This is a genomic window from Shewanella sp. 10N.7, from assembly GCF_020806285.1.
Lineage (GTDB): Bacteria > Pseudomonadota > Gammaproteobacteria > Enterobacterales > Shewanellaceae > Shewanella > Shewanella electrodiphila.
In genome coordinates this window covers 57672-109846 of sequence record NZ_JAJGZS010000018.1, presented here as the reverse complement: position 1 = coordinate 109846, position 52175 = coordinate 57672, and the positions used below count along the sequence as shown (strand labels likewise).

The window sequence follows — 52175 nt, the reverse complement described above, 5'->3', positions numbered from 1 at the left end:
CGTGTCAGTGGATGCGCATTATAGGCAGATTCTGAAACACCGCAAGGGCTTTTTTGAATTAATTTCAATTATTTTAAATCTTTTGATTTAGCCACAAGCTAACCACTTATAATCCACAACGTTATCCACAAAACCAAAGATAATGATTATTTAATAGACTGATTTATAGGTATAAAAAAAGCAGCTGTTAATAGCTGCTTTTTAAAATACTCTTAAGAAAACCTTATTTAGGTCAACTTACCGTGGCATTGCTTGTACTTTTTACCTGAACCACATGGGCAAGGGTCGTTTCGACCGACTTTTTCCCCATCACGAATAACTGTTCTTGGGATTGCCGCTTCTGCTTCTGTGTTATCCGTTAAAGCTTCTGATGCTGCATGTTGATAGTCACGTTGTATCTTAGCTTCTTCATCACGACGACGCTGTTCCATTTCATCAACATCTGATTGAGCTTGTACTTGTACTTTAGACAGTACGCTAATGACATCAAGCTTCAGTGATTCCAACATTTGCTGGAATAACTCAAATGATTCACGCTTATACTCTTGCTTAGGATTCTTTTGTGCATATCCACGTAAATGAATACCCTGACGTAAATGATCCATTGCTGCGAGATGCTCTTTCCACAAACCATCTAAGGTTTGAAGCATAACCGCTTTTTCAAACTGACGTAGTACTTGTGCACCGACCATTTCTTCTTTAGCTTTGTATGCATCACTCCAACTCGTTACGATTCTTTCACGTAACGTTTCTTCGTGTAAGTCATCTTCTGTATCCAACCACTGTTGAATAGTCAGTTTCAAACCATACTCTTGCTCAAGACGTTGCTCTAAACCTGGTACATCCCATAACTCTTCAACTGATTGTTGTGGGATATATTGGTCAATGACAGTACTAACTACATCTTGTTCGATGTTTGAGATTGTGTCTTCAATACTTTCCGCATCCATCAACTCATTACGTTGTGAGTAAACAACCTGGCGTTGGTCATTAGCTACATCATCATATTCAAGTAATTGCTTACGGATATCGAAGTTACGTGCTTCAACTTTACGTTGTGCATTTTCAATAGCACGAGATACCCAAGGATGTTCGATGGCTTCGCCCTCTTCCATACCCAGTTTTTTCATCATGCCAGTGACTTTATCAGATGCGAAGATGCGCATTAAGCTATCTTCCATTGATAAATAGAAACGTGAAGAACCTGCATCACCTTGTCGACCAGAGCGACCACGTAATTGGTTATCAATACGGCGCGACTCATGGCGCTCTGTACCCAGAATATGTAAACCGCCTGCTGCAATTACTGCGTCATGACGTACTTGCCATTCAGCTTTAATTTTAGCGACTTGATCTTCTGTTGGATTTTTAAGCGCTTCTACTTCAACTTTCCAGTTACCACCTAACACGATATCGGTACCACGACCGGCCATGTTAGTTGCAATGGTCACTGTGCCTGAGCTACCTGCATCAGCAACAATTTGTGCTTCTTTTTCGTGAAATTTCGCGTTCAATACTGAATGTGGGATCTTAGCTTGCTTTAATAATGTCGCTAATAATTCAGATTGTTCAATCGATACCGTACCAACAAGTACTGGCTGGCCACGTTCACGACAACCTTTAATATCGGTAATAATCGCGTTGTATTTTTCAGTTGCAGTCAAATACACCAAATCAGCCATGTCATTACGAACCATTGGCTTATTCGTTGGTACTACGACTGTATCAAGTCCATAGATATGCTGAAATTCAAATGCTTCAGTATCTGCTGTACCTGTCATACCTGCTAACTTCTCGTATTGACGGAAGTAGTTCTGGAATGTGATAGACGCTAATGTTTGGTTTTCATTTTGAATATTTACACCTTCTTTAGCTTCTACAGCTTGATGTAAACCTTCAGACCAACGACGACCTGGCATTGTACGGCCAGTATGTTCATCAACAATGACGACTTCGCCATCTTGAACAATATAATCTACATCGCGTTCAAATAATGTATGCGCACGCAGTGCTGCATTAACATGGTGTAATAAAGAGATGTTTGCTGCGGAATAAAGTGAGTCGCCTTCATTTAGCACACCAAGCTCAATAAGCAGTTGTTCTACTTTTTCTTGACCGCGTTCAGTGAAGTGAACTTGTTTCGCTTTCTCATCAATACTAAAGTCACCTTCGCCAATCTCATCTTCAGTATCTTCTTTCTCTTGAACGATAAGGTTAGGGATCAGTGTGTTTACTTTAATATATAGTTCTGAACTGTTTTCAGCTGCACCAGAAATAATCAATGGTGTACGTGCTTCATCAATCAAGATTGAATCGACTTCATCGATCAATGCGTAATGAAGAGGACGTTGAACACGTTCTTGAGGAGAAAACGCCATGTTGTCACGAAGGTAATCAAAACCAAACTCGTTGTTAGTACCGTAGGTAATATCAGAGTTATACGCTTCTTTCTTCTCAACTTGACCTAAACCCGCAACGTTAATGCCGACTGTTAAGCCTAGGAATTCAAAAAGAGGACGGTTATTCTCAGCATCACGACCTGCAAGGTAATCATTCACGGTAATAACGTGAACACCTTTGCCAGTTAAACCGTTTAAGTATGCTGGGAGTGTTGCGGTAAGTGTTTTACCTTCACCCGTTCTCATTTCAGCGATACGGTTACTATCTAGTACCATACCACCCAATAATTGGACATCGAAATGGCGCATTTCAAAAACACGCTTTGATGCTTCGCGAACTGTAGCAAATGCTTCAGCCATAATCGCTTCTAATGTCTCACCATTTTCAATACGCTGACGAAACTCTTCTGTTTTTGCTTTTAGTTCTTCATCAGTCAGCTTTTCATATTCAGCTTCTAACGCATTTATCTTAGTTACAACTTTACCAAGGCCTTTCAAGGTGCGGTCGTTACGACTGCCGAATACTTTTGTCAGTAATTTGCCTAACATCTTAATCACTTATCTCTTGTAGGTTGAGCTCAATTGAGCGACTTAACCGAAAATGTTATTAACTAGCCTTGCGATAGACGAACTTTCGTGGATCGATTTGTTGTCCATTTCGCAATACTTCGTAGTGCACGTGGGGACCGGTGGACCGGCCTGTGCTACCCATACTGGCAATTTTATCGCCTTTGGCAACGACGTCACCTAGGTTTACTGACATAGATTTATTGTGTCCATAACGAGTGCGGTAACCATTTCCATGATCAATTTCCACAAGCCCGCCATAACCAAGCATATTTCCGGACCATGTAACCACTCCTGCAGCAGTTGCAATTACATCGCCGCCTTCCTTACCCGCAAAATCAATGCCTTTGTGCAATGTTCTACGACCATTAAAAGGGTCATTTCGTAAACCGTAGGGCGAAGATAACCAACCTTTAACGATTGGTCGCCCTGATATATAACGTTCTTTATCTATATGGAGATTAGTTGCCACGGTTTCAAGTAGTGACAGCTGAACATTATTATTATCAATTCTGGAGGCCAACTGCGACATGTCATCTAACAGTTGGTTGAGCTCTACACCTGCACCGATTTCACTTAGACCACCGACACCCACTTCGGTAGAAAAATCAAATTGATCTTCAAGTAAATTATTTTCGGCAACTTGCTGGCCTAACGCCTCTAAACGAGTAACGTTAGCTTGCATTCTCGCGACGTGGGCAACTAAGGTGCTTAATTGTGTTTCTGTCGCTTTTTTGAGATTCATGACTTGTTGTTTTTGCTGTTCACGCAACTTTTGATTTTCATCAACTTTAGTTTGCTGCGCAGCAAAACGATCGGCGCTCTGCTGGTAAAGACCAGTTCCTGCCGCCACTAAAAGGATAGGTAGAAGTAACCATCGTTTGCTAGGATGCCAACGTGTTACTCCATTTCGACCTTGAATAAAAACTGTTACACTCATAGCCTAACTCAGCCATCTTATTATCATATGAAAAAGCCCCCTCAAGATCTCAGTAGATTGCTACATCAATCGGGAACATTACCGGAACTCGCTGAGAAAGCAGAATTATTAAATCAACTGAATACTTACGTAAAACAGTGCTTAAATGGTCCTGTTAGTGAACAGCTAAAAGTCGCTAATCTTCGTCAGGGTGTTCTTGTTATTGAAACTACTTCGGCTGCATGGGCTGCTAGAATAAATTTCCAAAAGACCAAACTACTGCAACAACTTCAGGAAGAAACGCTTCCAATGCTTACCGCTATAGAGGTTAAAGTCAACCCAGGGATAGCAATTACGCCAAGTAAAGCACCAAGTAACTATGCAAAAATCAGCCCTGTAGCTGCAGAACACCTGCAGTCATTGGCTGATCACGTAGAAGGTTCACTTGGTGAAAAACTAAAACGGCTGGCTGCATTAGCCAGCCGTAATAGGCAATCTTAATTTTTACGCTAAAGATGTAGCGCCTGGCACCATAAAGCTCAGTGGTACATCAACTTCGTTTTCAAAGCTGACTAACTCCCAAGCTTCTTGCTGTGCAAGTAATGCCCTAACCAATTGGTTATTTAAAGCATGACCTGTTTTATATGCACAGAATTCACCAACAATCGCGTGACCTGCTACATATAAATCACCAAACGCATCAAGAATCTTATGCTTTACAAATTCGTCCTCATATCGCAGACCGTCAGGGTTAAGGACACGATATTCATCAAGCACAACAGCATTTTCCATGCTGCCACCTAGTGCTAAATTATTAGCACGTAAGTATTCGATATCTTGCATGAAGCCGAAAGTTCTAGCTCGGCTAATATCTTTAACAAAAGCAGATGTTGAAAAATCCATCACCATATGTTGTTGGCTACGAGAAATCTCTGGGTGATTAAAGTCAATTTTGAAATCAACTCTAAAACCTTTATAAGGCTTTAACTCAGCCCACTTATCACCGTCTTCAACACGAATGGTTTGATTGATTTTGATATATTTTTTCGCTACCGATTGTTCTTTGATACCTGCACTTTGCAGTAAGAAAACAAACGGACTTGCACTGCCATCCATAATCGGGATTTCAGGAGCATCAACTTCGATAACAGCGTTATCTATGCCAAGGCCTGCAAGTGCTGCAAATAAATGTTCGATAGTTGAAATGCGAACACCTTCATCATTCACTAATGCCGTACACATAGTTGTTTCACGAACTAGATTCGCTTTTGCAGGAATTTCCACTGCAGGCGTTAAATCTGTACGTCTAAGTACGATACCAGAATTGACAGGTGCGGGCATAATGCACAGAGTTACCTTGTTGCCGGAATGCAATCCGACACCAGTACTCTTCACCATTTTTTGAACAGTTCTTTGAAAAATCATTCAGTTACCCGTTTTAATCACTTTAAAATAAACATTCTTGAGCTATATATACTGAGTTAACCCAGTAAGCTGAGGCGGTATACTAACATAAAATTGTCTTTTCACAAAAAAGTACCCTTTAGAGTCTTTTTATACGCCTCTACTTACATAAGTAACATTCTATCAACATCTTAGCTTTTACAGATTTTCATTTTTACTTTCAGCGACTAATCAGCTTGCTTACGTAAAAATGCTGGGATATCTAAGTAATCACCATCAACACGTGCAGCAGGTTGAGCTGCTGGCTGAGGAGCTGGAACAGCATTTCCTGTCGGTGCTACATAGTTAGTCGTGATAGCTGGTTCTTCAGCTGGCTCAACTTTTGGTTCAATAACTGCAGCTGGTTCAGGACGTGAAACTGGCTTAGTCACTAATTGGATATCAGGCTTCTTCTCTGCGCCAATACCAGTAGCAACAACCGTTACACGTAGCTCTTCACTCATTTCTGGGTCAATAACTGCGCCAACAACCACGGTAGCATTATCAGATGCGTATGCTTTAACGTGGTTACCCACTGTTTCTAGCTCTTCAATACTGATATCCATACCTGCTGTAATGTTAACTAATACGCCGCGCGCACCAGCTAGATCAATATCTTCAAGTAATGGACTTGCCACAGCAGCTTCTGCCGCTTCTTCTGCGCGATCATCACCCGTTGCAACACCTGTGCCCATCATGGCATTACCCATTTCTGACATAACTGTTTTAACATCGGCGAAATCCACGTTAATTAAACCTGGACGAGTAATTAACTCAGCAATACCCTGTACTGCGCCTAATAACACATTATTAGCAGCAGCAAATGCATCCAACAATGATGTACCACGACCCAATACTTTTAATAGCTTTTCATTTGGGATAGTAATCAATGAGTCAACATGCTTTGCAAGCTCAGCAATACCTTGATCAGCAAAAGTCATACGCTTTTTGCCTTCGAAAGGAAACGGCTTAGTGACGACAGCAACAGTCAAAATACCTTCTTCGCGAGCAATTTCAGCTACAACAGGTGCGGCGCCAGTACCTGTACCGCCACCCATTCCAGCAGCAATAAAGATCATGTCAGACCCCTTGATTGCAGCGCGAATGTTTTCTTTATCTTCTTCAGCAGCTTGGCGACCCACATCAGGGTTTGCTCCAGCACCTAGACCTTTAGTGACATCACGTCCTAATTGAATAGTTGAGCCTGCACCTGATTTGCGTAATGCCTGAGCATCCGTATTCGTTACGATAAACTCAACACCTTCGATGCTGTGTTTAACCATATGTTCGACAGCGTTACCGCCACCACCACCGACGCCGATGACCTTGATCACCGCTTCGTCATTATGTGTGTCCATGATCTCAAACATTGTCTGATCTCCGTTAGTCTGCGTTATTAAAATTCACCCTTAAACCAGCTTTTGACCCGATTCAAAAGACTGGTAACCCCTTGACGTTCAGGGCGTTCGAACTGACGTTCGATTACGCGTCTGGCGCCATAATGAAGCAACCCTATTCCAGTAGAATAAACAGGTTGATCCACGTATTCATTTAACCCTTTTACTGGTAGCGGCGACGCTACCCTAACTGGCATGCCGAAAGTCGCTTCAGCAATATCAACAGCACCAGTAATTGACGCTGTTCCACCGGTTAATACTATGCCTGCGGCTATTTGATCTTCTAAGCCACAGTCAGTTAATTCTTTTAATACCAGTTCAAATAACTCCTGATATCTTGGTTCCACTACTTCCGCCAATGTATGACGTGACATGCTGCGTGAAGGGCGGCCACCGACTGATGGTACTTCGATGCTGTCTTCGCGGCTGACCATTGAACTTCTTGCACTGGCAAATTGCACTTTGATTTGCTCAGCATGTGTCAATGGTGTCCTAAAAATTTTAGCGATATCACTGGTTACCTGATTACCTGCTACTGATATCACAGCACAATGCCTCAGTGCACCATTGGTATAAACAGCAATATCTGTTGTGCCGCCACCAATATCAACAATACAAACACCTAAATCTTTTTCATCATTCGTTAACACAGAATCTGCTGACGCAATACCTGAAAAAACTAAGTCATCAACTGTTAAGCCGCAACGCTCGACGCTTTTGGTGATATTTTTTGCCATGTCGTTGGCGCAGGTCACGATATGTGCTTTCGCTTCCATTCGCATACCCGACATACCGATAGGACTCTTAATACCATCTTGAACGTCAATTGAATATTCTTGCGGTAACACATGAAGGATCCGTCTTTCAGTTGGGATCTTCACTGAGCGCGCTGTATGAATAACGTTATCAACGTCTTCTTGCGTCACTTCTTCATCGTTAATTGACACCATGCCATTTTCGTTCTGACATGCGATGTGCTTACCTGAAATACTTAAATACACAGAAGATACTTGGCAATCAGCCATTAACTCTGCTTGATCAAGTGCGCGCTGCACACTTTTTACAATAGAATCCAAATCATTCACGCCACCTTTATCCATTCCGCGCGAAGGATGATTGCCTAAACCGACCACGCTTATCTCACCGTCAGGTAGCACTTCACCAATGATCACTGCGACCTTGGACGTGCCAATATCTAGGCCTACGATAAGATTTCTTTCCTGATTTTTGGTCATTTAGTGTCGACTCTCTGTTTTAGTATCGTCCCAGCCAACGGCGACTCCGGTGTCATAGCGTAAATCGATCGTTGCTATTGGCTTTTGATTTCGTGTTATTTCAGGGTAAACATTAATAAATCTTTGTATTCTCGACATCTTATCTTCTCGTCCTAATTCGAGAAGAATGCCGTTATCTAATCTTGCATGCCATGCATGTCGTGGACTTAAACTTAAACTTGCCAGCTTAAAACCATTAATACTCAATAAATCAGACAATTGCTGATAACTAGTTAACACTTCAGAAGACATTTCTTCTGGGCCTGAAAGTACCGGCAATGTATTAATACTCGAATGTGATTCAGCTGCAAACACTTCGCCATTCACATTTAGCCAGTCATCTCCATTCCAATGTGCAACAACATGTTGCTCTTGCAAGGTCACTTTTAATTTTGCAGGCCACTCTCGCCTTACAGACGCATGATAGACCCAAGGTAATGCTTCTAAAGCTTGCTGTACTTCACCAACGTCGGCACTAAAAAAACTGCGTTCCATTAACGCCTGTAGCGCAGCCTGAATTTCAGCGTCCGAGGTATAAATTCGCTCGCCTTTTATCGCAACGGCATCTATCGGTAATGCATCAGCATCATTCAGTAATACATTAAGCTTAAGGCCAGCCCAAACAATGGTGAGTAATACCGTCAGTAAAAACAGTAACCCAGTGTATAAGTACCAATTGACTTCACTCAAATGGCCTTTTAACTGGCGAGCTTTATCACTCCACGCCACAGCTACTGTAACTCCAAACTGTACACTGTCACTTTCATTGGGCAATTCACCATTATATCTAGCATGCTGACTGTATTAAAGTTTATATTTACAAGCAGTTATAGTATAAAAATCAATCAAAACTCACCATTTCCCTGCGACTGACTCAAGCTACTTTTCAAAAACTATTTTTAAAACCTACTTTCTAAAACCAAGATTACTTGATGCCAGCGACTTTGACAGAGCACCAATATTACCAGCCCCTTGAGTCAGCAATAAATCGCCTTCTTGCAATACATCAGGCAATACATCAGCTAACAACTCTGGTGATGCAACAAAAATAGGGTCCACTTGGCCGCGTAATCTTATGGAGCGGCACAATGAGCGGCCATCTGCACCTGGTATCACGCTTTCACCAGCAGCATAAACATCTAACAACAATAAGCCGTCTACTTGCGATAAGACTTCAACAAAGTCTTCATACAAATCACGGGTTCTACTATAGCGATGTGGTTGATACGCCATCACTAATCGTTTATCTGGCCAACCCGCTCTTGCAGCTTTAATCGTTGCAAGTACTTCACTTGGATGATGACCATAATCATCAACCAACATCACCTTGCCATTAGCAGTATCAAATTCACCAAGGTGCTGAAAACGTCTGCCAATACCTTCAAATTCTGCTAATGCGGCGACAATAGCCTCATCATCAATATCATCCTCACTGGCTACTGCTATCGCAGCTAACGCATTTAGCACGTTATGCTCACCAGGTAGATTTAATACAATATCTAAATCATCACGGTTTTTACGACGAACACTAAACTGGCTCTGGTGTCCGACTTGCTTAAAGTTAAGTGCTTGCACATCAGCAATGTCACTAAAGCCGTAAGTGACCACTTGTCTGCCCACTCTTGGCATAATTTCTTGTATCACTTCATCATCGATACACATTACCGCAACGCCATAAAAAGGCAGGTTATGTAAAAAATCGACGAAGGTAGTCTTCAACTTTTCAAAATCACCACCGTAAGTGTCCATATGGTCAGCTTCGATATTGGTGATAACACTGACCATAGGTTGTAAATGTAAAAAGCTCGCATCACTTTCATCTGCTTCTGCAATCAAATAGCGACTTGTCCCAAGACGAGCATTCGTGCCTGCACTATTAAGCAAACCACCAATAACAAATGTTGGATCTCGCTCTGCTTGGCCATAAACGCTAGCAATTAAGCTTGTCGTTGTGGTTTTACCATGAGTGCCCGCAATCGCGACCCCATGTCGGTAACGCATAAGCTCTGCTAGCATTTCTGCACGGCGTACAATCGGAATTCGACGCTCTTTTGCAGCTATGATTTCAGGGTTTTCTTGCTCAATTGCTGTCGATACCACCACAACATCTACATCAGCAACGCTTTCAGCCTGATGGCCAATAATAATCTTCGCGCCTAAGTTCGCGAGCCTTTCTGTCACGCTATTAACAGCAATATCTGAACCACTAATTTGATAACCTTCATTTACTAATACTTCGGCTATCCCGCCCATTCCAGCACCACCTATGCCGACAAAATGGATTTTCTTAATCCGTCTCATCTCAGGGATCATGCTACGTAATTGGGCGTACTTCTCTGTTTTAGTCATTTCAATCCTTTCGTGCTAATTCAGCACAAATACTCGCTACACGTTGGGTTGCATCTAACACTGCAACACTTCTGGCTTGTTGTGCCATCTCTGAAACAACGTGTCTTTGTTCAGCAAAGAGGGTTAATTTCTCAGCTAAATTATCTGCGTTTAATATGGTCTGCGGTAATAAAAATGCCGCACCGGCTTCTACTAATACTGAAGCATTCTTTGTTTGATGATCGTCAACTGCATGGGGATAAGGCACTAAAATACTGGCTCTTCCCACCGCGGCTAATTCAGAAACCGTTAATGCTCCCGAACGACAAACAACAACATCAGCCCAGCGATAAGCGGCTTCCATGTCATCTATAAATTCTGCCACATTGACACTGGCCGCTTGACCCTTGTCTTGGTAATGGCTTTTAACGGCAGGCTGATTTCCTTTGCCTACCTGATGCCATACCGTAATTGAGTGCTGTTGGCTTAATTGCCCCACAACATCTGGCATAACATCATTAAAAATTTTGGCGCCTAAGCTGCCTCCCACCACTAATACTTTAAGTGCTGAGTCATCACACACTTTCGTCGTTTGTCCTAATTCGATTAACTCTTGTCGAATTGGGTTACCGACTACCTCTGCATTCGTTGCAGGTAAAAATGTATTTGGAAATGCACACAACACTTTAGTAGCTATGCGCGATAACAACTTATTGGTCATTCCAGGTATTGCATTTTGCTCATGCAGCACTAACGGTATGCCCGACAACTTTGCCGCTACCCCGCCAGGCCCACTGGCAAATCCACCCATACCAATAATCACATCAGGTTTAAATTCATTAATGAAAGCTTTTGCTTGCATAATTGAACGCAAAATCTTAAAAGGCGCAGCAAGCTTTCTAATAATGCCATTGCCACGAACGCCTTTGATGTCTATAAACTCAATATCAAATCCATGTTGAGGCACTAAGCGTGCTTCCATACGGTCAGCGGTCCCTAACCAACGAACTTGCCAACCTTTTTTAGCCAATGCTTTTGCCACTGCTAACGCCGGGAATACATGTCCACCCGTGCCGCCAGCCATCACCAATAACTTGGGTGCATCTGTTATATTAGGGCTCATTTCTTTATTCTCCCTTGCACCGCCTGCGTCAAACTTAGCCGCCTTTCATAATCTATGCGTATCAATAACATGACTGCAGCCGTCATGACCCACAAACTACTGCCACCATAGCTAATAAAGGGTAATGTCAGACCTTTTGTCGGTAACATACCAATACTCGCGCCTACGTTGACAACGGTTTGGAAGCAAATCCAAATGCCGATGCCGTAAGCTAAGTAACTTTCAAATGGGCGTTGAATACTCAAACACAAGTTGCCCAATCTAATTGCTCTAAAAGACACAAAAAATAATACGGTTAGCACACAAACGATGCCTACAAAACCTAACTCTTCGCCGATCACAGCAAAAATAAAATCAGTGTGAGCCTCAGGCAGGTATGACAGCTTTTGAATACTATTACCTAAACCTTGGCCAAATATATCACCGCGTCCGTATGCCATTAATGACTGAGTTAATTGATAACCACTACCAAATGGGTCTTCCCATGGGTCTAAAAATGACGTTACACGCCGCATCCGATATGGCTCAAACACCACTAAAAATACAAACATTGCGATACCAAAAAATATCAGTACCAAAAAGTCCATAATTCGCGCACCCGCCAAAAACAATAGGCTTACGGTACATACGAAAAGCACCACCACAGTACCTAAATCCGGTTGGGCAAGAATCAAAAATGCAAACAGTAAAAACACAAAAATTGGCTTATAAAACCCTTTACTGTTCTCCCTCAACTCACCATGTCGGCGCACCAAATATCCCGACATATAAATAATAAATACAAATTTGGCTATCTCAGCGACTTGGATCCTTACAGGCCCTATCGCCAGCCACCGTGTTGCGCCATTCACCGTGGTGCCTACAACCAGAACAGCCACCAACATCAACAACACTAGAAGTACTAAATAAGCGCTATAGCGCTCCCATAACTTCAATTCTATGTTCAGTACCGCATAAGCGATAACTCCACAGCCCATCAAATATGCAACGTGGCGATATATGAAATGAAACGGGTTATCTGTCAACTTTTGCGCTTCCGGCATAGAGGCTGACATCACCATGACAAAGCCAAATGTAATTAGCCCTAAAACGGCGACAAATAAGCTTCTATCATACAGCTGATCACCTGGCGACGTTTCAGACAGAATGTCCGGCCAAGACCTTTTCAGGACTTGTTGGAATAAGCTAAGTTGTTGCTCACCCCTCGCCATCTTCAATCTGCTCCACTAATTGCTTAAAGTGATGACCTCTTTCCATGAAGTTCTTATACATATCGGTGCTAGCACAAGCTGGAGACAATAAAACGATATCCCCTGAAAAAGTGATTTCAACCGCTTTAGCAACCGCTTCTTCTAGGTTTTTAACGATAATACTGTCAGTTTTTAGTGCCGCAATTTTAGATCCGTCTTTACCGAAGGTGATCACTTGGGTCACATTACTCAGTGAAGCTTCAAGTTCTTTAAAATCTGCGCCTTTGCCTTCGCCACCTGCAATCAAAATCAAGTCACCTAAGTGATCACTCAATCCATTTAATGCCGCAACGGTAGCCCCTACATTGGTCGCCTTCGAATCATTGATATAAGTGACACCTTGTTTTAGGCCAACCATTTCACAACGATGCTCTAAACCAGCAAAGTTGGATGCAATCTCAACCATGGTATTCTTATCAATGCCACACGCATCTGTTAATGCCATTGCAGCTAATAAGTTAGCCTGATTATGACTACCGATTAAGCTGACTTCATGCAGGTTCATTATTTCACTTTCGCCGTGCAATATTTTACCATCGGCAATACCCCACTCATCTCCTTCTGGCACCCCTAAACCAAAGGTATTTTGATTTGTTGGCTCGTCAGGAAAAGTCAGTGCATCGTCACGATTGAACATCACAAAACGGCTCTGTTGATATAAACGTAACTTAGCTGCGCGGTACGAATGAATATCGTGATATCTATCCATATGATCTTCACTGATGTTCAAACACGTCGCCGCGATGCAATTTAAGCTGTGAGTTGTTTCTAATTGAAAACTCGATAGCTCTAACACGAAATACTCAGCATCTGTTGCTAATAAATCCAACACTGGAATGCCAATATTGCCACCTACCGCAACCTTTTTACCGGCGGCTTTAAGCATGTCGTACACTAATGTCGTTACCGTTGTTTTACCGTTTGAGCCCGTAATAGCGACAACACAAGGGCCTCTATCAGCGACAGCTTGAGCAAACAGTTCAACATCGCCAATCACTTCAATGCCCATATCAATTGCAGCGCGAATCTCTGGCGTATCAACCGCAATGCCAGGGCTGACAATAATGTGTTTTGCTTGTACCAAATAACGACATACAAACCCACCTGTCAGTAGCTCAACATCAGGAAATTCCTGTGCTAAGGTCTCTCGGCCAGGTGGCGTTCGTCTGCTATCCATCACCAATGGTGTAATACCTTGGGACATCAGATAACGCACAACAGATAAACCTGTTGCACCTAAGCCCAAAACAATATGCGAATAGCTTGATTGCATTACTAACTACCTTAACTTAAGCGTTGCCAGTCCTAGCATCACTAGGAACAACGAAATAATCCAAAAGCGAACAATCACTCTTGGTTCTGGCCAACCTTTCAATTCGTAATGATGGTGAATCGGTGCCATTCTAAAAATACGCTGGCCGCGTAATTTGTATGAACCCACTTGTAAAATCACCGATACGGTTTCCATAACGAAAACGCCGCCCATAATCACTAATAACACTTCTTGGCGCACTAATACTGCAATGGCACCGAGTCCAGCGCCAAGTGCTAACGATCCGACATCGCCCATAAATACTTGCGCAGGGTAAGTGTTAAACCACAAAAATCCTAAACCCGCACCGACTATTGCAGTACAGACAATCACTAGTTCACCTGCATCAGGTAAATGTGGAATATGTAAGTAACTGGCAAACTGTGCATGCCCTGATAAATAGGCAATCAGTGCAAATGCTGCTGCAACCATGACTGTAGGCATGATTGCTAAACCATCAAGACCGTCGGTTAGATTTACCGCATTACTCGCACCCACTATGGTGAAATAAGCCAGTACGATATAAAGCAAACCTAATTGCGGCATGACATCTTTGAAAAACGGCACAACTAACTGCGTCTCACCAGGTAATGTCGCCGAACTGTACAAGTAAAATGCCACAGCCAAAGCTGCAATGGATTGCGATGCATATTTCCAACGCGCAATCAGACCTTTTGAATCTTTCTTAACCACTTTAAGGTAGTCATCAAGAAAACCAATACCGCCAAAGGTACCTAATACAAACAGCATCACAATGACATATCGATTGGATAAATCACCCCACAATAAAACACTGACAAAAATCCCTGCGAGTATCAGCAAACCACCCATTGTAGGGGTACCGCGTTTACTAAAATGAGATTCTGGGCCATCATTTCTGACGACTTGTCCTATTTGCAATAACTGCAATCGCTCAATCAGTTTTGGACCAAACCATAAACTAAAAATAAGACCTGTCATAAGCCCTAAAATGGCTCTTAAGGTCAGATAAGAAAATACATTAAACCCACTGTAAAACTGGGTTAAATACTCAGCTAAATAAGCCAGCATCTAAACAAACTCCCCGCGCCTATTGGCATTTAATAACTCTTCGACCACAGTTTCCATCGCTGCGCTTCGAGAACCTTTTACTAAAATAGTTACTTGATCCGGCAACTGATTTATCTTTTCCTTTAATGCTTGAGCAAGGGAATCCGAGTCACTAAAGTGCTCAGAACCAAATGCTTTACTTGTCGATTCAGTCAGTTGACCACAACAGAACAGATCGTCAATCCCAGCTAGTTTGGCTTGTTCGCCAACCTCAAAATGCAAAAGGGCGCTATTGTCACCTAATTCGCCCAAATCTCCCAGCACTAAACACTTAAAACCTCGAGTTTGTTTTAACCAGCTAATCGCGGCATCAACAGACGTCGGGTTTGCGTTATAACTATCATCAACCAATAAAATACGACCCATTTTATGCGGCACCATACGACCTTTAACAGCTGTTAACGCACTTAACCCCGTCACAATGTCTGCGACAGGGATATTGAGTGCGATACAAATGGCGCTAGCAGCTAGTGCATTACTTACTTGATGCAAGCCAGCTAATGGAAGTTGTACTGGGTAAGATTGACCTAAAACCACTAATGAAAACTGATAACAGCCGCTATCATCAGCAATAATATCAACCGCTTTAATATCAGCATTGACGTTTTCAGAAACTGAGAAGCTAAGTTGCTTAAATGCTGCCGCTTTAGTTGCCATAAAATCTGCAAAATCATCGTCAGCATTAATAATGGCTGTACCGTCTGGATTTAGGTGATTAAATATTTCTGATTTAGCTTGGGCTACACCTTCAATTGAACCAAAACCTTCAAGGTGAGCGCGGCCAACATTATTCACTAATGCCACCTGAGGCGTCACTAAAGATGAAGTATAATTAATTTCGCCCTGATGGTTAGCACCCAACTCAAACACACCAAATTCATGCTCTTGCGCTAATCTTAATAAGGTTAACGGCACCCCGATTTCATTATTAAAATTACCAGCAGTAAACAGCACTTTGTGATGCTGAGACAAAATTGTTGCGACGATTTCTTTCACGGTAGTTTTACCGTTAGAACCTGTTAGTGCTATCGAATATGGGTTCACTTGTTGGCGCACATAAGCACCGATAGCCCCCATCGCCTTTTGGCTGTTTTTGACAATTAGTTGAGGAATGTCGACATCCAGCTTATGTTCAACCAGTAATGCTTTAGCACCGTTTTCAATCGCTGTTGCAGCAAAACTATGGCCATCAAAGCGTAAACCTTTTAACGCAACAAAAAGGCTATTAGTGTGCATTTTTCGGCTGTCACTGGTGACGTCGTCAATAATAAGGTCAGTACCCACAAGTTGAGCATCAAGCTCAACAGCTAAGGTTGATAATCTAATATCAATCATCAAAGGCCTCCAGTGCTAACAAGAGGTTCATCTGAGGCTTCATTGCCACCTGTTAATTGCATCGCTAAAGCGCGTTCATCGTAATCAATTCTGCTACCAGCAACTTCTTGATATGTTTCATGACCTTTACCCGCTAATAAGACAATGTCGCCAGCTTTAGCTAATTGCGCCACGGATTTAATCGCATTAATTCTATCGACTTCAGTCAATGCTTGCTCTGGATGCGTTAATCCTGCAACCACATCATTGATAATACTCATCGGCTCTTCACTGCGGGCATTATCACTCGTCACCATCACTTTATCAGCAAATTGTTCAGCAGCTTGAGCCATCAAGGGGCGTTTGCCCGTATCGCGATCGCCACCACAACCAAACACGCACCATAAGGTGCCTTGGCAATGGATGCGCAGTGCTTTCAAAGCATGCTCGATGGCATCAGGTGTATGAGCATAGTCAACCACTAATGTTGGGCCATTAGCTTGATTAAATCGCTCCATGCGTCCAGCTACAGGCGTTAAATGCGGCACTAATGAGAGTAACTCGGCCATCAGACCATCTTGGGTAGCTAAGATGTTTTCAGTACCTTGCAAATACAGTGCGCCCAGCGAAGCAACAAGATTTGATAGATTAAAGTCACCTAAAAGAGGCGAAGACAACTGACCTTTCAACATTACTGAATTACTGTCGTAGATATCTTCAGGATAATAAAAATCGCAGGTCACACCCGCATCATTGAAATGCATATTGTCAGTATAAAAACGCGCTAAAGGATGCTTTTTAAGGCTAAAGCCGAATATGTTGGTCGATTGCAGCGCTGTAAACCATTGTTCACCAACGGCATCATCAAGGTTCAGTAAACCATTTTTGATACATGGGAAATTAAACAAGCGTTTTTTAGCAGCGCCATAAGCGTCCATGTCACCATGATAATCAAGGTGATCGCGGCTTAAATTAGTAAATACTGCCGTGTTAAAAGGTACAGCTTCTACACGACCTTGCACTAAACCATGACTAGACACTTCTATCGCGCAGGTGTTGACGGTTTGCTGCTGAAACTCGTGTAGTTGACGCACCAAGGTAATGGCATCTGCTGTAGTATTGCCACTATCAATCAAGCTTCCCCAAACACCATTGCCTAATGTGCCCATAACAGCCGCTTTTTGCTGTTTAAGGGTCACAAGCTGAGCAATAAGCTGACTCACTGAAGTCTTACCGTTAGTGCCAGTGACGCCAATAATGGCCATCTCAGAATTTTGTAACGGGTATAGCTGTGCTGCCACTGCAGACAATTGACGGCTCAGTTGAAAAAAGGACACCAATACCGCGCCCGACTCATGGTAATTAACCTGACCATGCTCATCAGGATTGTCAGTATGAATTAATGCACCTAAAGCACCTTGCGCAATTGCTTTATTAATGAACTGGCGACCATCAACTTGATGACCTGGTAATGCCACAAATAAACAACCTTCACTAACGTCTCGGCTATCTAGAGTCATCGTTGAGACCGACTCACGGCCAGCATAATGAAACCAAGGGGCTAATAAATCACTAAGTAGCATTATTCTGCCCTCCTAGCGATTGCGGCCAGTTCAACTTTTTCTTTCTCATTTAATGGCTCAACATTGAGCATTTGTAATGCTCCAGACATAATTTTTGCAAACGCAGGGCCAGCAACATCACCACCATGATAACGATCACCTTTTGGCTCGTTCACCACAATTGAAATCGCTAAACGCGGGTTATGTACCGGTGCTACACCCGCAAACAATGAAACATAATCATCGCCATAACCACCGGCGATAGACTTACGGCTTGTACCTGTTTTACCTGCTATAGGGTAACCATCGATATGAGCTTGAGTGGCTGTGCCACCTCTTTCGGTGACGCCTAACATCATTTCCATGACATATTTCGCCGTCTGCTCTGAAATCACTTGTTCACCACGAGGCGCTTGCTTTAGTTTTAAAATCGATACGGGGTACAGAACCCCGCCACTGCCTAAGGTTGCATACATTCTTGCTAACTGTAGTGGCGTTGCCGTAAGGCCATAACCATAAGATAAGGTTGCGCGTTCAAAATCAGACCAACGGCGGCGATCATGTATAAGACCAGCACTTTCACCAGCAAGGTTAATACCTGAGTAATTGCCTAAGCCCATTGATTGGTAAGTGCCCAATAATTCTTGTACTGGCATTGATAGCGAGACTTTACTGATGCCAACGTTACTGGATTTCACGAGGATCTTATCTAGAGTCATATTGCCGTAATTGATCGTATCGCGGACCTGTCGTCCACCTACACGCATCCAACCAGGAGAGGTATTAATTAATTCATCACGTTCAACCGTGCCCGCTTCTAATGCAGCAGCAACCACAAATGGCTTCACAGTCGAACCCGGCTCAAACGTATCGGTTAATGCACGATTACGCATACGATATGACTGTAAATTTTCACGTGAATTAGGGTTGTAAGATGGTGTATTGACCATCGCAAGCACTTCACCAGTAAGCACATCAAGTACCACCACTGAACCTGAGGTGGCTTGGTTAATTTCTGTTGTACGTTTAAGTTCACGATAGGCTAACTGTTGAATACGCTGATCAATGCTGAGCACTAAATCATTAGAACTTTCGCCTTCTTCAACAATATCTAGTCGTTGAACCACTTTACCATCGCGAGATTTACGCACCTTCTGCTTTGACGGTGTGCCTGTTAACCAGCTGTCATACGCATTTTCAATGCCTTCAATTCCCACGTCATCAATGTTAGTCAGGCCGACAAGCTGAGCAGCAGTTTCACCTGCTGGGTAATAACGGCGCGATTCAGACTTTAAATAAATACCGGAAATTTTTAATTGCTTAATGTATTCAGCAACTGCTGGAGTGACCTGGCGCTTCAGGTAGATAAAACGACGCTTGGGATCGCGCTGTACCTTACTCACAATTTTATCGACGGGTTCATGCAACACATCAGCCAGTGCTTGCCAGCGGCGCATGTCTTTGAACGCATCTTTATCATGGGAAATTTTAGGATCAGCCCAAACGGCACGAACTGGTACGCTTACCGCTAACATTTCGCCATTACGATCAGTAATTAAGCCACGTTGAACCTGGTTACTACTGGTTCTTAAGGTACGCATATCACTTTCGTGACGTAATTTATCAGGTTCAATAATTTGAATATAAGCCGCTCGAGCAATCAACGCCGTAAATAGAAGCAACACAAAGCCAACCACAACGAATAATCGCCATGGAATTAGCTCTGGGTTTAACTTACGTTTGGCTTGTCTGCTCATAGTTATATTCGAGTCACTTACCCAACAATCCTTATTTAATGAAGTCTCTCACTCAATTTACTGCAACCGAATAACCACTTCTTCTTTTGGTAACGGTCGCACCATTTTTAAATCTTTAGTGGCAATCCTCGTCACACGGCTATGTTCTGATTTAGATTGCTCTTCTAACAACAAGTTACGCCATTCAATATCTAACCTATCGCGCTCTTGTAATAGATGATCCATTTGTGAGGTTAATTTGCGCGTAGCATGGCTGGTATAGACCACCCCAACTGCATTACTCAGTACAACTATCGACATTAATAAAATCCACTTATGTCGCCAGATATCGGCAAGCACAATACGTGATAATTTTATCGATGATTGCCCCAAGTTAACCCCATTTTGTTCTTTATATGGCCGAGTTAAACACCGTAAAATAGTGCTTAATGTTCAATTTTAATATTAGTAATCAAGACGCTGCGCAACACGTAACACCGAACTACGTGAACGTGGATTTTGCTCAATTTCAATATCCGAAGGCTTCATGGCCTTACCGATTGCTTTCAGTTTTCTTGATTTATTGATTTCAGCTTCAGTGATAGGCAGGCCATGTGGCACGCTCTCACCTTGGCTATTCTTACGAATGAAACGTTTCACCATTCTGTCTTCTAACGAATGGAAGCTGATCACTGATAAACGTCCTTCTGGCGCTAATACAGAAACAGCACCTTCTAGTGCTTGTTCAATCTGCTCCAGTTCGCTATTGATATAAATACGAATAGCTTGGAACACTCGCGTAGCAGGATGTTTATTACGCTCTTTATTTTTAGTAATTCGCGCAATTAAATCGGCTAAATCTTTAGTTCTTAAAAACGGTGTTTCATCACGATCTGCAGCAATACAACGGGCAATATGGCGAGAGTTTTTCTCTTCACCATAGGTTCTAAAGACCCATGCCATATCTTCAATTTCTGCTTTGGCAATCCACTGCGCTGCCGTTTGACCTTGGCTATTATCCATACGCATATCTAATGGGCCATCACGTAGGAAACTAAAGCCACGCTCAGCATCATCTAATTGAGGTGATGACACACCTAAATCAAGTAACACACCATCAATTTTGCCTTTAAGGCCAAGCTCAGTAACGTAATCCGCTAACTGGCCAAATCCACCATGAACAATTTGAAAACGTGGATCGTCAGCAAACTGTTTCGCAGCTTCAATCGCTTGCGGATCGCGATCAATTGCTATTAAACGACCGTTTTCACCGAGTTGACTCAGCACATGCCTAGAATGACCACCACGTCCAAAAGTGCCATCGATATAGATGCCATCTTCATGGATATTCAAACCATCAACGGTTTCTTTCAGTAGTACAGATAAATGGGCAAATTCTTGGCTCATCAGACTCTTCTTAATTGGTTATTTATAATGAAAAATTCGCTAATCTTTCATGGCTAGCGAGATCTTCAGCTTGGATCAACTCATGGCTTTCATCCATTTGTACCTGCCAAGCTGCTTCATCCCACAATTCAAACTTATTCAATAAGCCCACCAGCATGGTTTTCTTTTGTAACCCTGCATACTGTCTTAAAGCTGGCGGAACGAGCGCACGTCCATTGCCATCTAACTCACATTCATGAGCGTGGCCTAGTAATCTTCGTTTCATTGAACGTTCAACTTTGTCGGTGTCAGATAGTTGCAGTAACTTCGCCTCTATCAACTCCCACTCGTGGATCGGATAGATCAATAAACAATGTGATTGGATATCTACCGTGATAACAACAATGCCTTCGTGCTCGGCGCGCAAGGATTCTCGGTATCGCATTGGAATAGCGATCCGACCTTTTGCATCCATATTTATCGCACTAGCACCCCGAAACACTGCCATCGATTCCTATTAATTGTTATTAAAATTCCCACAAATATCCACAATTCCCCACAACCCTTAAGTTTAGGGATACAACACAAGTATTGTCAAGGGATGAGAACATTAATTAAATCCAGTTCTGAAGCGGGTTAGCAGCAAATTATAATTAGGTTGTTTCAGGTGGAGAAAAGTGGCTTTTAGACGGGTAAATGAACGAAACCATAGACATAACAGCATTCATATCAGTAATAAATGTGGGGAATATGATCTAAATTGTGACTATTTTCATATAAAAATAACAATAGGGATCGATCTCAGCAGATTTATTTATTAATAAATATCCATCCAATGTGTGATAGGTCACTTTTAACGTATAAATTGTGCCAGTCATTTAAGGTTGACTGCCAAATTGTTATTAACAACTAGACTGTGACTTTTATCGGGCTGCTACTAAGCGTACTATACTAAAATAGATTAAATAATAATCAGCAATGGCCGATATAAAGTTAACAGCCAGTCCGTTTCAGTAAAACAACTATCGCAATAAGGAGGTCAACATGAGTTTAGATAGCATATATGCCATTGTCGCTAGGCCACCTAGACAAGTTGACGGTGTGAAAAGAAAGGTAAACAAAGTTGGTAATAGTGACTCTATTGCTGCTGACAGTCATGAAGATCCACAATCACAACTGCCCGCAGATAATCCATCAGTGAAAAAACAGTCCACAAAAGCACAATTAGCTCGAGAGCAATCGATTCAAGAGCACCCTACTCATGAGCAATCTGCTCAAGATGCTGATTCCCCTTATATCAAGCACATTGATATCGAAGTGTAGCCATACCCCCTTAATTGATATCATTAATCTTATGCTGACATGGTTTGTTTCACTGCCTTTTTCCACCCCAAATAAAGTTGCTCTCGGGTAGAGGATGGCATTTGAGCGCTAAATTGTTTATCCGTCACAGCGATATTTTTAAGCTCATCAGTTGATTGCCAAAACCCAACCGCCAAACCCGCTAAAAATGCGGCGCCCATTGCGGTAGTTTCAGTCACTTGGGGACGGATAACATCAACATCACTGATATCAGCCTGAAACTGCATCAAAAAATCATTGGCCACAGCGCCGCCATCGACTCTGATTTGTTTCAGTGCGACACCCGAATCTTGGCTCATCGCTTCAAGTAAATCCTTACTTTGATACGCTATTGCCTCTAATGCCGCACGTATAATATGACTTCGGTTAACGCCTCGGGTTAATCCAACAATGGCCCCTCGGGCATCGGCATCCCAATATGGTGCACCTAGCCCAACAAAAGCGGGCACTAAATACACCCCATTAGTATCCGAGACTTTATTAGCAAAATACTCTGTATCTTGTGCATCTTGAATTAAGCCCATTTCATCCCGCAACCACTGAATAACCGCGCCGCCCATAAAGACAGCACCTTCCAAAGCGTAATTCACCGATAAATCAGCACCAATACCAATCGTAGTTAATAAGCCATGGGTCGACGCAACGGCTTTGTCGCCAGTATTCATCAGTAAGAAACAGCCAGTACCATAAGTATTTTTTGCCATACCAGGCTCAAAACACAGCTGACCAAATAAAGCAGATTGCTGATCGCCTGCCATACCAGCCACGGCAATCTCGCCACCCGCAATACTCGTTGTACCGTAAACCGCACACGATGGTTTCACTTCAGGTAACATTGCACGGGGAATACCAAAGGCATTTAACAGTTTTTCATCCCATTGCTGCTGATGAATATTGAATAGCATGGTACGAGATGCATTTGTTGGCTCAGTGACATGGACTTTTCCTTTGGTGAGTTTCCACACCAACCAAGTATCAATTGTGCCAAACAATAAATCTCCCGCTTCAGCCTGTTCCCGCGCGCCTTCAACATTGTCTAATAGCCACTTAATTTTACTGGCCGAAAAATAAGGATCTAACACTAGGCCTGTTGATGACTTAATATCATCTTCTAAGCCATCAGCTTTAAATTGCTGACAAATGGCTTGGCTACGACGACATTGCCACACAATTGCATTGTGAATAGGTTTACCCGTGTGCTTGTTCCACACAACTGTCGTTTCGCGCTGATTAGTAATCCCAATAGCCGCAACATCATCACCACTGATCCCCGCCCTTGCGAGTACTTCAATTAATGATGAACTTTGTGAAGACCAGATTTCCATTGGATCATGCTCAACCCAGCCTGCTTGAGGATATATTTGAGTAAACTCACGCTGAGATACTGCCACCATATTGGCTTTATGATCGAAAACAATGGCTCTTGAACTGGTGGTACCTTGATCGAGCGCGATAACATATTTCTTTGAATTCATTTTTTGCCTTTCAATACCGAAGGTGCATTGTAATTAATGCTAGCACCATGTTCACTTCATCATAATAAGTTAAGACGGATATCGACTAATCACAAGTCACTTGTAACAACACGATTATTAATATGATGAATTCAACACTCCATAATAGGTAACTAACCACACAACTCAGCATACGACTCACCATAGAATGCGGAATTTAGCGCAATAAAAAGCCCCGCAATTGCGAGGCTTTAAATGAATCTAGCGTAATGGGCTAACTCATTACATTTTGTAGCTAAGTTGAATACCCGCTAACCATACGTCAGCTTCAACATCGCCGCTGTAGTTAACCGACGCTAAACCCAATAAATCTTGTGTTTCATTGATTGGCGCATCACCGATACCTTTAAGGTAAGTCACAGCAAAATCAACGGTTAGGTTTTTAGTCGCTTGGTAGCCTGCACCCGCACTGAACCATAAGCGGTCAGAATCAGGAATCGTTGTCGAACGGTATTCGTCTTGAGCAGCGCCTTTATCTAAAGCCATACCACCACGCACTAACCACTTGTCGTTAAGTTGATAAGTCGTGCCTAAAGCAAAGCGCCAGTTGTCTTTAAAGTTTTCTTCTTTAACTAAATCAGAATCAAGGTCGCCAGTCGGCTTGTTTTCGCCAGGGAAATAAGCCACTAACTCTTCAAAAACGCTCCACTGAGTCCAGTTAACACTGGCGTGCATTGCCCAGTTGTCAGTGAACTGATGATGAGAAGCTAACTCAGCAAAAGCAGGTAGCTCAATCGGTAAGTAACCTTCGATGTAAACGTCTTGGCCGCCATCATAAAGTAAACCTGAAGCCTCGCCATCAAGTTCTAACTCAACACCGCTATGATAAGAAAAACCGACACGGTGAGTTTCGTTAATCTGCCAGCTAGTACCTAATTGCCAGCCAAACGCGATATCATCCCCTTCCATGTATTTAAGGCTTGCACCAGCATCAGGCAACATTGGCGCTAAATCAGGTACAGCTTGCTTAACACCATCAATCCAACCTGGCATTGATGCGCCAACATGCCCTTCACCATAAACAACACGTAGACCTGCACCGACACTGAATGCTTCATTGATTTTGTAAGCAATGTTCGGGTTGAATTCAACCGTGGTAATGCCGGTTTCTGAGCCAAAAATTGCAGCTGCATGGTTAGCATCTAATTCTGTTGCTAATCCATAATTAGAGTTAACAGCTAAACCCCAAGTCCACTGATCATTCAGCTGATTTGAGTAATAAAAATTTGGCACTACAGCGTTACCAGCAATATCGATAGCATCTGCTGGCACCATAACAGGAGCGTCACCTAATAATGGAGAAGAAATACTGACATCACCCATCACATCAACATTTGGCATCACGTAAATCGCACCACCAGAAAGCTGACGACCTTCAAGGTACGTTAGCATTGCAGGGTTTCTTGCTTGAGCCGCAGCATTATCAGCCATAGCAGCTTCACCAGCAAAAGCACGACCTAAACCAGTCGAAGAATATTCAGCTAACTGGAATCCAGCAGCATTCACTTGAGTCGTTGCCCCGAAAAGCATGGCACTAACGGCCACAGTCAATATTGTCTTTTTCATTATTAGTCTCTGTTTATAGCAAATCTTATGTTTGCCTAATCTCTTACATCATTAGAGCAATTGCTCAACTTGAAATCGCGGCAAGTTTACTGATGCAGAATAAATTTACAACCAAAAGCCTTAAAACAGAGTAAATAACTACAATTTGATAATTAAGAAACATTTTAAGTGACGTGCATCACACAATTTTTAATGAAAATGATGCGTTTTCAAAAAATTATTCGCTAAACTTGGTGCGATACAAAAACAAAACAATAGTTAAACTGTTATTTTTCATATAGATATAAAGTTAAAAATGTAAAACACTGGTTCGCTTAAACTGCCAGTGAATTCAGCTAAGCTTTTAACAAAAGACACCAATACAAATATTAAACCTTTAAATACAGTAAGATAAAGTACAACTATTTTATGATACCAATAAAAAAGCCTCAACTGATAGCAGTAGAGGCTTTGTCTAATATAATCTTGGTACACGTGTACGCTCAATATTCCATTTTATAATGGAATGACTTTTAAAAGCGTATTTAAGTCATGAAACTAACCACACCAAGCTGGAATAGCGGCTTCATATTCAGTAATTGCTTGAGCATATTCAAGCGTTAAGCCAATCGCATCTAATCCATTTAATAGTTTATGTCTTGCTGATTCTGCAATAGTGAAACTAAACACACTGCCTGACGGTGAAGTCACAGTGAGTGATTCTAAGTTCACCGTAATCTCCGCACCTTCACTCGCCTCCACTTCAGCCATGAGCTGATTAACTTGCTCATGGGTAAGTTTGACAGGCAACAAACCATTGTTGATTGAATTACCGTAAAAAATATCCGCAAATGTCGGTGCAATAACCACTCGTAAACCGAAATCTGCTAATGCCCATGGCGCATGTTCACGACTCGAGCCACAACCAAAGTTTTCTTGTGCTAAAAGGACTGACGCACCTTTATAGCGAGGTAAATTCAGCGAAAATGTTGGGTTATCTTGCTCACCCGCTTCATCTAAATAACGCCAGTCATGGAATAAATGCACTCCAAAACCGTCGCGAGTCACTTTCGATAAAAACTGCTTAGGAATAATTTGATCGGTATCGATGTTGGCACTATCAATAGCAACCGCTAAGCCTGTGTGTTCTGTAAAAGCTTGCATCTGTTTGTCCTTTTGCTTGACCGTTAGTAAGGCTTACGAATATCAACAAAGTGACCAGCAATTGCAGCTGCGGCTGCCATAGCTGGGCTCACTAAGTGAGTTCGACTACCACGGCCTTGTCGACCTTCGAAGTTACGATTACTGGTTGATGCGCAGCGATCGCCCGCTTCTAAACGGTCATCATTCATTGCTAAACACATTGAGCAGCCCGGTAAGCGCCATTCAAACCCTGCTTCTAGGAACACTTTATCTAAGCCTTCAGCTTCAGCTTGTAGCTTAACTTGACCAGAGCCCGGCACCACAATCGCCACAACGCCATCAGCAACCTTGCGATCTTTTGCATGATAAGCAGCAGCACGTAAATCCTCGATACGGGAGTTAGTACACGATCCGATAAACACCTTATTAATTGGAATATCGACCATTTTAGTCCCTGACGTTAGGCCAATGTACTTTAGTGCTTTTTCCATACTGCCACGTACAGTGGCATTAGACTCTGTGGCTGGGTTTGGCACTTCTGCATCAATAGGCACGACTTGGCCTGGGTTAGTACCCCAAGTTAATTGCGGGGCAATATCTGCAGCTTCCAATACAACTTCAGCATCAAACTGAGCACCTGCATCTGTTTTCAGTGCAGTCCAATCTTTTACGGCTTGTTCCCAGTCATCACCTTTAGGTGAAAATTCACGGCCTTCAAGATAATCAAACGTGGTTTGATCAGGTGCAACCATACCCGCTTTAGCGCCCATTTCGATGGCCATGTTACATAAGGTCATGCGGCCTTCCATTGATAAAGCTTCAATGGCTTCACCACAAAACTCGACAACATAGCCTGTGCCGCCATCCATGCCTAAGCGACCAATGATAGCGAGTACGATGTCTTTAGCAGTAATCCCTTCGGTTACATTGCCACGTACTTCCACTTTCATGGTTTTCGCTTTAAGTTGACGCAGGGTTTGCGTGGCTAATACATGTTCAACTTCAGAAGTACCAATACCAAATGCTAAAGCGCCAAATGCACCGTGAGTCGCAGTATGCGAGTCTCCACACACAATGACCGTGCCCGGTAAGGTGATCCCAAGTTCAGGCCCCATTACATGGACAATACCTTGGTTTGGATGGTGAATGTCGTAAAGCTTGACGCCAAACTCTTTACAGTTTTGCGCTAAGGTTTCCACTTGAATACGCGCCATTGGGCTCATGGCATCTAAGCTTGCGCTCAAGGTAGAGATGTTATGATCCATAGTGGCAAAGGTTTTTTCTGGCGCACGTAGTTTTCTACCCGCCGTTTTCAACCCACTAAAAGCTTGTGGTGACGTCACCTCATGTACCAAATGACGATCCACATAAATAATCGGCGCTTCTGCTTCTGGCGAAGCTAACACATGAGCATCCCATACTTTTTCATATAAGGTTTGCGCTGAAACTTGATTGGCCATTAGACACCTTCCTTAACAGCATTTGCGATAAAGTCGCCCATTTCTGAGGTCGATTTCGCATTGTGACGCTCATCGCTACTTAATAACTCACCGGTCAAATACCCTGCCGACAATGCTTTACTCACCGCACGTTCAATTGCACTAGCTGCATCTTCAAGTTTTAAACTGTGACGAAGTAACAATGCCGCCGATAAAATTTGCGCCACAGGGTTTGCAATACCTTGTCCTGCAATATCAGGTGCACTGCCACCAGCAGGCTCATACATACCAAAACCTGAACTGTTTAAACTGGCTGATGACAATAAACCCATCGAGCCGGTCAACATGGCAATTTCATCTGAAATGATGTCCCCAAATAAGTTTGAACATAACATCACGTCAAATTCATTCGGACGACGTAATAACTGCATCGTCGCGTTATCAATGTAGATATGCTCAAGCTCAACATCAGGAAAATCTTTCGCCACGCCTTCAACCACTTCACGCCATAGCACTGAACACGCAAGTACATTGGCTTTATCTACCGAAGTGACTTTTTTACTGCGACCTTGGGCGGCTTCAAATGCAATACGTGCAATACGTTCGATTTCACGGCGGCTGTAACGCATAGTATCGAAGGCTTCTTCATCAGCGCCTTCACCTTGGCGCCCTTTTGGCTTACCAAAATAAATACCGCCAGTTAATTCACGTACACAAAGCACATCAAACCCACGAGATGAAATATCGCTGCGCAGCGGAGACATATGCTCAAGGCCTGCATGCAGTTTGGCTGGGCGTAAATTACAGAATAAATCAAAGTGACCACGTAATGGTAAAAGTGCGCCACGTTCAGGCTGATCGTTTGGTGCTAAATGCTCCCACTTAGGACCACCGACACTACCAAACAATACTGCGTCAGAAGCTTCACACCCCTTAAGGGTCGAATCAGGCAGCGGACAACCATGGTTATCAATGGCGATACCACCGACATCGTACTCAGCATATTCAATGTCTAGTTCAAATCTGGCTTCAACTTCTTTTAACACCTTACGTGCTTCAGCCATAACTTCTGGACCAATACCATCACCTGCTAATACTGCTACTTGATAACTCATACTCCACCTAACTCCCTATCTTTATGAATCTGTTGTTTATAATTGGCGACCTTATCTGCGCGGTATGTCAAATTCATCACATGCACTAATGCTTGTGCTGAAGACTCAACCACATCTGTCGCTAGACCAACACCGTGGAATGTCTGCTTATTGTACTCAGCAGTTATATCCACTTGACCTAATGCATTTTGGCCTTCGCCTTTTGCACCTAATTTGTAATTAGTAATATTGATGGTGCGGTCAGTAGCGCGAGCTATCGCGTTATACGCCGCATCAACTGGACCGTTACCGGTCGCAGCCTCTGTAATTTCTTTACCATCCACGATGATGCGAACCGTTGCCGTTGCGACACCTTCTGTCGAATCTGAATGCACCATTAGGTGCTCTAATGAATAGTTATCATCGTCTTGAGATTGCGCTTCCATAAACACCAATGCTTCAAGATCGTAATCAAACACTTGGCCTTTTTTATCTGACAAGTTTAAGAACTGTTCGTACAAGGTATCCATATCGTAATCAGTTGCCTTGTAGCCCATTTCTTCCATGCGATGCTTAATCACGTGACGGCCTGAACGAGAAGTCATGTTTAAGTTATTACGATTTAAACCAATGCTTTCTGGCGTCATAATCTCGTAGGTATTTTTCGCTTTAAGCATGCCATCTTGGTGAATACCTGAAGAATGAGAGAATGCATTGGTGCCCACCACCGCTTTATTAGCTTGGATTGGCATATTACATAACTGACTTACAAGCGATGAGGTGCGGTGGATTTCTTTTGCATTGATATTGCTTTCAAGCCCTAGCAAATTCTTGCGCGTAGCAAGGATCATCGCTATTTCTTCTAATGAACAGTTACCTGCACGCTCACCAATACCGTTAACCGTACATTCAATTTGACGTGCGCCGTGTTCAACTGCAGTAATCGAGTTAGCAACCGATAAACCTAAGTCATCATGACAATGCACTGAGATAACCGCTTGGTCGATATTTGGGACACGGTTGAATAAAGTTTGAATGATGCCACCAAACTCACTTGGTACTGTGTAGCCCACAGTGTCAGGAATATTAATCGTGCGCGCGCCTGCTTTAATTGCTTGTTCTACCATGCGGCACAAGTTATCAATTGGCGTACGTCCAGCATCTTCACAAGAGAACTCAACATCATCTGTAAAACGACGAGCGTACTTCACTGCGCTCACGGCCATTTCTAGCACATCATCAAAAGAGCGCTTTAATTTGCTCTCTACGTGAATCGTTGAAGTTGAAATAAAGGTGTGAATACGGAACTGTTCTGCAACAGACATTGCTTGCGCTGCAGCATCGATATCTTTTTCTAATGCACGGGACAAAGCACACACGCGGCTATTTTTAATTGTCTTCGCAATAGTTTGTACCGACTGGAAATCACCAGGTGATGAAACAGGAAAACCGACTTCCATAACATCAACACCTAAACGTTCAAGTGCCAGTGCGATTTGCAGTTTTTCTTTGACCGTTAAACTCGCTGCTAACGCCTGCTCGCCGTCTCTCAATGTAGTATCAAATATTATGACTCTATTGGACATCAGTTTTCTCCATCGAACCTATTGTTCAAGTAAAAGTTTGTTCGCTTAGCTAACGATTTAATCCCATCTTTCTGGTCGTGCTTAAATCCAATTCGTTAGCTGTATTTGTTCGTTCAATTTGTTGCTTTAATTGGTCTGTTTTTAAAATCAATCGGTTCTAGAAACAAAAAACCCCGCGGCTGTTAGCGCGGGGTTTGTGAATGCCAGTAAACTTATTTAGCAAGTAACACAAAGGACTCCGCGCAAATATTGCGTAAGAGAAGAAGGAGACCTAGGAGAATGTTACCACTATAAATATTCATTAAAGTTAACTAATTATTCTTAAATTAAATTTTTCTATACCCACTTTTTAACGTGACCAGCCTGCTGTGTCAACCCCAATTTATTCATCTTTTTATCATTGGTTAAGAGAATACCTTAGGTTTGCTTAGCATAAATGGAGTAAAACCAATCTTTTTGAACACAACAACTAAGCGTAAAGCTTGATATACAGTGATTTAAGCATTTATTTTCACTCAGTTTTACATTGAAAAACAACCAAGTTAGCAACGGATAAAACTTGCATAAAAAAATTGAACAAGCATCCATCATTTTGATTATATAAAATATGAAATAAACTTAATCTGATTGCTATTACTGTAAGTCACAAGAAAGAATTTTTAGAAGTGAGTATCGTTCGAGAATTAAAACATTGGTTCAGGAGTGACAACGCAGCCTTTAGTGTTCATTAAAGGGTTCATTTTATGGAAGGACATTAGCAAAGGCACCATAAAAGGCGAAAGGACTAGTTCTCAATCAGGTATTGACTGATTTCATCTAAAAACGCATTACCGAAACGGCTTAATTTACGTTCACCGACACCATTGACCGCCAACATCTCGCCAGCACTGGTCGGCACCATGGCCGACATTTCGGCTAAGGTTGCGTCATTAAATACCAAGTAAGGTGGCACATCATGTTCTTCAGCTAACTCACGACGCAGTAACTTAAGACGAGCAAACAATTTGCGATCATATTGTTGTGGTGCACGTGATGAACTCGAACGGCGCTTGGTGGTCACTAACTGAATACGTGGCTCAGCTAGCTGCAAAGTCAAATCGCCTCTTAATACTGGTCTTGCTGACTCGTTTAACTTAACCGATGAACCTCGAGTGATATCTTGGCTAGCCAGCCCACGATGAATGAGCTGACGAGTTACCGATAACCAATATTCATGACTATGCTCTTTGCCAATGCCCCAAGTCGATAACTTATTATGACCTCGGTCCATCACATTCGCGGCTTTTGAGCCGCGCAGTACATCAATCACCTGATTAACACCAAAGTGTTGATTAAGTCTAAAGATACAAGAAAGGACTTTCTTTGCATCTTCAGTACCGTCATAGCGCTTTGGCGGATCAATACAAACGTCACAGTTACCGCAAGGCTTATCTGCGCTTTCGTCAAAGTAATGCAATAACACTTGGCGACGACAAGTTTGCGCTTCAGCAAAAGCCGCCATGGTATTCATTTTATGAAACTCAACATCTTGCTGTGGCCCTGGCTCTGATTGCTCAATCAGATGTTTTACTCGGCCAATATCTGCCGGGTCAAACAACATATACGCTTCGGCATCTAAGCCATCACGCCCAGCACGGCCGGTTTCTTGATAGTAAGATTCGACACTTTTGGGAATATCGTAATGCACCACAAAGCGAACATTGGACTTGTTAATCCCCATACCAAACGCAACCGTTGCGACCACAATGTCAATTTTGTCTTTTAAAAACTTATCCTGAATATCAATGCGCTCTTCTTGGGTCATGCCCGCATGATATGCCGCTGCGCTAAAGCCTTGCAGCTTTAAGCGGTCAGCCACTTCATCTACCCGGCGACGGCTACTGCAATAAATAATGCCATTACTGCCTTTTTGCAGCTGTAAAAACTGTTTGAGCTGATTAGCAGCATTGAGTTTTTCAACCACGGTATAGCGAATATTAGGTCTATCAAAGCTCGATAAAAGACAAAACGGCTGAATTTGCAGGCGCTGACAAATGCTGTCTCGGGTCGCTTGATCTGCGGTGGCCGTTAATGCCATCAAAGGAATATAAGGAAATATCTGTTTTAACTGCCCAAGTGCGGCGTACTCAGGTCTAAAGTCATGTCCCCACTGGCTGATACAATGCGCTTCATCAATAGCAAATAATGACACATTGAGTTCATGTAAGCGTTCGATAAAGTCAGGTCTTAATAAACGCTCAGGAGAGACATAGAGTAATTTAATTTCGCCTTGATGAAGACGACGTAAAATAGCCACGGTTTCATCGCGCGGCAGAGAAGAGTTCAAATAAGCGGCTGCAACGCCCGATTGCGTTAAGCTATCAACTTGATCTTTCATCAAGGAAATCAAAGGAGAAACAACAACAGTTAAACCCGGAAGAATTAATGCTGGCAGCTGGTAGCACATACTCTTGCCGCCACCCGTAGGCATAATCACCAAGGTGTCTTGCCCACTTAATGTCTGCTCAATAATCTCCCGTTGCCCTTCGCGAAAATCACGGTAACCAAAAATTTGTTGTAACTGATGCCCAAGCACATCCTGCGACTCTTGTTGAGAATCGGCGGGGGCAATGTCGATTTGATCTATCGCTTGGCTTGAGCTTGAACTGGAAATAGGGCTATCCATCTATTGGGCTGCAGATAAGAAGCATCATTTTAAAGCACTGCAGTGCAGATGTCTCGACTCAATATGATTAAGCCAGCTTTAACTGCTCAAATATGCATCATTGATTTTATAAAGCTAATTAAGTTAGATTAAATACTCTAGGGTCTATTGATCTTTCAAGGTTGTTTTTGCAGCGAGTTGTTGGCCATTCTATGCATCAAGGTCGCAAGGCAGAGACTTTGTAGTGTAGTTATTCTACATAATAAGTCGATACCGCAGTAAAAATAACCAACAAACGCTGCCCGAAGGGTTCGACTAAAAGCGTTTTACTCTTTGTTGGATAAATTTTGCTTAGATGACTAGGCATCAATTCATCCGCCTCGATTAAAACGCTTTTATTTCGAACAAAATTCAACCAGAAAAGTTCAATAGACCCTAGCTAATTAAAAGCATGTTTTTACAGATAAAATAACAATAAAAAGGCTATCTATGACCACGGAAGTTCAATTAAATGCCCTAAAACAAGTGGCTGAAATTTTTGATAAGCATGTGCCATTTCATAATCTTTTAGGATTAGATATTAAACGCTACGACACTGAAGGTGTTGAGGTTGTCATTCGAATGAAGCCTGAACTCATCGGCAATATACATCAAAATATTCTCCATGGCGGTGTCACAGCCACCTTGCTCGATGTGGTTGGCGGGTTAACCGCATTTGCTGGGTTAGTTTCAAGTCGAGAAGATTGGACAATAGAGCAATTAGAAAAACGCTTAACCACCTTAGGTACCATCGACATGCGTGTAGACTTTTTACGCCCTGGTCGCGGTGAAGTATTCACAGGCACAGGTTGTGTTATTCGCTCAGGAAACCGCGTTTCAGTATGCCGTATGGAACTGCATAACGAAGAAGGCACCCATTTAGCATTTGGCACGGGCACTTATATGGTCGGCTAATGTGATGGTTTAATATAAGGAACTAGGCGCTAATATGATGAACTTGGGTAATATTGCACTAGTTCATCACGTACCTGAGAGACATCATGAAATAAATGATTACGCTAATAACTTGAGTGATCATCCCGAGCAACCTACAATCGCCCTTTCTTTATTTCCGCGCAGTTGGTTTCCATGCAAGATCTTGAACACCGTAAAGGCATTGCCCTTGCCATTTGTGCCTATTTCCTTTGGGGAATTGCGCCGCTTTATTTTAAATTATTAAGCGATGTGTCTGCATTTGAAACTTTGGCTCACCGTGTTGTGTGGTCATTTTTCTTTATCATTATCTTAATGCAGTTTATCGGTGGATTTTCGCGCCTGAAACTCGTTCTGAAACAGCCCAAACAACTGCTGGTGTTAACCGTAACCTCGGTACTGATTGCTGTTAACTGGCTGATTTTTATTTGGGCGATTAATAATGACCACATGCTAGATGCCAGTTTAGGCTATTTTATTAACCCATTATTCAATGTGTTACTTGGCATGGTGTTCTTATCTGAGCGACTTAGAAAACTGCAATGGGTGGCAGTGGCGCTTGCCAGTATTGGAGTGCTGATCCAACTTATTTCGTTTGGTTCAATTCCGCTGGTATCACTGGCTTTAGCCTGCTCTTTTGGTTTTTATGGCTTATTGCGTAAAAAGGTCAACATTGATGCAAAAACCGGTTTGCTAGTTGAAACTGCGATTTTGTTGCCTGTGGCGTTAGGCTATTTAATGCTGACATTAGATACGGCAACAGCAAACATCTTTACCAATGATCTGACGATGAACTTAACCCTTATCGCAGCCGGTATTGTCACCACTGTGCCACTCCTGTGTTTTGCAGGGGCTGCGATGCGTATTCCATTATCCATGCTGGGCTTCTTCCAATATATCGGCCCAAGTATCATGTTTGTGCTGGCGATATTTTTATACAACGAACCTTTTGATATTGAAAAAGGCATTACCTTCGGCTTTATTTGGAGTGCACTGCTGATCTTTACCACTGACATGGCACTGCAACGCAGACGACGTTTAAAGCAGACTTAATCTTAATCTAGCAACGCAGTGATGCTAGCCATTGCTGCTTGCGGATTTTCCACTGACAATAATAGCGAATACCCTTTGTCAGTTGGCACAAGCAGCACACCTTCATTAGTTGTTACCGACACTAAGGCTTTGTCGCCGTTTTTAAGCGTAAACCAACCTAAAGAGTATCCAGTCAGACCCAATCCATTAGTTCGTCTACTAGGGGTGAATTGAGGCGCTTGTGATAGGTTTATTAACTGCGCTTGCTGCAAATCCACCTCGCCCGCCTCAAAGTATTGACCATATAATGGAATATTCACCTCAACAGCGCCCGACTGACTTACCGATACCCTTGCTTGGCTCGATTGATACATGGTGAGCGAAAACAAAGCGAAAACTGCAATAATGATCCCTAAGCTTGAATAAAACGCCGCACTTGGTAACTTTTTCACTTTGAGCAGTATCGTTAACAGCACTAAGCCAATTAACAAGCCAATAAAATTAGCCATGGCATTACTAGAGAGTCCTGCAAGTTCAATATTCATCATTTTTCCAAAGGCTTATAAGTGCTAATAGCGAGCTGATAGTTTTGTCGAGCATAACAAAAATGCCACCCATGTATGACCATGAAGTGGCATTTATTACGCTAAATTTGTAAGGTTTATAAATCTAACGCTAAAATTTTTGATTTACGCTGGAAGTTATAAAGCTGTTTTTTCACATTCGGCAAAGCATCAACTTCAACGATATTAAAGCCATGTTCTAAGAACCAATGAATACTACGCGTGGTTAATGCAAATAAGCGTGAATAACCGCGCACTCTCGCCTGGCCAATGATGTTATTCAATAACACACTGCCACGATCTGCATCGCGATAATCAGGATGCACCACCAAGCAGGCAAACTCACCAGCATTATCTTCTTCAAACGGATACAAGGCCGCGCAACCAATGACTAAACTGTCACGCTCAATCAGCATGAACTGCTCAATTTCCATTTCCAGCTGCTCACGGGAACGACGTACTAAAATACCTTGTTCTTCTAATGGACGGATTAAATCCAATACCCCACCGATATCGCCAATGTTAGCCCGCCTTAAACGTTCAGCACTTTCAGTAACAATTTGGGTACCAATACCTTCACGAGAGAACAGCTCTTGCAGTAAGGTACCATCTTCTAAATAACTGACTAAGTGACAACGCGGGACGCCGTTTCTGCAAGCATCAATACTGGCTTTTAAAAATGCCATAGTCCCCACACAAGCTTGCCCAGCTTGATTCATCTCATCCCAAATGGTTTGCGCACCATTTGGCATCAGCTCAGCAATCACTTCACCTGCTTGATCTAAAATACCGTGGGTGCTACTAAAGCCGATAATCTTGTCTGCTTTCAGTTTTATCGCAACTTTGGTGGCAACCTCTTCCGCTGTTAAGTTAAAGCACTCACCAGTCACTGAGACCGCCATAGGGCCCATCAACACAATACAGTTGTTATTCAACTGACGCTCAAGCCCTTGGGTATCAATACGGCGGACTTTGCCCGTTAAGCAAAAATCAACACCATCATCGATACCTAGAGGCTGTGCGATAACAAAATTGCCACTGACTAAGTTAATTTGCGCATTTTGCATCGGCGTATTGCCAAGGCTCATTGATAACCGAGCGGTAATATCAAACTGCACTGCACCTGCTACTTGTTTAATAACCTTTAGCGAGTCTTCATCAGTAATACGAACGCCGTTGTGATAACTCGGTTCAATGTTTGCGTCATGAAGCGCTGCATCAATCTGCGGCCTAGCGCCATACACCAGTACCACTTTAATGCCTAATGAATGCAGCAGCGCAACATCGTTTAAAATACTGCGGAACTGGTTATGTAATAGCGCTTCACCGCCTAACATGACAACAAAGGTTTTACCCCTATGTACGTTGACATACGGCGCAGAATGACGGAAGCCATCAACAAGTTCTGTGGTTCTCAAAGGCACATTAACCCCTAACAAGTAAACTAATCGGTTTTATTAGCGTATCCGCCAACAATATAATTAATCAATAATATTGCATTTAAATTCACTTTAAAAGCATTATATTGGTCTAGCTAAGACTTTTTATTCTTTTATGAGTGAATACTTATTGATTACGGCTAACAATTTACTGCTCAATCATCTCCACTCTATTCAAACAAGTCGCATTTGCTTTGTTTAAACACATCAACAATAGCAACAGAATAAGGCGACCATTCGTCAGTGTTAACACATTTTTGCACACACTATTCAAACGAAGGGCACACCGTATGATTTATGACTCTACTTCAACCTGTACGCTGCTAGGTCATTTTAATCAGGCTATTGTGGTGAAACAGAAGACATCAGCCACTAAATCGGCAGCCTAGCCCCATAAGATGACAGAATGACTACCAAACTTGGATTAGTAAATTCAACGGCTGTAAAGATATCTTGCTAGTTTTAAAGGTGAGTTTCAGTGACGCTGACTAAAGTTTTGATAAAGCGAGAGCGTACTTATACAAATAAAAGCTAGGGCTGGTTAACTGAAAAAAGGCCAAAAAAAAGCCCCAATAAAGGGGCTTTTTAAAAGATGCGAATCAATTACTTGATTTTAGCTTCTTTGTACATAACGTGCTGACGAATAACTGGATCAAATTTCTTGATTTCCATTTTTTCAGGCATGTTACGCTTATTTTTTTCAGTAGTGTAGAAGTGACCAGTTTTAGCACTAGATACTAATTTGATCTTCTCACGATTACCTTTAGATTTAGCCATTTTCTATTATACCTTCTCGCCGCGGGCACGAAGTTCTTTAACTACAACTTCAATACCTTTTTTGTCGATGATACGGATACCTTTAGTAGATACACGTAGTTGCACGAAGCGTTTTTCTTCTTCTAACCAAAAACGGTGGTTTTGTAGGTTAGGTAAAAAACGACGACGAGTCGAATTTTTAGCGTGCGAACGGTTGTTACCAACCATAGGCTTCTTGCCAGTAACTTGGCATACTCTTGACATGTCAATCTTCTCCAAAAACAATTTTAAAACGCTCGAGCATTTATGTGCCTCGTGTGGCCGTCGCCCGAGGCACAAAGAGGGCGCATTTTATACACGATAACAAAACTAAGATCAAGCATTGTTTATAATATCCACCCGCGTTCAGCGAAGGATACTATCTCTTGATCGCCTACAACCATATGATCTAATAGAGAAACATCGATAGTTGAGAGGGCTTTTTTTAATCTGTCAGTAATTTGCCGATCTGCCTGACTTGGCTCTGCAATGCCAGACGGGTGATTGTGACACACTATGACTGCCGCAGCCTTTTTCTCCAGCACTAAGCTCACCACTTCACGTGGATAAACTGATGCCGAATTAATCGTTCCGCGGAATAATTCTACGAACTGAATCACTCTATGTTGGCTATCCAACAATAATAATGCGAACACTTCATAGGATCGGTCTGCTAATTGTCTCATTAAATAGTCCCGAGTTAAATCAGGATTTATTAAAATTTGCCCTCGATGCATATTTTCTTCAAAAATTCGCTTCGAAATCTCGGATGCAGCCTGTAATTGAGCATATTTTACTGGCCCAATACCCGCCAATTTGCACACTTGTGATTTTGGCGCTGCAAATATTGGCCTTAATCCACCAAACTGGCTGATCATCCCTCGGGCCAAATCAACCGCATTATGTCCCGCTAACCCATTACGCAGTAATACCGCCAATAACTCTGCATCAGATAAATGCCCCGCACCGTGCTTTAATAGTTTATCTCTCGGTCCTTCTCCCTCTGGCCAATCTTTAATTGCCATAAACACTCCCTTGTTTATTGCTTCTATAATCTAGGTTAACGAGTTAACTCTTTTCTTTACGACCTTTTATGGCCACTTGCGACTAAAGAGTATGGTCTAAATTTTTAAATTCGGATCATCCCCCATTAATCGGATTGTGATATCGTAGCGGCAATAAAGTGAATAGCAGGATTAAGCACAACATGCTGACAAATAAAAATGTCCTATTAGGAATTGGTGGCGGTATTGCAGCGTACAAAAGCGCTGATTTAATTCGTCGTCTTAAAGAGCGCGGCGCTGATGTCCGTGTGGTCATGAGCCAAAGCGCAATGGAGTTTATTACTCCACTGACGATTCAAGCCTTGTCAGGCCATCCTGTAGCCTCTGATTTACTTGATCCAGCAGCTGAAGCCGCAATGGGGCACATTGAGCTAGCACGTTGGGCTGACGTCGTAATTGTCGCACCAGCAACCGCCAACCTCATTGCCCGCATTAATGCAGGCATGGCTGATGAGCTGTTAACCACAACCTGCTTAGCCACTGAAGCACCTGTAATTGTATGCCCTGCGATGAATCAACAGATGTATCGCAATCAAGCCACTCAAGAAAACCTTGCTAATGTCGCTCGCAAAGGCATCACAGTTTGGGGCCCAGCAAGTGGCGATCAAGCTTGTGGTGAAGTCGGCCCTGGCCGTATGCAAGAACCACTAGCGATTGCCGAACAATTAGTGCAGTTCTTTGGCCCTAAACCGTTAACCGGACATAAACTCTTGTTAACAGCTGGTCCAACCCGCGAGCCTATTGACCCTGTGCGTTATATTTCAAACCATAGCTCTGGCAAAATGGGCTTCGCATTAGCCACTGCAGCCACCCAAATGGGCGCAGAAGTCACCTTAGTGACAGGACCGGTTAACTTAGCCACCCCGCTAGGTGTGACAAGAATTAATGTTGAATCAGCACAAGATATGCTTGATGCCGTGATGGATAATGTCGATAACCAAGATATTTTTATCGGTTGCGCTGCAGTCGCAGATTATCGAATCGCAGAAGTGGCCGAGTCAAAAATTAAAAAGTCGTCAGAGAATATGCAGCTTGCGCTTGTGCGCAACCCTGATATCTTAGCCAGCGTTTCCGCGCTGACTAAACGACCTTTTACTGTAGGTTTCGCAGCAGAGACCGATAACGTAGAAGAATATGCCCGCGGAAAGCTTGAACGTAAAAAGTTGGACTTAATTGCCGCTAACGACGTATCAATAGCAGGTCTTGGATTTAATGCCGACGCCAATGCATTACATGTTTTTTGGCAAGACGGTAGTCAACAACTGCCTGCAACCGATAAACTGACGTTGGCAAAACAATTACTTACTCTGATAGCGACAAAAATAAAAACATCATGAAAACACCTGTAGAACTCAAATTACTCGACTCACGCATCGGCAGTGAGTTCCCATTACCAAGCTATGCCACACCAGGCAGCGCTGGCATGGACCTACGCGCCATGATTGATACCACCATGGTGATAGAGCCTGGTAAGACAGTATTAATCCCTACAGGAATTGCAGTGCACGTGGCAGATCCAAGCTTAGCGGCTGTCATTTTACCGCGCTCAGGGTTAGGCCATAAGCACGGCATCGTGTTAGGTAACTTAGTCGGCTTAATTGATTCAGATTACCAAGGTCCATTAATGGTTTCTTGCTGGAACCGCAGTGATAAGCCATTTACCTTAGAAATCGGAGATCGATTAGCACAGCTCGTTTTTGTCCCCGTAGTACAAGCACAATTTACCTTAGTCGATGAGTTTGATACCTCAGATCGTGGTGAAGGCGGATTTGGTCACTCAGGTACCAAGTAACCTTTACAAGTAGTCACAAGCCTAGGAATAACAAATGGCGGCTAGCCCAAAAATAAATCGTCGTGAGCACATTTTACAATGTCTTGCGCACATGCTGGAAACCAGCCCTGGCCAACGGATAACCACAGCTAAATTAGCCGCGGAAGTTGGTGTTTCTGAAGCGGCGCTTTATCGCCACTTTCCAAGTAAAGCAAGAATGTTTGAAGGTCTAATAGAATTCATCGAAGATGCAATTTTGTCTCGACTTAATATCATCATGGATGAAGAAAAAGACACTATGAAACGCTGTGAGTTAGTCTTACAGTTACTATTAGTTTTTTCAGAACGTAACCCGGGTATTTCACGGGTACTGAATGGCGATGCGCTATTAGGTGAAAATGAACGTTTACGTAGCCGTGTCAGCGGGTTATTTGCCAAAATTGAAACTCAAATCAAGCAAATATTACGTGAGAAAACACTCCGCGAAGGCCATGGTTTTAACTTAGACGAAGCCATTTTAGCCAATCTACTTTTAGCTATCGCAGAAGGCAGAATAGCTCAGTTCGTGCGCAGTGAGTTTAAGCAAAAGCCGACAGAACACTTCGATGAACAGTGGCAGTTTGTGCAGCAACAATTATTACGTAGCTAAGCTAGTACTCTCAATAAATACTTCTCCATTTTTACGCACTTCGGTGCGTTTTTCATGTCTGAATAATTGTATTCACTGTTCGAGTATCGTACTTTATGATGACAAAATATAACTGATCGATAGAAGTCGATAAATTCTTCATATAAAAATACACAAGGATGTTTATGAAATACACTGCTGTTCTTGCGGGTTGCTTGCTCGCCTTCGCTCCCTCTATTGTTAATGCCGCTTCGTTATCCCACTCAGATCTCTTTAGCCGAGGTGCTGAATATACTGACGTAAAAATTTCTCCTGAAGGCGACTATCTCAGTGCTTTAACCACCCATGACGGTAAAAAAACCTTAATTATTTTAGAAACTGAAACTAAAAAAATGATTAATGCGATCAGATTTCCAAGTAATGCTGAGGTGGGTAATTATGTATGGGTAAATCATGAGCGCGTCGTGCTACAAAAAGTGTATTTGAAGGGGTGGTCTGATGTACCACAATATTATGGAGAGTTGTTTTCAGTAAACGCTGATGGCTCACGTCAAGAATACCTATTTGGTTATAATAGCGGCGAAAAACAAACTGGCACTCGCATTGAGAGAAACACAGCAATCCAGGCTACTGCCTATATCCTTGATGCATTACCTGAAAATAATAAATATATGTTAGTCAATGCGATCCCATGGAGTCGTGCCCGCTCACTAGGTTATGACAGCCTGCAAGATGTATATAGAGTTAATGTATACACAGGTAAAAGACGAAAAATTACTACCTCCCCTGTGGGGAGTGCCAGTTTTTTAACCAACAATGAAGGCGAAGTAAAATTTGTTGCGGGTAAAACTAGCAAGAATGAAACTCAAATTTTTTACCGCGACGACGGCGACTGGGTTAATAGCGATAAACTCAATATTGGCCTAACTGATTTTAATCCCATTTCATTTGCTGACACTCCAGATACTATTTTTGCGGCAGGCAGAGAAGATAATCATACTCTGGGGGTATATAAAATTAATTTATCAACCGGAGTGAAACAAAAGATTATTCAGGATGATCATGTCGACCCAAGCAATTTTTGGATCAATAACGAATCAAAGCAACTTTATGCCGTTGAATTCGATAGTGGATATCCGACTTATGCCTTTGTTGACCAACAAGATAGCCACACCCAAATCGTAAAGCAGTTACTTGCATCTCTACCGGGTCATCAAGTACAGATAGTCAGTGAAACCAACGACTCGACTAAATTTATCATTAAAGCATTTAATGACCGCAACCCTGGTGACTATTATTTGTTTGATGCTAAAGACATTAAGCTTGAATATTTAGTCTCTCAAAAAAACTGGCTAGACCCTGATGCCATGGCCGAGGTCAAACCCATAAGCTTTACTAGTCGTGATGGAAAAGTCATTTCTGGTTATCTCACGCTACCAGAAGGCAAAGAAGCCAAGAATTTGCCGCTGATTGTTAACCCACATGGTGGCCCGCATTACATTCGGGACTGGTGGTCTTTTGACTCTCAAAATCAATTACTTGCCAGTCAAGGGATGGCCGTATTACAAGTTAACTTTCGTGGTTCTGGTGGCTATGGATCCCAATTCCAAAAAGACGGTTATCAAAAGTGGGGCACCGATATTCAATACGACATTATTGATGGCACCAAATATGTAATTGAACAAGGCTTTGCTGATAAAGAGCGAATTTGTATTGTCGGCGGCAGTTTTGGCGGCTACAGCGCACTACAAAGTGCTATTATTGAACCTGACTTATTCAAGTGTGCCATCGGCTTTGCTGGTGTATACGATTTAGATATGATGTTCAACGAAGGTGATATACAGCAATCAGGTAGCGGTACCAGTTATTTAAAACAAGTTCTTGGTGAAAACCCTCAACAACTCAGAGCCATGTCACCCGCTTTTAATACCGATAAGCTCAAAGCCAACTTATTACTGGTGCATGGCGGCAATGATGAGCGCGCACCCATTGAGCAATTAGAATCATTAGAAAAAAATTTGAATAAACACAAATACCCTTATGAAACACTGGTGATGGACGATGAAGGCCATGGCTTTTATAACGATACCCATAGAGCCAAGTACTACGATAAAATGCTGAGTTTTTTGAAAGAGAATCTTAAGCTGTAATACTGCTCAGTAAACTTATTATAAAGCTGGTACTTTAACTAAAAGTATCGGCTTTTTCCTATTTTCAGCCACGTGACGAAATCACCTCAAAAGAGCCAATCTTAGACTTACTTAGAATCAAAGCTAATAACCGCTTACCCGCCCCCCCGATACAACTCATATAAATAGAAAAAACATTATGAATCAAGTGAATAAGCCAACAATTTAAAATTAATAAAACCTACATTAGATCCTCGCGAATATTGACAGAATAAGTTAACCGTACTAGGTTTTTTATTGTGCAATTTAGTTTTTGAAATTTATGTTCTTTTGAAATGATGCTTCACTGTATTGAGCCTCAATAATTTTTTTATTATTCATTTAGAAATGGAGTTTAAAATGAAGCCAATTTTATCGTTAGTATTTTTAGCTACTTTAAGTACATCTGCAATTGCAACAACTGTGACTGAAGTACAAGCACCTGCAGCTCAACAAAATCATACCATCTCAAATATCCAATATTCCCCAAGCGGAAAGTTTGTTAGCCAAGTTGTCACTAAAGATGAAAAGAAAGTGCTAATCGTATTGGACGCTTCTGATATGTCATTCGTACATGTGATTAATTTTAAAGCTAATGAGCAGATAGGAAATTACGCATGGGCAAACGATTCCCGTCTTGTTTTTGAAAAGGTTTATACAAAAGATTGGAGTGATACACCTTTCTATTACGGCCAACTTTATGCAATAAATGCTGATGGAACAAATTCAGTAGCGTTAATTGGATACAACACAGATGTCGACATTAATACCAAAGTGAAAATGCACTCAAGAGTCCGTAGCAGCGAACCATTGCAGGCGACGTCATTTATTCTTGATCCACTGATCAATAATAAAAACAAGATTTTAGTTCGCAGCATACCTTGGGGGAATACAGATAAAGTAGATTTTACTAAGTCACAAGATATCTATGAGATAGATATCTATAAAGGACTTAGAAAAAAAATCATGACAGTTGAGCCTACAACGCCTCTTGCAATTGTTGAAGCAAGCGATGGCCAATTCAATATTGCTAAAAGCAATATTACCAATCTTACCGATTACCAAATCTCGAAAAGTATTGCTGTTGTTGTAACAACACCAGCTAACCCAAGATTTATTCAAAACGGTAAGTCATTTACTACTAAGAACAGCCATGATTAGTGAGTAAAAAAGCACGGTGAACATGTATATAGAATTAAATTCACTGTGCCATTAATCCATTTGAAAACTTAGTTTCAATTACTTAACGCAACCAAAGCCGATACCTGACTAAAAAGGTCGGCTTTTTTTATGTCATTAATATTAATTTGACCTAAATCACGTTATTATCCCGTCCCTAGTCTTTTTGGCACCTTATCAGCGTTAAAAGCACCAAAAAGATTTACAGCATACACTCAATTAAGTAATCGTGATTACCCCTGTGGTTGGAGGATAAGATGGCACTAAGTGAAGCCGCGTTAAAAGTTCAAGCAGCACTTACTGAGCAAGGGCTTGAAACCCCTATGTTGCCTCAAACTCGCACACCAGAAGAGCGTAAAGAGAAAATTGAGCATCACATGAAAGAAATCCTGACATTAATGTCGTTGGATTTATCAGATGATAGCTTGATGGACACACCACGCCGCATTGCCAAAATGTATGTTGATGAGATTTTCTCAGGGCTTGATTATCAAAACTTCCCTAAAATCACCGTCATTGATAACAAGATGGGCGTTGATGAAATGGTGCGAGTGCAAGATATCAGCCTCACCAGTACCTGTGAGCATCATCTCGTGACCATTGATGGCTATGCCACTGTCGCGTATTTACCGCGCACTAAGATTATTGGTTTATCGAAGATTAACCGCATTGTGCGCTTTTTTGCCCAGCGCCCTCAAGTGCAAGAAAGACTGACTCAACAAGTGTTAGTGGCATTACAGACCTTGCTTGAAACCAAAGATGTGGCGGTGAAAATGGATGCGGTGCATTACTGCGTTAAATCACGTGGGGTAATGGACTCAACCAGTTCAACCACCACCACTGCATTAGGTGGGGTGTTTAAATCAAATCCCGCTACTCGCGCAGAGTTTTTACATCAGTCAAAGTGCTAATTAACGAGTGTTGATGAAGCCGTGCTAAATAAAAAGTTTTAATCCACTGATTTTGTAAAAAAGCATACAAAAAAGCCAGACATCATGTCTGGCTTTTGCTTTTCTAGCTTATATTACAAAGCCGATTAAATACCGTATTGCTCGCGATAAGCGCTAACCGAGGCTAATTCAGCTTCCATACCTGGCTTCTCAGAAAGGTAGTTAATCAAATCACCCAGTTTGATGATTGAAACAATCGCGCAGCCAAAATCACGTTCAACTTCTTGAATCGCAGATAACTCGCCTTTGCCTTTTTCTTGTCTATCTAAGGCAATCAATACACCCGCAAGGCTTGCATCATGTGCCGCAATGATTTCCATTGATTCACGGATTGCTGTACCAGCTGTAATCACGTCATCAACTAACATTACTTTGCCTGTCAATTCGCTACCGACTAATGAACCGCCTTCGCCGTGATCTTTCTTTTCTTTACGGTTAAAGCAATATGGTACGTCTTTGTCGTGATGATCACATAAAGCAACAACCGTTGTCGTTGCAATAGGAATGCCCTTATAAGCAGGACCAAACACTAAATCGTAGTCGATACCAGAATCAACCAATGCAGCAGCATAAAAACGACCTAAACGCGCTAAATCACGACCCGTGTTAAATAAACCCGCATTGAAAAAGTAAGGGCTAGTACGGCCTGATTTTAAGGTGAACTCACCAAAGCGTAATACCTGACGCTCAAGAGCGAATTCAATAAACTCACGTTGATATGCTTTCACATTATCTCCTTAACACTGTTATCTATTTTTTATCTAATGATGACTAAGCCTAAATAAAGCTTAAAAAAAGGGGCTCTTATTAACAGAGCCCCTTAATCAAATACGTTTTAGCTTAATGCCGCTTTTTGCGTATCAACAATTTCGCGAATGCCGTGCTTCGCAAGCTCAAGCAAGCTTAATAACTCTTCATGGCTGAATGGCTCACCTTCGGCAGTGCCTTGGATTTCAATCATCTTGCCAGTTTCAGTCATCACAACGTTCATGTCAGTTTCAGCAGCGCTATCTTCGATGTATTCTAAATCGCAGATTGGCTCACCTTTGTAAATACCCACACTTACAGCAGCAATTAAGAACTTAAGCGGGTTAGTTTTTAAAATGCCTTTACCACGCGCCCAGTTTAATGCATCTACTAATGCAACACAGGCACCAGTAATCGCAGCAGTACGAGTACCGCCATCAGCTTGAATCACATCACAATCGATAACGATAGTGTTTTCACCTAAGGCTTTCATGTCTACAGCAGCACGTAATGAACGGCCGATTAAGCGTTGGATTTCTTGAGTACGACCAGACTGTTTGCCACGAGCCGCCTCACGTTGCATACGACTATGAGTAGAACGAGGAAGCATACCGTACTCAGCAGTCACCCAACCTTGACCTTGGCCTTTAAGAAAACGCGGTACGCCTTCTTCAAAGCTTGCAGTACATAACACTTTAGTGTCACCAAACTCGACCAACACCGAACCTTCAGCGTGAGCTGTAAATTGACGAGTAATCGTAACTGGACGAGATTGTGCAGGTGTTCTGTCGCTTGGACGCATATGCATTTCCTATTGTGTGGGATCAGTGACTAAATTGGGTTTTAAGCTGAAATTGGCTGTAAATTATCGTTCAATCGACGTCTCAATCAAAACAAAACCAGCAATCAACGCTCATAATTGAACAGCATTATAGTGACTTGTTAGCCTTGATGCCACGTCAAACAAAACCCTTATTGGATTTTTATTAACAAAACGGCACACTGGTAGGCGGAATGCGACTAATGCTTTAAGGGAAATGATGAAAATAGCCATCTTTGGTGCAGGTTCAACAGGATGTTACTTAGCCGGCGAATTACTCATGGCAAAGCTTGATGTCAGCTTAATTTGTCGCGAGCGGATTAAACGCAGCATTACCGACAATCAAGGCATCACGCTCACAAGCTACCAAGGCTTACATCAAAAAGTCATGCCAAACGCACTGTTTACCGAAGTTGAAGCAGACACACCCAAATTCGATTTGATTTTTGTCACCTTAAAATGTCATCAAGTTCGCGAGATTAGTGAGCAACTACTGCAGTTATCCCACCAGCAAAGCACCATAGTATTAATGCAAAACGGTTTAGGCAGTTTAGATGAAGTTAAGCAAGCACTCGCTAACATCTCAGCGCAGCCAAGACTGCTGATACAAGGCATAACCCCGTTTAATGTCCTGCAAAAACAGCATGCCACTTTTCATAAAGGCACCGAAGGCGAATTCATTTTTGCCAACACGCCCCATACGCAAACTGTTCAACAAGCAATGCAATCCGCAGGACTAACATGCACACTAGTTGATGACATGGCGCCAATCATTTACGGCAAACTACTGCTTAACCTCAATAATGCGCTCAATGCCATAACCGATGTACCCATTAAGCAGCAACTGAGTCAAAAACAAACTCGTAAACTATTAAGCCTTGCGATGAAAGAATGGTTAGCAGTGTGTCAAAAAGCACGTTTACCGCTAGCGCAATTTACCAAAGTAAAACCCCAATGGTTGCCACTGATACTATCGCTGCCTGATGGTTTATTTACTTTACTGGCAAAGCAGATGCTCGATATCGATCCTCAAGCGCGTTCATCCATGTGGGAAGATATTCAAGCTAAACGTAAAACCGAAATAGACTACCTCAACCAAGCGGTTGTTGAATTAGGTAAGCAATATCAAGTCAACACGCCTATTAACGCCGCTATTTGTGCCGGTATCAAAAAGCTTGAACAAGGTATACCTGTCGATATCGCAGAGCTTTTATAACACCCCTATAGCGAGCTTTTTTAATGAGCTTTCCCAAAAAGCATTAATAAAAAGCTATTTGATGAACCCTCAGCATCAAAACTTAGTAGCAGAATAATAAAAAGGCCGATACTCACTAAGAGCATCGGCCTTTTATTTATTAGCCCAATAAAGCGCTAACTCAAACTAATTAGCATTTACTTGTTCTTTTTAAGCATAGGTAAAATCAGCAGCGCAATACCCACAACTAAAAACGGAATACTCAGTAACTGCCCTGCACTCATGGTCCACTCAGTGGCATAAGCTGCTTGCTTCACTTTGACCATTTCAATGGCCCAACGCGCACTGAATACGCTACATAAGAACAGGCCGAATATGACACCGTGCTTTTCTTTTAAATTAGTAAACTTATAAACCGCATATAAACTAATGAAAATAACCAAGTAGCTGATCGCTTCATAAAGCTGCGCAGGATGGCGCGGTAATAAATCCACTCGCTCAAAGATAATGCCCCAAGGTTTAGTGGTCGGCAGACCTAAAATCTCAGAGTTAGCAAAGTTGGCCATACGCACAAAGAAGCCAAATATCGCCGTCGCAATCGCTAGCCTATCCAATAAGAATAAAAACGGCATATCGGTTTTACGCTTGTAGTAATACAGCGCTAATATCGCCCCTAACCCGCCGCCATGACTGGCTAAGCCGCCTTCCCATATGGCTAAAATTTTCATCGGATTGGCAAAGTAATAACTCGGATCGTAAAAGAAACAATGGGCTAAACGCGCACCAACAATAATCCCCACCACACAATACATGAGTAGGTTATCTAGCGACTCAACATCCAAGCCTTCTTTTTTGTACATGCGCTTCATTACCTGAAAACCACTGGCAATTGCCAACGCAAATAACGCACCATACCAATGCACTTTTAGACCCATAAAAGAAATCAATACTGGGTCGAGGTTCCACACAAAATGGTCCACTTGCCTACTCCAAAATTTGAAAACATCTAAACCACAAGGCCTAAACGTGAATGTGCCATACTATAAACAATTCATCAGCTTAATTCGATGACAAAGCATTGATAAGCGAAATTAACCCGCAACATCTCACGACACCCCACAATAGCCATCACTCACCAGCACTAAACTAGTACTAAAAAGCAAACGGTTAAAACGGCGCGATTAAACAAAAACAAACAGCTTAAAGATAACGCCCTACGTTCAGACTCAGTTAACTCCTTTTAGTTTCATGCCGCACAGCGCAATTAGCGAAGTGCGATTAGCGAAGTACAATCAATAAACCCTAAAAACGCATAAGCCTGTAAACAACCGCCCTCAACTCACACATAAGTTTTTGTAAGCTTTGACCTTAGCCCTCAGCAGACTATAATCGACACACTATATTGCTGCTAACTAATCAGGGTTCAACAATGATCCAAAGTATGACCGCCTACGCTCGCATTGAGCATAAAGCCGAATGGGGCACCGCCTCTTGGGAACTTCGCTCAGTCAATCAACGCTACTTAGAAACTTACCTGCGTTTACCAGAGCAAATGCGCAGCCTTGAGCCAGTATTACGTGATCGCCTACGTAAACGCTTAAATCGCGGTAAAGTTGAGGTCAACTTACGTTACGAACTCTCTGATTCAGGCAGCAGTGAAATGCGCCTAAACCAAGATTTAGCCAAGCAATTACTCAATGCCGCTGAATGGTTAAAAAAAGAAGCCAATCAAGGCGAGCTTAACTTAGTCGATATCCTGCGCTGGCCTGGTGTGATGGCGGGTGAAGAAAAAGACATGGGCGCAATCAACAAAGAATTATTGGTTGCATTTGACGGCGCAGTAGAGCAATTCATCGAAGCCCGTGGCCGTGAAGGCGAAGCGATTAACGCTATGCTTCAAACCCGTTTAGACCAAATCGTTGAGCAAGTAGCGATTGTACGTGGGCACATGCCTGCAGTAATGCAATGGCAACGTGACAAGCTCACTAACCGTTTAGCCGAAATCACCGGTGAACTTGATCCAGCGCGTATGGAACAAGAAATGGTATTACTTGCACAAAAAATGGATGTCGCCGAAGAAATGGATCGCCTTGATGCACACGTTGCTGAAACGCGTTTAATCCTTAAAAAAGGTGGCGCACAAGGCCGCCGTTTAGACTTCATGATGCAAGAATTTAACCGCGAATCTAACACCCTAGCGTCAAAGTCAATCAGCGCAGAAGTTACTGCTGCAGCGGTAGAGCTGAAAGTTTTGATTGAACAAATGAGAGAGCAAATTCAGAACGTTGAATAATATTTTTACAGACGTTTTATAAAACTAAGCCCAGCGAATGCTGGGCTTTTGTTTTTAGCGATGTGATACAAAACAATTAGGATTGATAGGAAGTTTACTCAGCCTTAGATTTAAAACAGCGGCTGTTTAACACTCAAATAGTGTACGTTGTTACTCTTATTAAAAATGCTGCCGTATTATTTTATTCAATGTGTACGATCCTACACTTTTTACTTGGGCAAGAATCTTGTATTGCAATGATGTAACTTTTTGTACTTTTATGTACTTTCTTACTCAGATTGAAGAAATAAAGATATACCGTAGCAACTGCGTCAATCTTGATAGCGTTTAATTAAATGTCTCAAATCCATAAATCCTAGCACTCGATAGCTTTGTTATTTCTTCAATTCAGTATTTAGTCACTGCCTGCATAATCAAATTTCACACGCTACAACCGTTAAACCTCTATTTACACGCTATAACCGTTAAAATTACTTTCACACGCTGTAGCAGATATAAGCTGTCATTGCCTATTTTACTCTTTCAAACCGATGAGTTAACTTACCTAGCAATGAGGCTAAACGACTCATTACAAATACGAACTAAAAATACAAAAACACCATTAATCGGAAAGGATTTCCTGTGAACACATCTCTTAGCCGCATTGCGGTTTTCAGTGCTTTTTCAGCACTGGCTTTTATGCCAATCACGTCTCAAGCGACTGAACAAGACAAGCAAGCTTTATTACTTGAGTGGATGCAAGGCCACTTTGATAGCGAGCAGCAATCTATTAGTGATAAAGATTTTTTTAATATCCACCTCAATATGGTGCAAATTTGGCCTGAGGATAAATCCACTTGGCTTTATGTTGAACAAGCCGCTGCAACACATTTAGATAAACCGTACAGGCAGCGCGTTTATGAGGTCACAGCACTATCAGCAACTGAGTTTGCTAGTAAAGTGTATACCTTTGAAAACGATAAAAGCTTCGCTGGCGTTTATAAAGATGATGCACCTCTGAGCGAGCTAACACCTAAAGACTTAACTGAAAAGTCAGGCTGCACTGTATTTTTAACTTGGTCTGATAAGTCACAATCTTTTGCAGGCTCTACTGATAAGAAAAGCTGTTTAAGCAAGCTACGCGGCGCAAGTTA

Annotated in this window: 45 protein-coding genes (1 of these 45 only partly in view); 13 read left to right on the top strand and 32 right to left on the bottom strand. The window is 42.2% G+C overall.

Translation table 11 applies throughout. From position 1 onward, the window contains the following. Positions 1-227: 227 nt before the first annotated feature. Both secA and LMH66_RS12865 read right to left on the bottom strand, forming a co-directional pair. Complete coding sequence (gene secA / locus LMH66_RS12870) at positions 228-2948, bottom strand: preprotein translocase subunit SecA (RefSeq protein ID WP_229370505.1); 2721 nt, start codon at positions 2946-2948, stop codon at positions 228-230. Between the two features lie 58 nt (positions 2949-3006). After that, the gene (locus LMH66_RS12865; RefSeq protein ID WP_102526858.1) at positions 3007-3906 is read right to left on the bottom strand and encodes a M23 family metallopeptidase; all 900 of its coding nucleotides are present in this window, start codon (positions 3904-3906) and stop codon (positions 3007-3009) included. 27 nt (positions 3907-3933) lie between these two features. On the opposite strand from LMH66_RS12865, the gene LMH66_RS12860 reads away from it, so the two are divergent. Next, on the top strand, positions 3934-4386 hold the full coding sequence (locus tag LMH66_RS12860) for a DUF721 domain-containing protein (RefSeq protein ID WP_229370494.1): 453 nt from the start codon (positions 3934-3936) through the stop codon (positions 4384-4386). Positions 4387-4389: 3 nt separating this feature from the next. Here the strand turns inward: LMH66_RS12860 and lpxC are convergent, their stop codons facing one another. The 15 genes from lpxC to mraZ all read right to left on the bottom strand — a co-directional run bounded on the left by lpxC (position 4390) and on the right by mraZ (position 21601). Then, positions 4390-5310, bottom strand: coding sequence for a UDP-3-O-acyl-N-acetylglucosamine deacetylase (lpxC, locus tag LMH66_RS12855; protein ID WP_102526857.1), 921 nt, complete (start codon positions 5308-5310; stop codon positions 4390-4392). Between the two features lie 206 nt (positions 5311-5516). Further along, positions 5517-6698, bottom strand: a complete 1182-nt coding sequence (gene ftsZ / locus LMH66_RS12850; protein WP_229370493.1) for a cell division protein FtsZ — start codon at positions 6696-6698, stop codon at positions 5517-5519. Between the two features lie 26 nt (positions 6699-6724). Next, complete coding sequence (gene ftsA, locus LMH66_RS12845; protein WP_102526855.1) at positions 6725-7960, bottom strand: cell division protein FtsA; 1236 nt, start codon at positions 7958-7960, stop codon at positions 6725-6727. After that, positions 7961-8728, bottom strand: coding sequence for a cell division protein FtsQ/DivIB (locus LMH66_RS12840; RefSeq protein ID WP_371996878.1), 768 nt, complete (start codon positions 8726-8728; stop codon positions 7961-7963). Positions 8729-8905: 177 nt separating this feature from the next. Next, a complete protein-coding gene (gene murC, locus LMH66_RS12835) occupies positions 8906-10348 on the bottom strand; it encodes a UDP-N-acetylmuramate--L-alanine ligase (RefSeq protein WP_229370492.1) in 1443 nt (480 codons plus the stop codon). 1 nt (position 10349) lies between these two features. Next, positions 10350-11438: an undecaprenyldiphospho-muramoylpentapeptide beta-N-acetylglucosaminyltransferase gene (murG, locus tag LMH66_RS12830; RefSeq protein WP_229370503.1), complete on the bottom strand. Its 1089-nt coding sequence runs from the start codon at positions 11436-11438 to the stop codon at positions 10350-10352. Positions 11439-11446: 8 nt separating this feature from the next. Beyond that, positions 11447-12661, bottom strand: a complete 1215-nt coding sequence (gene ftsW / locus LMH66_RS12825; protein ID WP_102526852.1) for a cell division protein FtsW — start codon at positions 12659-12661, stop codon at positions 11447-11449. Then, entirely contained in the window at positions 12648-13973 is a 1326-nt protein-coding gene (murD, locus tag LMH66_RS12820; protein ID WP_229370491.1) for a UDP-N-acetylmuramoyl-L-alanine--D-glutamate ligase, read from the bottom strand. The genes ftsW and murD overlap by 14 nt, the downstream gene beginning before the upstream one ends. A 6-nt stretch (positions 13974-13979) precedes the next feature. After that, positions 13980-15062 carry a phospho-N-acetylmuramoyl-pentapeptide-transferase gene (gene mraY / locus LMH66_RS12815; protein ID WP_102526850.1) on the bottom strand — a complete coding sequence of 361 codons (1083 nt, stop codon included), beginning with the start codon at positions 15060-15062 and terminating at the stop codon, positions 13980-13982. Continuing rightward, entirely contained in the window at positions 15063-16436 is a 1374-nt protein-coding gene (locus LMH66_RS12810) for a UDP-N-acetylmuramoyl-tripeptide--D-alanyl-D-alanine ligase (protein ID WP_229370490.1), read from the bottom strand. It lies immediately after the preceding gene. Beyond that, positions 16436-18001 carry a UDP-N-acetylmuramoyl-L-alanyl-D-glutamate--2,6-diaminopimelate ligase gene (gene murE, locus LMH66_RS12805; RefSeq protein ID WP_229370502.1) on the bottom strand — a complete coding sequence of 522 codons (1566 nt, stop codon included), beginning with the start codon at positions 17999-18001 and terminating at the stop codon, positions 16436-16438. The genes LMH66_RS12810 and murE overlap by 1 nt, the downstream gene beginning before the upstream one ends. Next, entirely contained in the window at positions 17998-19734 is a 1737-nt protein-coding gene (locus tag LMH66_RS12800; RefSeq protein ID WP_229370489.1) for a peptidoglycan D,D-transpeptidase FtsI family protein, read from the bottom strand. The genes murE and LMH66_RS12800 overlap by 4 nt, the downstream gene beginning before the upstream one ends. A gap of 57 nt (positions 19735-19791) precedes the next feature. After that, a complete protein-coding gene (ftsL, locus tag LMH66_RS12795; protein WP_102526846.1) occupies positions 19792-20106 on the bottom strand; it encodes a cell division protein FtsL in 315 nt (104 codons plus the stop codon). A gap of 72 nt (positions 20107-20178) precedes the next feature. Next, entirely contained in the window at positions 20179-21120 is a 942-nt protein-coding gene (gene rsmH / locus LMH66_RS12790) for a 16S rRNA (cytosine(1402)-N(4))-methyltransferase RsmH (protein WP_102526845.1), read from the bottom strand. Between the two features lie 22 nt (positions 21121-21142). Then, positions 21143-21601, bottom strand: a complete 459-nt coding sequence (gene mraZ / locus LMH66_RS12785) for a division/cell wall cluster transcriptional repressor MraZ (RefSeq protein WP_102526873.1) — start codon at positions 21599-21601, stop codon at positions 21143-21145. Positions 21602-22143: 542 nt separating this feature from the next. Between mraZ and LMH66_RS12780 the strand changes: the two genes are divergently transcribed. Beyond that, the gene (locus LMH66_RS12780; protein WP_102526844.1) at positions 22144-22422 is read left to right on the top strand and encodes a hypothetical protein; all 279 of its coding nucleotides are present in this window, start codon (positions 22144-22146) and stop codon (positions 22420-22422) included. 29 nt (positions 22423-22451) lie between these two features. Here LMH66_RS12780 and glpK read toward each other — a convergent pair whose 3' ends face one another. The 7 genes from glpK to recQ form a co-directional block, all read right to left on the bottom strand. Continuing rightward, positions 22452-23936 carry a glycerol kinase GlpK gene (glpK, locus tag LMH66_RS12775; protein ID WP_229370488.1) on the bottom strand — a complete coding sequence of 495 codons (1485 nt, stop codon included), beginning with the start codon at positions 23934-23936 and terminating at the stop codon, positions 22452-22454. A 261-nt stretch (positions 23937-24197) separates the two neighbouring features. After that, a complete protein-coding gene (locus tag LMH66_RS12770; protein WP_229370487.1) occupies positions 24198-25541 on the bottom strand; it encodes an outer membrane protein transport protein in 1344 nt (447 codons plus the stop codon). 537 nt (positions 25542-26078) lie between these two features. After that, positions 26079-26684, bottom strand: a complete 606-nt coding sequence (gene leuD, locus LMH66_RS12765; RefSeq protein WP_229370486.1) for a 3-isopropylmalate dehydratase small subunit — start codon at positions 26682-26684, stop codon at positions 26079-26081. 23 nt (positions 26685-26707) lie between these two features. Continuing rightward, positions 26708-28123, bottom strand: a complete 1416-nt coding sequence (gene leuC / locus LMH66_RS12760) for a 3-isopropylmalate dehydratase large subunit (RefSeq protein ID WP_102526840.1) — start codon at positions 28121-28123, stop codon at positions 26708-26710. Next, positions 28123-29217 (bottom strand): 3-isopropylmalate dehydrogenase, encoded by a 1095-nt coding sequence (leuB, locus tag LMH66_RS12755; RefSeq protein ID WP_102526839.1) that lies wholly within the window; start codon positions 29215-29217, stop codon positions 28123-28125. Before leuB ends, leuC begins: the two co-directional genes overlap by 1 nt. Further along, complete coding sequence (gene leuA / locus LMH66_RS12750; RefSeq protein ID WP_229370485.1) at positions 29214-30782, bottom strand: 2-isopropylmalate synthase; 1569 nt, start codon at positions 30780-30782, stop codon at positions 29214-29216. The genes leuB and leuA overlap by 4 nt, the downstream gene beginning before the upstream one ends. A 784-nt stretch (positions 30783-31566) precedes the next feature. Then, a complete protein-coding gene (recQ, locus tag LMH66_RS12745; RefSeq protein WP_229370484.1) occupies positions 31567-33447 on the bottom strand; it encodes a DNA helicase RecQ in 1881 nt (626 codons plus the stop codon). A 468-nt stretch (positions 33448-33915) separates the two neighbouring features. On the opposite strand from recQ, the gene LMH66_RS12735 reads away from it, so the two are divergent. Together LMH66_RS12735 and rarD are read left to right on the top strand one after the other, a co-directional pair. Next, entirely contained in the window at positions 33916-34380 is a 465-nt protein-coding gene (locus tag LMH66_RS12735; protein WP_102526836.1) for a thioesterase family protein, read from the top strand. Positions 34381-34554: 174 nt separating this feature from the next. Then, positions 34555-35451 carry an EamA family transporter RarD gene (gene rarD, locus LMH66_RS12730; RefSeq protein WP_102526835.1) on the top strand — a complete coding sequence of 299 codons (897 nt, stop codon included), beginning with the start codon at positions 34555-34557 and terminating at the stop codon, positions 35449-35451. A 2-nt stretch (positions 35452-35453) separates the two neighbouring features. On the opposite strand, the gene LMH66_RS12725 is transcribed toward rarD, so the two are convergent. From LMH66_RS12725 to radC, 5 genes are all read right to left on the bottom strand, one after another. Next, complete coding sequence (locus LMH66_RS12725; RefSeq protein ID WP_229370483.1) at positions 35454-35975, bottom strand: PH domain-containing protein; 522 nt, start codon at positions 35973-35975, stop codon at positions 35454-35456. A 116-nt stretch (positions 35976-36091) separates the two neighbouring features. Continuing rightward, a complete protein-coding gene (gene argA / locus LMH66_RS12720) occupies positions 36092-37411 on the bottom strand; it encodes an amino-acid N-acetyltransferase (RefSeq protein WP_102526872.1) in 1320 nt (439 codons plus the stop codon). A 624-nt stretch (positions 37412-38035) separates the two neighbouring features. Further along, on the bottom strand, positions 38036-38209 hold the full coding sequence (gene rpmG, locus LMH66_RS12715; protein WP_011494790.1) for a 50S ribosomal protein L33: 174 nt from the start codon (positions 38207-38209) through the stop codon (positions 38036-38038). 6 nt (positions 38210-38215) lie between these two features. Beyond that, positions 38216-38452: a 50S ribosomal protein L28 gene (rpmB, locus tag LMH66_RS12710; protein ID WP_055025225.1), complete on the bottom strand. Its 237-nt coding sequence runs from the start codon at positions 38450-38452 to the stop codon at positions 38216-38218. A 122-nt stretch (positions 38453-38574) separates the two neighbouring features. Then, the gene (gene radC, locus LMH66_RS12705) at positions 38575-39252 is read right to left on the bottom strand and encodes a RadC family protein (protein WP_229370482.1); all 678 of its coding nucleotides are present in this window, start codon (positions 39250-39252) and stop codon (positions 38575-38577) included. 182 nt (positions 39253-39434) lie between these two features. On the opposite strand from radC, the gene coaBC reads away from it, so the two are divergent. The 6 genes from coaBC to folE all read left to right on the top strand — a co-directional run bounded on the left by coaBC (position 39435) and on the right by folE (position 45948). Then, entirely contained in the window at positions 39435-40628 is a 1194-nt protein-coding gene (gene coaBC / locus LMH66_RS12700; RefSeq protein ID WP_229370480.1) for a bifunctional phosphopantothenoylcysteine decarboxylase/phosphopantothenate--cysteine ligase CoaBC, read from the top strand. Beyond that, on the top strand, positions 40625-41083 hold the full coding sequence (dut, locus tag LMH66_RS12695; RefSeq protein ID WP_229370478.1) for a dUTP diphosphatase: 459 nt from the start codon (positions 40625-40627) through the stop codon (positions 41081-41083). The genes coaBC and dut overlap by 4 nt, the downstream gene beginning before the upstream one ends. 34 nt (positions 41084-41117) lie before the next feature. Beyond that, positions 41118-41711, top strand: coding sequence for a nucleoid occlusion factor SlmA (slmA, locus tag LMH66_RS12690; protein ID WP_102526830.1), 594 nt, complete (start codon positions 41118-41120; stop codon positions 41709-41711). 158 nt (positions 41712-41869) lie between these two features. Beyond that, positions 41870-43840: an alpha/beta hydrolase family protein gene (locus LMH66_RS12685; RefSeq protein ID WP_420709420.1), complete on the top strand. Its 1971-nt coding sequence runs from the start codon at positions 41870-41872 to the stop codon at positions 43838-43840. Positions 43841-44218: 378 nt separating this feature from the next. After that, a complete protein-coding gene (locus tag LMH66_RS12680) occupies positions 44219-45019 on the top strand; it encodes a hypothetical protein (protein WP_229370474.1) in 801 nt (266 codons plus the stop codon). Positions 45020-45294: 275 nt separating this feature from the next. Continuing rightward, the gene (folE, locus tag LMH66_RS12675) at positions 45295-45948 is read left to right on the top strand and encodes a GTP cyclohydrolase I FolE (RefSeq protein WP_229370472.1); all 654 of its coding nucleotides are present in this window, start codon (positions 45295-45297) and stop codon (positions 45946-45948) included. A gap of 125 nt (positions 45949-46073) precedes the next feature. Here the strand turns inward: folE and pyrE are convergent, their stop codons facing one another. Both pyrE and rph read right to left on the bottom strand, forming a co-directional pair. Beyond that, positions 46074-46715 (bottom strand): orotate phosphoribosyltransferase, encoded by a 642-nt coding sequence (gene pyrE / locus LMH66_RS12670; protein ID WP_229370470.1) that lies wholly within the window; start codon positions 46713-46715, stop codon positions 46074-46076. A 107-nt stretch (positions 46716-46822) separates the two neighbouring features. Further along, complete coding sequence (rph, locus tag LMH66_RS12665; protein ID WP_055025233.1) at positions 46823-47536, bottom strand: ribonuclease PH; 714 nt, start codon at positions 47534-47536, stop codon at positions 46823-46825. Positions 47537-47774: 238 nt separating this feature from the next. Here rph and LMH66_RS12660 point away from each other — a divergent pair, with 238 nt between their 5' ends. Beyond that, positions 47775-48770, top strand: a complete 996-nt coding sequence (locus LMH66_RS12660) for a 2-dehydropantoate 2-reductase (RefSeq protein ID WP_229370467.1) — start codon at positions 47775-47777, stop codon at positions 48768-48770. Positions 48771-48946: 176 nt separating this feature from the next. Here the strand turns inward: LMH66_RS12660 and lgt are convergent, their stop codons facing one another. Then, positions 48947-49729, bottom strand: a complete 783-nt coding sequence (gene lgt / locus LMH66_RS12655) for a prolipoprotein diacylglyceryl transferase (RefSeq protein WP_102526823.1) — start codon at positions 49727-49729, stop codon at positions 48947-48949. Between the two features lie 449 nt (positions 49730-50178). On the opposite strand from lgt, the gene LMH66_RS12650 reads away from it, so the two are divergent. Beyond that, on the top strand, positions 50179-51042 hold the full coding sequence (locus tag LMH66_RS12650; RefSeq protein WP_229370465.1) for a YicC/YloC family endoribonuclease: 864 nt from the start codon (positions 50179-50181) through the stop codon (positions 51040-51042). A gap of 621 nt (positions 51043-51663) precedes the next feature. Next, on the top strand, positions 51664-52175 hold the 5' portion of the coding sequence (locus LMH66_RS12645; RefSeq protein ID WP_229370463.1) for a chromophore lyase CpcT/CpeT. 121 nt of this gene lie beyond the right edge of the window; the window shows 512 of its 633 coding nt (coding positions 1-512); its start codon is at positions 51664-51666; its stop codon lies off the right edge, out of view.

Coding starts and splice junctions, on each gene's coding strand:
- ftsZ (WP_229370493.1), bottom strand. CDS start 6,698: ATGTTTGAGATCATGGACACACATAATGACGAAGCGGTGATCAAGGTC.
- LMH66_RS12680 (WP_229370474.1), top strand. CDS start 44,219: ATGAAGCCAATTTTATCGTTAGTATTTTTAGCTACTTTAAGTACATCT.
- ftsW (WP_102526852.1), bottom strand. CDS start 12,661: ATGGCGAGGGGTGAGCAACAACTTAGCTTATTCCAACAAGTCCTGAAA.
- LMH66_RS12735 (WP_102526836.1), top strand. CDS start 33,916: ATGACCACGGAAGTTCAATTAAATGCCCTAAAACAAGTGGCTGAAATT.
- LMH66_RS12865 (WP_102526858.1), bottom strand. CDS start 3,906: ATGAGTGTAACAGTTTTTATTCAAGGTCGAAATGGAGTAACACGTTGG.
- LMH66_RS12810 (WP_229370490.1), bottom strand. CDS start 16,436: ATGATTGATATTAGATTATCAACCTTAGCTGTTGAGCTTGATGCTCAA.
- LMH66_RS12660 (WP_229370467.1), top strand. CDS start 47,775: ATGAAAATAGCCATCTTTGGTGCAGGTTCAACAGGATGTTACTTAGCC.
- dut (WP_229370478.1), top strand. CDS start 40,625: ATGAAAACACCTGTAGAACTCAAATTACTCGACTCACGCATCGGCAGT.
- LMH66_RS12650 (WP_229370465.1), top strand. CDS start 50,179: ATGATCCAAAGTATGACCGCCTACGCTCGCATTGAGCATAAAGCCGAA.
- leuB (WP_102526839.1), bottom strand. CDS start 29,217: ATGAGTTATCAAGTAGCAGTATTAGCAGGTGATGGTATTGGTCCAGAA.
- LMH66_RS12685 (WP_420709420.1), top strand. CDS start 41,870: ATGTTTATGAAATACACTGCTGTTCTTGCGGGTTGCTTGCTCGCCTTC.
- slmA (WP_102526830.1), top strand. CDS start 41,118: ATGGCGGCTAGCCCAAAAATAAATCGTCGTGAGCACATTTTACAATGT.
- radC (WP_229370482.1), bottom strand. CDS start 39,252: ATGGCAATTAAAGATTGGCCAGAGGGAGAAGGACCGAGAGATAAACTA.
- LMH66_RS12860 (WP_229370494.1), top strand. CDS start 3,934: ATGAAAAAGCCCCCTCAAGATCTCAGTAGATTGCTACATCAATCGGGA.
- folE (WP_229370472.1), top strand. CDS start 45,295: ATGGCACTAAGTGAAGCCGCGTTAAAAGTTCAAGCAGCACTTACTGAG.
- mraY (WP_102526850.1), bottom strand. CDS start 15,062: ATGCTGGCTTATTTAGCTGAGTATTTAACCCAGTTTTACAGTGGGTTT.
- murD (WP_229370491.1), bottom strand. CDS start 13,973: ATGCAATCAAGCTATTCGCATATTGTTTTGGGCTTAGGTGCAACAGGT.
- lpxC (WP_102526857.1), bottom strand. CDS start 5,310: ATGATTTTTCAAAGAACTGTTCAAAAAATGGTGAAGAGTACTGGTGTC.
- secA (WP_229370505.1), bottom strand. CDS start 2,948: ATGTTAGGCAAATTACTGACAAAAGTATTCGGCAGTCGTAACGACCGC.
- LMH66_RS12725 (WP_229370483.1), bottom strand. CDS start 35,975: ATGAATATTGAACTTGCAGGACTCTCTAGTAATGCCATGGCTAATTTT.
- glpK (WP_229370488.1), bottom strand. CDS start 23,936: ATGAATTCAAAGAAATATGTTATCGCGCTCGATCAAGGTACCACCAGT.
- coaBC (WP_229370480.1), top strand. CDS start 39,435: ATGCTGACAAATAAAAATGTCCTATTAGGAATTGGTGGCGGTATTGCA.
- leuA (WP_229370485.1), bottom strand. CDS start 30,782: ATGTCCAATAGAGTCATAATATTTGATACTACATTGAGAGACGGCGAG.
- recQ (WP_229370484.1), bottom strand. CDS start 33,447: ATGGATAGCCCTATTTCCAGTTCAAGCTCAAGCCAAGCGATAGATCAA.
- LMH66_RS12770 (WP_229370487.1), bottom strand. CDS start 25,541: ATGAAAAAGACAATATTGACTGTGGCCGTTAGTGCCATGCTTTTCGGG.
- ftsA (WP_102526855.1), bottom strand. CDS start 7,960: ATGACCAAAAATCAGGAAAGAAATCTTATCGTAGGCCTAGATATTGGC.
- rarD (WP_102526835.1), top strand. CDS start 34,555: ATGCAAGATCTTGAACACCGTAAAGGCATTGCCCTTGCCATTTGTGCC.
- leuD (WP_229370486.1), bottom strand. CDS start 26,684: ATGCAAGCTTTTACAGAACACACAGGCTTAGCGGTTGCTATTGATAGT.
- rpmB (WP_055025225.1), bottom strand. CDS start 38,452: ATGTCAAGAGTATGCCAAGTTACTGGCAAGAAGCCTATGGTTGGTAAC.
- rph (WP_055025233.1), bottom strand. CDS start 47,536: ATGCGTCCAAGCGACAGAACACCTGCACAATCTCGTCCAGTTACGATT.
- murC (WP_229370492.1), bottom strand. CDS start 10,348: ATGACTAAAACAGAGAAGTACGCCCAATTACGTAGCATGATCCCTGAG.
- rsmH (WP_102526845.1), bottom strand. CDS start 21,120: ATGAGCCAAGAATTTGCCCATTTATCTGTACTACTGAAAGAAACCGTT.
- LMH66_RS12780 (WP_102526844.1), top strand. CDS start 22,144: ATGAGTTTAGATAGCATATATGCCATTGTCGCTAGGCCACCTAGACAA.
- leuC (WP_102526840.1), bottom strand. CDS start 28,123: ATGGCCAATCAAGTTTCAGCGCAAACCTTATATGAAAAAGTATGGGAT.
- rpmG (WP_011494790.1), bottom strand. CDS start 38,209: ATGGCTAAATCTAAAGGTAATCGTGAGAAGATCAAATTAGTATCTAGT.
- LMH66_RS12800 (WP_229370489.1), bottom strand. CDS start 19,734: ATGAGCAGACAAGCCAAACGTAAGTTAAACCCAGAGCTAATTCCATGG.